Annotated in this window: 55 protein-coding genes and 2 tRNA genes; 33 read left to right on the top strand and 24 right to left on the bottom strand. The window is 65.8% G+C overall.

What is annotated here, in order from left to right; translation table 11 throughout:
• Window positions 1-39: 39 nt before the first annotated feature.
• On the top strand, window positions 40-495 hold the full coding sequence (locus GEU84_RS18460; protein ID WP_152825253.1) for a L,D-transpeptidase family protein: 456 nt from the start codon (window positions 40-42) through the stop codon (window positions 493-495).
• A 59-nt stretch (window positions 496-554) separates the two neighbouring features.
• Window positions 555-2432 (top strand): amylosucrase, encoded by a 1878-nt coding sequence (locus GEU84_RS18455; protein ID WP_152825251.1) that lies wholly within the window; start codon window positions 555-557, stop codon window positions 2430-2432.
• Window positions 2433-2435: 3 nt separating this feature from the next.
• Here the strand turns inward: GEU84_RS18455 and rlmH are convergent, their stop codons facing one another.
• Window positions 2436-2906 carry a 23S rRNA (pseudouridine(1915)-N(3))-methyltransferase RlmH gene (gene rlmH, locus GEU84_RS18450; protein ID WP_152825249.1) on the bottom strand — a complete coding sequence of 157 codons (471 nt, stop codon included), beginning with the start codon at window positions 2904-2906 and terminating at the stop codon, window positions 2436-2438.
• A complete protein-coding gene (rsfS, locus tag GEU84_RS18445; RefSeq protein WP_420899295.1) occupies window positions 2906-3238 on the bottom strand; it encodes a ribosome silencing factor in 333 nt (110 codons plus the stop codon). Before rsfS ends, rlmH begins: the two co-directional genes overlap by 1 nt.
• A 488-nt stretch (window positions 3239-3726) precedes the next feature.
• On the opposite strand from rsfS, the gene GEU84_RS18440 reads away from it, so the two are divergent.
• The 8 genes from GEU84_RS18440 (at window position 3727) to GEU84_RS18405 (ending at window position 11171) form a co-directional block, all read left to right on the top strand.
• Window positions 3727-4200 carry a DUF6404 family protein gene (locus GEU84_RS18440; RefSeq protein WP_152825247.1) on the top strand — a complete coding sequence of 158 codons (474 nt, stop codon included), beginning with the start codon at window positions 3727-3729 and terminating at the stop codon, window positions 4198-4200.
• Window positions 4201-4464: 264 nt separating this feature from the next.
• Window positions 4465-5886 carry a 3-isopropylmalate dehydratase large subunit gene (gene leuC, locus GEU84_RS18435; RefSeq protein ID WP_152825245.1) on the top strand — a complete coding sequence of 474 codons (1422 nt, stop codon included), beginning with the start codon at window positions 4465-4467 and terminating at the stop codon, window positions 5884-5886.
• A complete protein-coding gene (gene leuD, locus GEU84_RS18430) occupies window positions 5886-6491 on the top strand; it encodes a 3-isopropylmalate dehydratase small subunit (RefSeq protein WP_152825242.1) in 606 nt (201 codons plus the stop codon). The genes leuC and leuD overlap by 1 nt, the downstream gene beginning before the upstream one ends.
• A gap of 310 nt (window positions 6492-6801) precedes the next feature.
• Window positions 6802-7593, top strand: a complete 792-nt coding sequence (locus tag GEU84_RS18425; RefSeq protein ID WP_152825240.1) for a hypothetical protein — start codon at window positions 6802-6804, stop codon at window positions 7591-7593.
• A gap of 32 nt (window positions 7594-7625) precedes the next feature.
• Window positions 7626-8618 carry an endonuclease/exonuclease/phosphatase family protein gene (locus GEU84_RS18420; RefSeq protein ID WP_152825773.1) on the top strand — a complete coding sequence of 331 codons (993 nt, stop codon included), beginning with the start codon at window positions 7626-7628 and terminating at the stop codon, window positions 8616-8618.
• A gap of 208 nt (window positions 8619-8826) precedes the next feature.
• Window positions 8827-9936, top strand: coding sequence for a 3-isopropylmalate dehydrogenase (gene leuB / locus GEU84_RS18415; RefSeq protein WP_152825238.1), 1110 nt, complete (start codon window positions 8827-8829; stop codon window positions 9934-9936).
• Window positions 9937-10073: 137 nt separating this feature from the next.
• On the top strand, window positions 10074-11036 hold the full coding sequence (locus GEU84_RS18410) for a DMT family transporter (RefSeq protein ID WP_152825236.1): 963 nt from the start codon (window positions 10074-10076) through the stop codon (window positions 11034-11036).
• 58 nt (window positions 11037-11094) lie between these two features.
• Window positions 11095-11171: transfer RNA gene (locus GEU84_RS18405), tRNA-Pro, on the top strand.
• 77 nt (window positions 11172-11248) lie between these two features.
• Here GEU84_RS18405 and GEU84_RS18400 read toward each other — a convergent pair.
• From GEU84_RS18400 to GEU84_RS18375, 6 genes are read right to left on the bottom strand one after another with little or no spacing between them, the layout of a single operon-like run.
• On the bottom strand, window positions 11249-12160 hold the full coding sequence (locus GEU84_RS18400) for an ornithine cyclodeaminase family protein (RefSeq protein ID WP_152825234.1): 912 nt from the start codon (window positions 12158-12160) through the stop codon (window positions 11249-11251).
• Window positions 12157-12780 carry an HAD family hydrolase gene (locus tag GEU84_RS18395; protein WP_152825232.1) on the bottom strand — a complete coding sequence of 208 codons (624 nt, stop codon included), beginning with the start codon at window positions 12778-12780 and terminating at the stop codon, window positions 12157-12159. Before GEU84_RS18395 ends, GEU84_RS18400 begins: the two co-directional genes overlap by 4 nt.
• A complete protein-coding gene (locus GEU84_RS18390; protein WP_152825230.1) occupies window positions 12777-13721 on the bottom strand; it encodes a DMT family transporter in 945 nt (314 codons plus the stop codon). The genes GEU84_RS18395 and GEU84_RS18390 overlap by 4 nt, the downstream gene beginning before the upstream one ends.
• 49 nt (window positions 13722-13770) lie before the next feature.
• Window positions 13771-14241 (bottom strand): YaiI/YqxD family protein, encoded by a 471-nt coding sequence (locus GEU84_RS18385; protein ID WP_152825228.1) that lies wholly within the window; start codon window positions 14239-14241, stop codon window positions 13771-13773.
• Window positions 14234-15064, bottom strand: a complete 831-nt coding sequence (fghA, locus tag GEU84_RS18380) for an S-formylglutathione hydrolase (RefSeq protein WP_152825226.1) — start codon at window positions 15062-15064, stop codon at window positions 14234-14236. The genes GEU84_RS18385 and fghA overlap by 8 nt, the downstream gene beginning before the upstream one ends.
• A 13-nt stretch (window positions 15065-15077) precedes the next feature.
• Window positions 15078-16004 carry an AEC family transporter gene (locus tag GEU84_RS18375; protein ID WP_152825224.1) on the bottom strand — a complete coding sequence of 309 codons (927 nt, stop codon included), beginning with the start codon at window positions 16002-16004 and terminating at the stop codon, window positions 15078-15080.
• Window positions 16005-16083: 79 nt separating this feature from the next.
• Between GEU84_RS18375 and GEU84_RS18370 the strand changes: the two genes are divergently transcribed.
• Window positions 16084-16827 (top strand): glycosyltransferase family protein, encoded by a 744-nt coding sequence (locus GEU84_RS18370; RefSeq protein WP_152825222.1) that lies wholly within the window; start codon window positions 16084-16086, stop codon window positions 16825-16827.
• Here the strand turns inward: GEU84_RS18370 and mbfA are convergent.
• Window positions 16824-17798: an iron exporter MbfA gene (gene mbfA / locus GEU84_RS18365; protein ID WP_152825220.1), complete on the bottom strand. Its 975-nt coding sequence runs from the start codon at window positions 17796-17798 to the stop codon at window positions 16824-16826. The two genes, GEU84_RS18370 and mbfA, sit on opposite strands and share 4 nt — an antisense overlap.
• Window positions 17799-17955: 157 nt before the next feature.
• Between mbfA and GEU84_RS18360 the strand changes: the two genes are divergently transcribed.
• The 3 genes from GEU84_RS18360 (at window position 17956) to GEU84_RS18350 (ending at window position 20521) form a co-directional block, all read left to right on the top strand.
• Window positions 17956-18132, top strand: coding sequence for a hypothetical protein (locus GEU84_RS18360; RefSeq protein WP_174539987.1), 177 nt, complete (start codon window positions 17956-17958; stop codon window positions 18130-18132).
• A gap of 94 nt (window positions 18133-18226) precedes the next feature.
• Window positions 18227-18850 carry a TetR/AcrR family transcriptional regulator gene (locus GEU84_RS18355; RefSeq protein WP_152825218.1) on the top strand — a complete coding sequence of 208 codons (624 nt, stop codon included), beginning with the start codon at window positions 18227-18229 and terminating at the stop codon, window positions 18848-18850.
• Window positions 18851-18931: 81 nt separating this feature from the next.
• Window positions 18932-20521 (top strand): alpha-amylase family glycosyl hydrolase, encoded by a 1590-nt coding sequence (locus GEU84_RS18350; RefSeq protein ID WP_152825217.1) that lies wholly within the window; start codon window positions 18932-18934, stop codon window positions 20519-20521.
• On the opposite strand, the gene GEU84_RS18345 is transcribed toward GEU84_RS18350, so the two are convergent.
• Both GEU84_RS18345 and GEU84_RS18340 read right to left on the bottom strand, forming a co-directional pair.
• Complete coding sequence (locus GEU84_RS18345; RefSeq protein ID WP_152825215.1) at window positions 20509-21165, bottom strand: YggS family pyridoxal phosphate-dependent enzyme; 657 nt, start codon at window positions 21163-21165, stop codon at window positions 20509-20511. The genes GEU84_RS18350 and GEU84_RS18345 overlap by 13 nt on opposite strands.
• 113 nt (window positions 21166-21278) lie before the next feature.
• A complete protein-coding gene (locus GEU84_RS18340; protein WP_152825213.1) occupies window positions 21279-22130 on the bottom strand; it encodes a porin in 852 nt (283 codons plus the stop codon).
• 248 nt (window positions 22131-22378) lie between these two features.
• Between GEU84_RS18340 and GEU84_RS18335 the strand changes: the two genes are divergently transcribed.
• The 5 genes from GEU84_RS18335 to GEU84_RS18315 all read left to right on the top strand — a co-directional run bounded on the left by GEU84_RS18335 (window position 22379) and on the right by GEU84_RS18315 (window position 27874).
• On the top strand, window positions 22379-22930 hold the full coding sequence (locus GEU84_RS18335; RefSeq protein ID WP_152825211.1) for a DUF3576 domain-containing protein: 552 nt from the start codon (window positions 22379-22381) through the stop codon (window positions 22928-22930).
• Between the two features lie 208 nt (window positions 22931-23138).
• A complete protein-coding gene (gene leuS / locus GEU84_RS18330) occupies window positions 23139-25682 on the top strand; it encodes a leucine--tRNA ligase (RefSeq protein WP_152825209.1) in 2544 nt (847 codons plus the stop codon).
• A 16-nt stretch (window positions 25683-25698) separates the two neighbouring features.
• Window positions 25699-26157 (top strand): LPS assembly lipoprotein LptE, encoded by a 459-nt coding sequence (lptE, locus tag GEU84_RS18325; RefSeq protein ID WP_241427764.1) that lies wholly within the window; start codon window positions 25699-25701, stop codon window positions 26155-26157.
• Window positions 26154-27167: a DNA polymerase III subunit delta gene (gene holA / locus GEU84_RS18320; RefSeq protein WP_152825205.1), complete on the top strand. Its 1014-nt coding sequence runs from the start codon at window positions 26154-26156 to the stop codon at window positions 27165-27167. The genes lptE and holA overlap by 4 nt, the downstream gene beginning before the upstream one ends.
• Window positions 27168-27286: 119 nt before the next feature.
• Complete coding sequence (locus tag GEU84_RS18315) at window positions 27287-27874, top strand: glutathione S-transferase family protein (protein ID WP_152825203.1); 588 nt, start codon at window positions 27287-27289, stop codon at window positions 27872-27874.
• Window positions 27875-27880: 6 nt separating this feature from the next.
• Here the strand turns inward: GEU84_RS18315 and GEU84_RS18310 are convergent, their stop codons facing one another.
• From GEU84_RS18310 to GEU84_RS18285, 6 genes are all read right to left on the bottom strand, one after another.
• Window positions 27881-29068 carry a TIGR03862 family flavoprotein gene (locus tag GEU84_RS18310; protein WP_338144833.1) on the bottom strand — a complete coding sequence of 396 codons (1188 nt, stop codon included), beginning with the start codon at window positions 29066-29068 and terminating at the stop codon, window positions 27881-27883.
• Window positions 29065-30384, bottom strand: a complete 1320-nt coding sequence (locus GEU84_RS18305) for a mechanosensitive ion channel family protein (RefSeq protein WP_152825769.1) — start codon at window positions 30382-30384, stop codon at window positions 29065-29067. Before GEU84_RS18305 ends, GEU84_RS18310 begins: the two co-directional genes overlap by 4 nt.
• Window positions 30385-30640: 256 nt before the next feature.
• Window positions 30641-31426: an inositol monophosphatase family protein gene (locus GEU84_RS18300; protein WP_174539986.1), complete on the bottom strand. Its 786-nt coding sequence runs from the start codon at window positions 31424-31426 to the stop codon at window positions 30641-30643.
• A complete protein-coding gene (locus tag GEU84_RS18295) occupies window positions 31419-32762 on the bottom strand; it encodes a TldD/PmbA family protein (RefSeq protein WP_152825199.1) in 1344 nt (447 codons plus the stop codon). Before GEU84_RS18295 ends, GEU84_RS18300 begins: the two co-directional genes overlap by 8 nt.
• Window positions 32763-32832: 70 nt before the next feature.
• Window positions 32833-33276, bottom strand: a complete 444-nt coding sequence (locus GEU84_RS18290; protein ID WP_152825197.1) for a GAF domain-containing protein — start codon at window positions 33274-33276, stop codon at window positions 32833-32835.
• Window positions 33277-33351: 75 nt separating this feature from the next.
• Window positions 33352-34854: a DUF2125 domain-containing protein gene (locus GEU84_RS18285; RefSeq protein WP_241427763.1), complete on the bottom strand. Its 1503-nt coding sequence runs from the start codon at window positions 34852-34854 to the stop codon at window positions 33352-33354.
• Window positions 34855-35020: 166 nt separating this feature from the next.
• Here GEU84_RS18285 and GEU84_RS18280 point away from each other — a divergent pair, with 166 nt between their 5' ends.
• Entirely contained in the window at window positions 35021-35776 is a 756-nt protein-coding gene (locus GEU84_RS18280) for an SDR family oxidoreductase (protein ID WP_241427762.1), read from the top strand.
• Window positions 35773-36408 (top strand): enoyl-CoA hydratase/isomerase family protein, encoded by a 636-nt coding sequence (locus GEU84_RS18275; RefSeq protein ID WP_152825193.1) that lies wholly within the window; start codon window positions 35773-35775, stop codon window positions 36406-36408. The genes GEU84_RS18280 and GEU84_RS18275 overlap by 4 nt, the downstream gene beginning before the upstream one ends.
• Before the next feature lie 65 nt (window positions 36409-36473).
• Here GEU84_RS18275 and GEU84_RS18270 read toward each other — a convergent pair whose 3' ends face one another.
• The gene (locus GEU84_RS18270; protein ID WP_152825191.1) at window positions 36474-38798 is read right to left on the bottom strand and encodes a DEAD/DEAH box helicase; all 2325 of its coding nucleotides are present in this window, start codon (window positions 38796-38798) and stop codon (window positions 36474-36476) included.
• Between the two features lie 488 nt (window positions 38799-39286).
• Between GEU84_RS18270 and GEU84_RS18265 the strand changes: the two genes are divergently transcribed.
• The 3 genes from GEU84_RS18265 to lpxK are packed head-to-tail and all read left to right on the top strand — an operon-like array spanning window position 39287 to window position 41731.
• Complete coding sequence (locus tag GEU84_RS18265; protein ID WP_152825190.1) at window positions 39287-39532, top strand: DUF4170 domain-containing protein; 246 nt, start codon at window positions 39287-39289, stop codon at window positions 39530-39532.
• 13 nt (window positions 39533-39545) lie between these two features.
• Window positions 39546-40742 (top strand): 3-deoxy-D-manno-octulosonic acid transferase, encoded by a 1197-nt coding sequence (locus tag GEU84_RS18260; RefSeq protein WP_152825188.1) that lies wholly within the window; start codon window positions 39546-39548, stop codon window positions 40740-40742.
• Window positions 40742-41731 (top strand): tetraacyldisaccharide 4'-kinase, encoded by a 990-nt coding sequence (lpxK, locus tag GEU84_RS18255; RefSeq protein ID WP_152825186.1) that lies wholly within the window; start codon window positions 40742-40744, stop codon window positions 41729-41731. Before GEU84_RS18260 ends, lpxK begins: the two co-directional genes overlap by 1 nt.
• A gap of 145 nt (window positions 41732-41876) precedes the next feature.
• Here the strand turns inward: lpxK and GEU84_RS18250 are convergent, their stop codons facing one another.
• Together GEU84_RS18250 and GEU84_RS18245 are read right to left on the bottom strand one after the other, a co-directional pair.
• Window positions 41877-42575 carry a DsbA family protein gene (locus GEU84_RS18250; RefSeq protein WP_152825184.1) on the bottom strand — a complete coding sequence of 233 codons (699 nt, stop codon included), beginning with the start codon at window positions 42573-42575 and terminating at the stop codon, window positions 41877-41879.
• A 24-nt stretch (window positions 42576-42599) separates the two neighbouring features.
• Entirely contained in the window at window positions 42600-43130 is a 531-nt protein-coding gene (locus tag GEU84_RS18245) for a DUF721 domain-containing protein (RefSeq protein WP_152825182.1), read from the bottom strand.
• 90 nt (window positions 43131-43220) lie between these two features.
• On the opposite strand from GEU84_RS18245, the gene GEU84_RS18240 reads away from it, so the two are divergent.
• Both GEU84_RS18240 and GEU84_RS18235 read left to right on the top strand, forming a co-directional pair.
• On the top strand, window positions 43221-44288 hold the full coding sequence (locus tag GEU84_RS18240; protein ID WP_152825180.1) for an A/G-specific adenine glycosylase: 1068 nt from the start codon (window positions 43221-43223) through the stop codon (window positions 44286-44288).
• A gap of 64 nt (window positions 44289-44352) precedes the next feature.
• Window positions 44353-45495, top strand: coding sequence for an alkane 1-monooxygenase (locus tag GEU84_RS18235; protein ID WP_152825179.1), 1143 nt, complete (start codon window positions 44353-44355; stop codon window positions 45493-45495).
• Window positions 45496-45609: 114 nt separating this feature from the next.
• Here GEU84_RS18235 and GEU84_RS18230 read toward each other — a convergent pair whose 3' ends face one another.
• The 3 genes from GEU84_RS18230 to GEU84_RS18220 all read right to left on the bottom strand — a co-directional run bounded on the left by GEU84_RS18230 (window position 45610) and on the right by GEU84_RS18220 (window position 48239).
• Entirely contained in the window at window positions 45610-46728 is a 1119-nt protein-coding gene (locus GEU84_RS18230) for a site-specific DNA-methyltransferase (protein ID WP_152825177.1), read from the bottom strand.
• Between the two features lie 85 nt (window positions 46729-46813).
• Window positions 46814-47461 carry a ribonuclease HII gene (locus tag GEU84_RS18225; RefSeq protein ID WP_152825765.1) on the bottom strand — a complete coding sequence of 216 codons (648 nt, stop codon included), beginning with the start codon at window positions 47459-47461 and terminating at the stop codon, window positions 46814-46816.
• A 187-nt stretch (window positions 47462-47648) separates the two neighbouring features.
• The gene (locus GEU84_RS18220) at window positions 47649-48239 is read right to left on the bottom strand and encodes a hypothetical protein (RefSeq protein ID WP_152825175.1); all 591 of its coding nucleotides are present in this window, start codon (window positions 48237-48239) and stop codon (window positions 47649-47651) included.
• A gap of 230 nt (window positions 48240-48469) precedes the next feature.
• Between GEU84_RS18220 and GEU84_RS18215 the strand changes: the two genes are divergently transcribed.
• The 4 genes from GEU84_RS18215 (at window position 48470) to GEU84_RS18200 (ending at window position 52094) form a co-directional block, all read left to right on the top strand.
• Window positions 48470-48760: a hypothetical protein gene (locus GEU84_RS18215; protein WP_152825173.1), complete on the top strand. Its 291-nt coding sequence runs from the start codon at window positions 48470-48472 to the stop codon at window positions 48758-48760.
• Complete coding sequence (locus GEU84_RS18210) at window positions 48717-49436, top strand: winged helix-turn-helix domain-containing protein (RefSeq protein WP_152825171.1); 720 nt, start codon at window positions 48717-48719, stop codon at window positions 49434-49436. Before GEU84_RS18215 ends, GEU84_RS18210 begins: the two co-directional genes overlap by 44 nt.
• Window positions 49437-49678: 242 nt before the next feature.
• Complete coding sequence (locus tag GEU84_RS18205; RefSeq protein WP_152825169.1) at window positions 49679-50773, top strand: carboxynorspermidine decarboxylase; 1095 nt, start codon at window positions 49679-49681, stop codon at window positions 50771-50773.
• A gap of 82 nt (window positions 50774-50855) precedes the next feature.
• Window positions 50856-52094: a saccharopine dehydrogenase family protein gene (locus GEU84_RS18200; protein ID WP_152825167.1), complete on the top strand. Its 1239-nt coding sequence runs from the start codon at window positions 50856-50858 to the stop codon at window positions 52092-52094.
• A 118-nt stretch (window positions 52095-52212) separates the two neighbouring features.
• Here the strand turns inward: GEU84_RS18200 and GEU84_RS18195 are convergent.
• Window positions 52213-52287, bottom strand: a tRNA-Lys gene (locus GEU84_RS18195).
• A gap of 172 nt (window positions 52288-52459) precedes the next feature.
• On the opposite strand from GEU84_RS18195, the gene dapF reads away from it, so the two are divergent.
• The 3 genes from dapF (at window position 52460) to GEU84_RS18180 (ending at window position 55144) form a co-directional block, all read left to right on the top strand.
• Window positions 52460-53299: a diaminopimelate epimerase gene (gene dapF / locus GEU84_RS18190; RefSeq protein WP_152825166.1), complete on the top strand. Its 840-nt coding sequence runs from the start codon at window positions 52460-52462 to the stop codon at window positions 53297-53299.
• Complete coding sequence (gene mtaB, locus GEU84_RS18185) at window positions 53296-54549, top strand: tRNA (N(6)-L-threonylcarbamoyladenosine(37)-C(2))-methylthiotransferase MtaB (RefSeq protein WP_174539984.1); 1254 nt, start codon at window positions 53296-53298, stop codon at window positions 54547-54549. Before dapF ends, mtaB begins: the two co-directional genes overlap by 4 nt.
• A gap of 133 nt (window positions 54550-54682) precedes the next feature.
• Window positions 54683-55144 (top strand): hypothetical protein, encoded by a 462-nt coding sequence (locus GEU84_RS18180; protein WP_152825161.1) that lies wholly within the window; start codon window positions 54683-54685, stop codon window positions 55142-55144.
• Window positions 55145-55263 lie beyond the last annotated feature (119 nt).

The raw sequence follows: 55263 nt of genomic DNA, 5'->3' as shown, positions 1-55263 counted from the left end.
GCGTCCGACATTGTGGTGGGTCGGCAGGGCGCGCGTTTCATGGGCCGCCGTTTCCCCTGCGCCATCGGGCGCGGCGGCATCACTGATGCAAAGCGCGAGGGCGACGGCGCGACCCCGCGCGGCACCCACCGCATCGTGGGCCTGCTGTATCGCCCTCATCGTCTGGCCCCCGCCCGGTTGCCGGACTGGGCGCTGCCCATCGGCCCCGGCGACCTGTGGTCAGATGACGTGACCGACCCCAACTACAACCTGATGGTGCGGCGCCCCCACCCTTTCGGCCATGAAAGCCTGACCCGGCCCGACCCGCTCTATGACCTGATCCTGATCACCGACTGGAACTGGCCCGAGGCGACGCCGGGCAAAGGTTCGGCCATCTTCATCCACACATGGCGCAGGCCGCGCTACCCCACCGCGGGCTGCGTGGCCTTTGCCCGGGCAGACCTGTTGTGGATCGCCAACCGCATCCGCCACGAAACCCGGCTGATCATCCGCTGACACCCCTTCTCAAACCGCTTTGGCCCGCTTATCCTAACGCCATTCAGGGGGAGGATGCCATGCCAGCCAGTCCGCGCGTCACGGATGACGAGATCTTCACGCTGCGCCTGAACCGCAGCGCGCCCGACCTCTGGCCGATGCTGGAGGCGCTTTATGGCCAGCGCCCCGATTACCCCGCCTTTTGCGAAACCTTGCTGAAAACCCTGCGCAAGGCATGGAAATCCCGCCCCGATGACCTGCGCCGGCTGGATCTGCAACGCGATCTGGAGCCCGACTGGTTTCAGCGGTCAGACCGCGCGGGCTATGTGTTCTACATCGACCGTTTTGCCGGCACGCTGAAGGGCGTTCTGGACAAACTCGATTACCTGCAAGACCTTGGCATCACCTATGTCCATTTCATGCCCTGCCTGAAACCGCGCCCCGGCGACAGCGACGGCGGCTATTCGGTGATGGATTACCGCGCCATCAACCCCGCCTATGGCACGATGGCTGATTTTGCCGAGGTGGCGGCGGCGCTGCGGGCACGCGGCATCTGCCTGTGCGTCGATCTGGTGCTGAACCACACCGCCAAGGAACATGCCTGGGCGAAAAAGGCCGCCAAGGGCCATGCGAAATATCAGGATTACTACCTGATGTTCGACGATGACACGCTTCCAAAGCGGTATGAACAAACGCTGGTCGAGGTGTTCCCCGACAATGCCCCCGGCAATTTCACCCATTACGACTTTGGCAAATGGGTCTGGACGACGTTCAACGAACACCAGTGGGATCTGAACTGGGCCAACCCGCAGGTGTTCGTGGAAATCGTGGACATCATGCTGAACCTTGCCAATCAGGGCGTGGATGTGGTGCGGCTGGATGCCGTGGCCTTCATGTGGAAACGCATGGGCACGCGCTGCCAGTCGGAACCCGAGGTGCACATGATCCTGCAAGCCCTGCGGGCGTGCAGCCGCATCGCCACCCCGGCGCTGATCCATCTGGAAGAGGCGATCGTGGCCCCCGCCGAAATGCTGCCCTACTTCGGCCGCGGCAGGCATGATGGCAAAGAGGGCAACCTTGCCTATCACAACAGCCTGATGGTGCAGTTCTGGTCGGCGCTGGCCACCCGCGACACCACGATGATGACCCATGTGCTGCGCACGCATTTCCCGCCGGTGCTGAGCAACGCCACCTATGCCACCTATATCCGCTGTCATGACGACATCGGCTGGGCCATCACCGACGAGGATGCGGCGGCGCTTGGCATCAGCGGCCCCGGCCACCGCGCCTATCTGTCAGAGTTCTACGAAGGTGGCTTCCCCGGTTCCTTCGCCAAGGGCCTGCCGTTTCAGGTGAACGAGGCGACGGGTGACAAGCGCATATCCGGCAGTTTCGCGTCGCTGGCCGGGCTGGAAAAGGCGGCGGGCGATGCGGGGGCCGAGGATGCCGCCGTGCAGCGCATACTGCTGGGCCATGCGCTGATCGCGGCCTTTGGCGGCATTCCCCTGATCTATATGGGTGATGAGCTGGCCATGCTGAACGATTACAGCTACCGCGACCGGCCCGACCACGCGCATGACAGCCGCTGGCTGCACCGCCCGGTGATGGACTGGCAAGCAGCCGCCGCGCGCGAGGAAAGTGGCCGCCCCGGCGCGCGGGTGTTCCGCGGCCTGCGCCACATCCTTGCGCGGCGCAAGGCCACCCCCGCCCTGCATGGCGCGGTGCCGACCGACATGCTTCTAACCGGCATCCCCGGCATCTTTGCCTTTACCCGCCGCGCCCCCGCGGGGCCGGTGCTGTGCCTGTTCAACTTTGCCGAAGACTGGCGCCATGTGCCGCTGGATTTCATCCGCGCGCAGGGTGTGTCCCTGCTGCATGACGCGCTGTCGGATCAGCCGGTCACGCCGCATGACGGGGCCGTGGTGCTGCCCCCGCATGGCAGGGTCTGGCTGATCTGAGCGTCAGGCCCGGTGATACGGCCCGCCCGCCAGAATCGTCGCGGCGCGGTAAAGCTGTTCGGCCAGCATCACCCGCACCAGCATGTGCGGCCAGACCATCGCCCCGAAGGACAGCGCGAAATCCGCGCGGTCGCGCAGGGCGGGGGCAAGGCCATCGGCCCCGCCGATCACAAAGGCCACATCATGCCGCCCGCCATCGCGCCACCGGGCGAGTTGCGCGGCAAATTCAGGGCTGGGCAGCACGCGCCCGCGTTCATCCAGCACCGCCAGCAGCGCGCCCTGCGGAACGGCCCGGGCCAGCAGGTCGCCCTCGGCCTCCATCCCGCCGCCGCGCTTGTCCTCCACCTCGTGCTCTGCCGCCGGGCCAAGGCCCAGGGCCCGCCCGGTGCGGTCAAACCGTTGCAGGTAATCATCCACCAATACGCGCTCGGGGCCAGCCCTCAGCCGCCCCACCGCGCACAGATGCAACCGCATCAGTCGGGGATCATATCCGAAGACAGCCCCTGGGTGCCGCCCGGAAGCCACATCTTTTCAAGCTGATAGAATTCGCGCACTTCGGGGCGGAACACATGCACGATCACATCGCCCGTGTCGATCAGCACCCAGTCGCCGGTTTCCTTGCCCTCGACCTTGGACAGGCGGTTGAAATCAACCTTCAACCGGTCCATCAGCTTTTCCGAGATTGCCGCCACCTGGCGCGACGACCGGCCCGAACATATCACCATGTAATCGGCCATGTCAGACCGCCCGCGCAGGTCGATCTGCACGATCTCTTCGGCCTTGTCGTCTTCCAGCGAGGCCAGCACATGCGCAAGCAGCGCTTCGCTGGTGGGCTGGTCGGCCATGGTGGTGGAAGGCAGCGTCGCCGTCATGCGCGAAGGCCGCGGCCCGACCGGCAGCCCGGTCGCAGGGTCAGAATGAGACAGGACATCGTCCTCCAAGTGTTGCACGCCGATCATGCCCCGGCGCAAGGCATAGCTCAAAGCCTAGCATCGCCCGGGTCAAATCTCAATGACAGGCACCGGGCGCGGCAGGAAGGCGCTGTGACTACGCCTTGAAACGCTGGTGTGCAAGGCCGAATCCTGCCCGCGCCCTGCCCGAATTGGCCGGTTTGCAGCCCGGGTTTGCAGGCAATGCGCGCAGCCCGCGCAGCGATCCGCGACCAGACCGGGCCGGCGGGGCGTGCCGCAACCTTGGCGTGCAAGGCAAAATGCCACTTCGCCGCCAAAGAATCGCCACAGCAGCGCGACAGGCTTGGGGAAACTCGCACGATCCGCCACACCCAGAGGTTGCCATGCCGGACAGAGATTTTGACGCCCGCCTTGCCCGCATTTCTCAGAACCACCAGACGCAGCGCGCATCCGCTGCCGCACCCCGCCCCACGGGCGGCCGCCCCGGCAATTACCGCGACCGGCTGAACCGCGCCCTGGCCGTGGCGGCCGCAGCGGGCATCAGCCGCGACGCGGGCTTTCCGCCCCTGATGCGCGGCCTTGCCGCGATGGGCCTGCCGGTCCGTCCTCTGCATTTCAAATCGGCGCTGTCGCTGTTCATCTCGGGCCTGCTGCTGGGGCTCTTCATCTTTGGCGGGGTGCTGTGGCTGGTCTCGGCCCCGGATGTGGGCGCGCCAAGCCGGGGGCCGATTGCCGGGCTTGTCAGCCTGGGCTTGCCGGGCGTCCTGGTCATGTCAACCATCATCGGCATCGCCTTTGCCGTCATCATCCGCGCGCAGGCTATGCGGGCCGGCCTGCCCCGCTGGCGCGATCTGTAAGGCCAGTTCAGCAGTCGCAGGCCCCGGTTTTCCTCAACAATCATGCAACCGCGCACGGGCTGGGCCGGGGCCACGGCCCCGCCAACACTTGCCTGATGCCGGATTCGGGCGTATCAGAACCGTCATGATACGGTTTTTCGACATAGACGATCGCACGCGGCTGCCCTGGCGGTTTCATGGCGCGACGCTTTCGGTCCTCGCGCGCCTCTGATCGCGCGCGCCGTCCCTGCATATCGTGACATCAGCCATCTGCGAGAGAGAGCCATGACCGGCCCAAAAACCCTGTATGACAAAATCTGGGACGACCACGTCGTTCACCAGGCCGAAGACGGCACCTGCCTGCTGTATATCGACCGCCATCTGGTGCATGAAGTCACCAGCCCCCAAGCCTTTGAGGGCCTGCGCATGACCGGGCGCCGCGTCCGCGCGCCGGAAAAGACCATCGCCGTGCCCGATCACAACGTGCCCACCACGCTGGACCGCGCCAATGCCGCCACCATGACCGAGGACAGCCGCATCCAGGTGGCCGCGCTGGACCAGAACGCCCGCGATTTCGGTGTGCATTATTACCCCGTGTCCGATGTGCGGCAGGGCATCGTGCATATCGTCGGCCCCGAACAGGGCTGGACCCTGCCCGGCATGACCGTGGTCTGCGGCGACAGCCACACCGCGACGCACGGCGCCTTCGGCAGCCTCGCGCATGGCATCGGCACCTCTGAAGTGGAGCATGTGCTGGCCACCCAGACGTTGATCCAGCGCAAGGGCAAGAACATGAAGGTGGAGATCACCGGCTCCCTGCGCCCCGGCGTCACCGCGAAAGACATCACCCTCAGCGTCATCGGTGTAACCGGCACGGCGGGCGGCACCGGCTATGTCATCGAATATTGCGGGCAGGCGATCCGCGAACTGTCGATGGAAGGCCGCATGACCGTGTGCAACATGGCCATCGAGGGCGGCGCGCGCGCGGGCCTCATCGCACCGGACGAGAAAACCTTCGCCTATTGCATGGGCCGCCCGCACGCACCCAAAGGTGCGGCATGGGAAGCCGCCGTCGCCTATTGGAAAACCCTGTTCACCGACGAGGGCGCGCATTTCGACAAGGTGGTGACGATCAAGGGCGAGGATATTGCCCCGGTGGTGACATGGGGCACCAGCCCCGAAGACGTGCTGCCGATCACCGGCGTGGTGCCCAGCCCGTCCGATTTCACCGGCGGCAAGGCAGAGGCGGTGCAGCGCAGCCTTGACTACATGGGCCTGACCCCCGGCCAGAAACTGTCCGACATTGCCATCGACACCGTGTTCATCGGTTCCTGCACCAATGGCCGGATCGAGGATCTGCGCGCGGCGGCGGCCATCCTGAAGGGCAAGAAGAAAAAAGACGGCATCCGCGCCATGGTCGTTCCCGGCTCGGGTCTGGTGCGGGCGCAGGCGGAGGAAGAGGGTCTGGCACAGATCTTCATCGACGCCGGGTTTGAATGGCGTCTGGCGGGCTGCTCCATGTGCCTTGCGATGAACCCCGACCAGTTGGCCCCGGGCGAGCGTTGCGCGGCCACGTCGAACCGCAACTTCGAGGGCCGTCAGGGCCGGGGTGGCCGCACCCATCTGCTCAGCCCCGCCATGGCGGCGGCTGCGGCGATCACCGGCCACTTGACCGACGTGCGCGAGATGATGAGGGAGATGGTCTGATGGACAAGTTCACCACCCTGACCGGCATCGCGGCACCCATGCCGCTGGTCAATATCGACACCGACATGATCATCCCGAAACAGTTCCTGAAAACCATCGCCCGCACCGGCCTTGGCAAGAACCTGTTTGACGAGATGCGCTATACCCAGGATGGGGCCGAGATCCCCGATTTCGTGCTGAACCAGCCCGCCTGGCGCAACGCGGAAATCATCGTGGCGGGTGACAACTTCGGCTGCGGATCCTCGCGCGAACATGCGCCATGGGCCCTGCTGGATTTCGGCATCCGCTGTGTGATCGCCACCAGCTTTGCCGACATCTTCTACAACAACTGCTTCAAGAACGGCATCCTGCCCATCGTTCTGCCCAAGGAAGCGGTCGATGTGCTGATGGACGACGCCCGAAAGGGGGCCAATGCCCGCATGGTTGTCGATCTGGAAGGCCAGACCGTCACCACCTCGGATGGCCAGAGCTTTGCCTTTGACGTGGACGGCCACCGCAAGCATTGCCTTATCAACGGCTTGGATGACATTGGCCTGACGCTGGAAAAGGCCGCCGCCATCGACAGCTTCGAGGCGCGGGCGGCCACATTGCGCCCTTGGGCCTGACCAGCAATTCCCCACAATATCTGGGGCCGCCCACCCGGGGCGGCCCTTTTTCATGCCTGTCTTTGATGCATCACGGCGACACATTCCGGCTGCCCAGCCCGGAATGATTGGATTTTTTCAATGCACAGTTGCGGGCTTCGCAGAAAGAAGGCACAATTTAGGCAGGATTGAGGCAACGGCAACAACCCGCCGCAACGTGCGGGGATGCCGGAACGCATAACAGGACGGGGCATCGCATCCCGCCCGGGCAGAGGAAGGATACGCGGTGTTTTCGCGGTTGGCAGGAGCGTTGCTCAGGGCTTTTCTGGTTATGGCACTTGTGGCCATGCCTTCGGTGCTGTTGCCCGGCGTCGGGTCGGACGGCAAGCAGATGGTGGCGCTGGTCGCGCTGTTCGCCGGGGCCCTGACCTTTGTGGAATACAACGCCACCTACCCCGGGCTGATCGAATTCCGAGATGCGGCACCCTACAACCGCATGCGTTTTGCCATGCTGTTTGCCACGGTTCTGATGCTGACGCTGATCGCGAGCGGCATGGCCGAACCCACGACGCTGACCATCCTGACCCAGGCCGTCGGCATGCTGATCGGGCAGGCGATGGATTTTCCCTACAGCCCCGTGCGGCTGGCCACGCTGATGCTGCCCGCCTCAGCCAGCGCCGAACAGGTGGCGGCTGTGCGCACGGCGGCGGGCATGGGTTATCTCATCGCATTGGTATCGCTGGCGTTCTTTGTGGTATTGATGCGGCTGAAGGGCTGGCCGACGCAGACCGGGGCGTTCAACGTCTGGGTCAACCTGCCCACGTTTGACCCTTCGGCAGGTGGCGACGTGATCAGCCGGCTGGAGCGGGACGCGCGGATTAACCTCGCCTTAGGCTTTTTGCTGCCATTCTTGATTCCAGCCGCGGTGAAACTCGGCGGCGGCGCGTTCGAGCCGCTGCTGATGGGGTCATCGCAAACCCTGATCTGGACAATGGCCGCATGGGCATTCCTTCCCGCCAGTCTTTTCATGCGCGGCATCGCCATGGGGCGCATTGCCGGGATGATCCGCGCCAAGCGGCGCTCGGGTGGGCTGGCCTCTGGTCAGGGCTACTTGCCGGCCTGATCGCCGGATTTGTCGGGGCATTGCTGCCGCTGATGGCGCTGGCCGACACATTGCGCATTGCCACCTATACCACTGAACTTGCGCGGCGCGGCCCGGGTCTGCTGTTGCGCGACATCCGCCGGGGCGACGACCCACAGGTGCTGGCGGTGCTGGCGATGATCAAGGCGGTGGACGCAGATGCGATCCTGCTGACGGGAATCGACTATGATCACGACCTGCTGGCGCTTCATGCGCTGGCCGATGCGCTGGCATCCGGCGGGCAGGACTATCCCCACCGCTTTGCCCTGCGGCCCAACACCGGTATGGCCACGGGGCTGGACATGGATGGCGACGGCCGCAGGGGCGGCGCACGCGATGCCCAGGGCTATGGCCGCTTTGCCGGGGCCGGGGGGATGGCGCTGCTGTCACGGCTGCCGGTTGACCTGGCCGCGCTGCAAGATTACTCGGGCCTCTTGTGGCGCGACCTGCCCGGGGCCGATTTGCCTGCCGAAATGGCGGCGGATGTGCGGGCGGTGCAGCGCCTGTCCACCACGGCCCATTGGGAGGTGCCGCTGATCCTGCCGGATGGCAGCCGCCTGCGCCTGCTGGCCTGGCATGCCACCCCGCCGGTGTTTGACGGGCCGGAAGACCGCAACGGCCGCCGCAACCATGACGAGGCCGCATTCTGGCTGCGGCTGCTGGGCGGGCAGATGGCGCAGCCGCCGCCCGCCCCACCGTTTGTGTTGCTGGGCAATGCCAATCTTGACCTGCATGCCGGGCAGGGCCGCACGGCCGCCATGGCCAGCCTGCTGGCGCATCCCGCGCTGCGCGACCCGCTGCCACAAGGTGCCGATGGCCCCGCGACCGCCGATTACTCTGCCCGCGACGGGCCCGGCAAGCTGCGGGTGGATTATGTGCTGCCCTCGGTCGATCTGCGCATCACCGCGGCGGGGGTGCTGCGGCCCGCGCCCGGCACGGCATTGGCTGCGACTGCCAGCACCGCCTCGCGCCATGCCCCTGTCTGGGCCGATATCGTGATTCCCTGACAGCGCAGGGGAACGGGCAAGGGGGCGCTGCCGAAGCGTTGCGACAGTGCTGCGTGCCCGGCCCGCCGTCCACAGAGTGGCCGCCACAGACCAGCACGCCTTTGAAAGCCCGCCCGGCCAGGCAGCGCCGCCCTGCCCCGCTTGACCCTTTCCGCCCAAGCGGCTAGGCCGTTTGCACATCTTTTCCCGACCTGTGCAGGAGCATATCTTGGCCAATCCCTCCCTTCTCATCCTCGCCGGTGACGGCATCGGCCCCGAAGTGATGGCCGAGGTGAAAAAGATCATCGGCTGGTTCGGTACGAAACGCGGCGTGCATTTCGACGTGTCCGAAGATCTGGTGGGCGGCTGTGCCTATGACGTGCATGGCACCCCCCTGCATGACGACACGATGGCCAAGGCGCTGCAGGTCGATGCCGTGCTGCTGGGTGCGGTGGGCGGGCCCAAATACGACACACTTGATTTCAGCGTGAAACCCGAACGCGGCCTGCTGCGCCTGCGCAAGGAGATGGACCTGTTTTCCAACCTGCGCCCGGCCCAGTGCTTTGATGCGCTGGCCGATTTTTCCAGCCTGAAGCGTGACATCGTGGCAGGTCTGGATATCGTCATCGTGCGCGAACTGACCAGCGGCGTCTATTTCGGCGAACCGCGCGGTATCTTCCCCGACAACGAGGGCGGACGCGTGGGCGTGAACACCCAGCGCTACACCACGAACGAGATTCGCCGCGTGGCGCGCTCTGCGTTCGAGCTGGCCCGGCGGCGCAACAACAAGGTCTGCTCGATGGAGAAGGCCAATGTGATGGAATCCGGCATCCTGTGGCGCGAAGAGGTGCAATGGGTGCATGACAACGAATACCCGGATGTGGAGCTGAGCCACATGTATGCCGATGCCGGGGCAATGCAGCTGACGCGCTGGCCCAAACAGTTCGACGTGATCGTGACAGACAACCTGTTCGGCGACCTTCTGTCGGACCTGGCCGCGATGCTGACCGGCAGCCTGGGCATGCTGCCGTCGGCCAGCCTTGGCGCCCCGGCGGCGAACGGGCGGCCCAAGGCGCTGTATGAGCCCGTGCATGGCTCTGCCCCCGACATCACGGGCAAGGGGCTGGCCAACCCGATCGCCTGTATCCTGAGCTTTGCCATGGCGCTGCGCTACAGCTTTGATCTGGGGGATGAGGCGGCGCGGGTCGAGGCGGCGGTGGAAAAGGTGCTGGCCGATGGTCTGCGCACCGCCGATCTGATGGGCCCCGAGGGCGGCACGCCAATTTCCACCACCGGCATGGGCGACGCGATCATCGCGGCGCTTGACGCCAGCCTTTGACGAAGCTTTCGCGCAACAGGGGGCGGGAACTGGCATATCAGTGTCCGCCCCCTGTCGCTTGCACCTTGCACTCGGGGGCGGGGCGGGCGAGATTGGCCGCAGGATAGCCTGAGGAAAGTCCTGCCCCCATGCCCGCCATGAAATCAAACCTGCGCGGCGCGCTATACGCGCTGCTGGCCTTTGCCATCTTTGCCACGCATGATGTGGTGGTCAAATTCCTCGGCGGGCAATATTCCGCGATCCAGATCATCTTTTTCAGCGTGCTGTTCGGCCTGCCGCTGGTCACGGTGATGCTGCTGACCGACCGCACCGATGGCAACCTGCTGCCCCGGCATCCGTGGTGGACGGCGATCCGCACCATCTCGTCGCTGATCACCGGGGTGTCGGCGTTCTATGCGTTTTCCACGCTGCCGCTGGCGCAGACCTATGCGATCCTGTTTGCCGCGCCCTTGCTGATAACGCTGCTGGCTATCCCGATTCTGGGCGAGAAAGTGGGCATGCGGCGCGGTGCTGCGATTCTGGTGGGGCTGGTGGGCGTGCTGATCGTGCTGCGCCCGGGCGGGGCCGATCTGGCGCTTGGGCATCTGGCGGCGCTGACGGCGGCGGTGTTTTCATCCCTCGCCTCGGTGATCGTGCGCAAGATCGGCCAGGATGAGCGGTCTGCCGTGCTGCTGATCTATCCGATGATGGCGAACTTTGTGGTGCTGGGGCTGGCTTTGCCCTTTGTTTACAAGCCGATGCCCATCGAGCATATCGGCATGCTGGGCATCATCGCGCTGTTCGGTTTCGTGGCCATGCTGCTGGTGATTGCCGCCTATCGCGCCGCCGAGGCGGTGATCGTGGCCCCGATGCAATATTCGCAGATGATCTGGGCGGCGATCTTTGGCTATGCGATCTTTGACGAATCTCCCGACACGCTGACCATCCTGGGTGCCGCGATCATCATCGCTTCGGGCATCTACATCGTGCTGCGCGAGGACAAGGGCCATGTGTCTGAAAACCAGCCCGTGCTGCAGTCGCGCAGCCGGCATGACACCGGCCTGATGCCGCGCATTTCGGTGATGTTGAACCGCCGCGAGGCCCGTGACCGGGCGGAGTGAAACTGCCGCCATCCCCCTTGCAAATGCCGCAGCGAAGGTTTAACCCCCGCTCCACGGTCGGAGCGTAGCGCAGCCTGGTAGCGCACCTGCTTCGGGAGCAGGGGGTCGGAGGTTCGAATCCTCTCGCTCCGACCAATTTCCCGATTTCACCTCAGGCGCATGTCGCCAGTGTCGAGGCCTCCGGCGGGGATATTTCAAGACAGAAAATGCCCTCAACGGGCCCGCCACGCCCCGGCGATATAGGCGGCTGTCATCAGGTCCAGATGGGCACCGCCGCCGTTCTTGGCCAGCGTGATGTCATCGGGCGACTGGCGGGCAAAGCGGCCGGACGCCATGTCATAGAAATCGGCGATCACATCGGTTTCGGCGATGACCCCGCGCGCAAGCGGGTCTTTCAGCTCGCCGATGTGGTGCAGGGTCGTGGCGCGCGAATCGACGAAAATTCGCGCACGTTGCAGGGCGGTGTCATCAGCCTCGCGCATGTCGGGGCGGTAGGCTCCGATCAGGTCAAGATGCGTGCCGGGGCGCAGCCAGTCGCCGCGGATCAGCGGCTCATGGCTCATCGTGGCGGTGCAGATGATGTCGGCCTGCCGCACGGCGGCCTCCAGATCATCGGTCGCGCGGACATGCGGCCCGGCCATGGCCTGCGCCGCGGCCGGGGAACGGTTCCAGACAACAAAACGCGCATCAGCGAAATGGCTGGCATAGGCGGCGACCATGTTGCGCGCCACGGTGCCTGCACCGACCAGCAGGATATTGCGGCTGTCGGGCCGGGCCAGCCGCTTAGCGGCCAGCAGGCTGTCACCGGCGGTTTTCCATTTGGTGACAAGGTGGAAATCGACCAACGCCTCAAGCGTGCCTTCGCGGTCGGAATAAAGGTTCACCGCCCCGTTGACCGAGGCCAGCCCATGCGCCGTATTGCCGGGAAAGATCGTGGCGGTTTTCACCAGTTGCCCCAGCCCGTCGATCCAGGCGGCGCGCGACAGAAGCGTATCCTTGCCACGATAAAGGAAAATATCGGCAATCTCGGCGCGGGGCAGGCGGTGGCCCGCCTCCAGCGCATCCGTCAACCCCGCCCAGGAAATATGCGCCTCCGCCTCTGGCCCGATGATTTCCACGCTCATAGCCCGGCCTCCTCTGCTGTCAGCAACCCCGCCGCCACCAGCCGCGTGGCCCAGCCCTGCGGCCCCGCGAACAGATGCACCTGCCAGCCGCGCGCCGTGGCGGCGGCGATGTTGTCGGCGCGGTCATCGGTGAACAGCAGGGCTTCGGGGGCAATCCCGCAATCCTGTTCCACCATCTCGAAAATCCTTGGGTCGGGTTTGATCACGCCCATGTGGCCCGAGACATAGGCCCGGTCAAATTCGCCCAGAAAGTCATACTGCGTTTTCGCATAGGCAAAGCTGTGGATGCCGAAATTCGTCAGGGCGAACACCGGCACGCCCTTGGCCCGCAGCGCGCGCAGCAGGGCGATGGAATGCTCGATCCGGGGCGCGGCCATGTCGATCCAGTGATCATGCCACCAGCGGATTTCGGTCGCCCACTCCGGCGTCTGGTCGGCCAGTTCATAGATGGTTTCGCGGAACAGCGCGCCGGCGTCGATCCGGTCATTCATGCCGTGCAGATCGACGGCGGCGAACAGTTCGCGCCGCCGCGCCTCGCCCAGTTGCGCATCATAGAACCGCTCGGGGTTCCAGGTGATCAGCACATTGCCGATGTCGAACACCACCGCTGATGGGGTCATGCCAGCCGCTCCTTCTTCTTTGCCGTCTCGCGCCAGGCGGTATAAAGCCCCGCCCCGCAGATCAGCGCAATGCCGAAGGCTGCGGTCAGGTCGGGCCATGTGCCAAAGACCACCACGCCCCAGAAAATCGCCAGTGGCATGGCGGTGTATTCGAACGGGGCCACTACCGCCGCCTCGACCGTGCGATAGGCCTGCGAGATCAGCAGACCGCCCACGGCCACCGACATGCCGGTGGCCAGAAACGCGGGCCAGTCGGCCACGGGTGGCCAGATCCATGCGCGGAACAGAAAGGCCAGTGACGGGTCGGCGGCCCCGGCCAAGCTGCCATTGCCCACCGTCAGGCCCATGGCGGTGCTGACCACGATAAAGCCAAGCTGCACATAAAAATTCATGGCGAATGCGCTTTCCGTCACCCGCATGTGCCGCGTCATCATGTTGGCGGCGGCATAGGTCAGCGCCGAGATCAGCACCAGAATGGCCGCAGGCTGAATGGCCCCCGCCCCGGGCCGCAGCATGATGATGACGCCCAGCAGGCCCACGGCCACGGCGGCCCAGCGGCGCGGGCCGACCTTTTCGCCCAAAAAGATCACCGACAGCCCCGTCACCAGCAGCGGGCTGACAAAGGCGATGGCCACGGCATCGGCCAGTGGCAACGCCGCAAGCCCCAGAAAATACGTGACATTTGACACCAGCACAAAGCCCACGCGCAGCAGGTGCGGGCCGCGCCGCCGGGTGCGCAACTGGGCAAAGCCGGTGCCGGTCAGCCAGATGATCAGCGCAAGGCAGCACAGGCTGATCAGGCTGCGCGTCAGGATCACCTGATGCAGCGCATAATCCGAAGACAGCGCCTTGATCGCCAGATCGTTGATCGAAAACACCGCCGATCCCGCCACAGCGCAGAGGATGCCGATCAGAACGGTGCGTTGCGGGCCGGGTATCATGCCGCCAGATCACCGCGCCCGGGCGCGGAAATCTGTTCCGCCCGCGACATCAGCGCGCCTTTGCCGCCCTTACCGCGCGGTCAAGCGTTTCCAGAAAACGCGAACGGTCGGCCTTGGAAAACGGCCGCCCGCCGCCTTGGCGAAACGGGTCTGCCGACCGCAGATCCTGCATCAGGTCGCGCGTGGCAAGCGCATTGCCGATATTCGCGCCGGTCAGCATCTCGCCGTTGTGTTTCACCACCAGCGCGCCTGCCGCCACGCATTTGGCGGCCAGCGGAATATCCCCTGTCACCACCACATCGCCCGCACCCGCCCGGTCGGCGATCCACATGTCGGCCACATCCGGCCCGTCGGGCACGAACACGCTTTCCACCAGCGGATGCGCCGAGGGCCGGATGCCGCCGTTCGACACCACGAACATCCGCATCCCGTGCCGCACGGCCACACGCTCTGCCTCGGCCTTGACCGGGCAGGCATCGGCGTCGATATAGATCGCGCCCCGTTCGCCCGGCTCAGGCATAAAGCGCCGAGGCGTGAAAGCCGATGTGATCCTCCATGAAGGTGCTGACGAAGAAATAGCTGTGGTCATACCCCTTCTGCATGCGGAAGGCGCCGTTCTGCCGCCGTGCCATCATGGCCTCGGCCAAAGCTTCGGGCTTCAAAAGGTCTAGAAACTGGTCCGATGCCCCCTGATCAATCAGGATCGGGCCATCAAAGCCGCGCTTTTTCATCAGCAGGGTCGCGTCATGGGCAGCCCATTTCGCCTCGTCCTTGCCCAGATAGGCGGCGAATTGCTTGCGGCCCCAGTCGCTTGCCGTGGGGTTGGCGATGGGTGCAAAGGCGGAAACCGACCGGAACCGGCCCGGAAAGCTCATCGCGATGGTCAGCGCGCCATGGCCGCCCATCGAATGCCCGGTGATCGCCTGCCGCGCCTCATCCACGGGGAAGGCGCTGAACAGCAGGCGGGGCAGTTCCTCGGTCACGTAATCCCACATGCGGAAATGCGGGGCCCAGGGCTTTTCGGTGGCGTTCACATAAAACCCCGCCCCCTGCCCCAGATCATAGGCGGCGTCATTCGCCACGCCCTCGCCGCGCGGCGAAGTATCGGGGAACACCAAAGCCACGCCCTCGGTCGCCGCCCATTTCTGTGCGCCCGCCTTGACCATCGCGTTTTCATGCGTGCAGGTCAGGCCCGACAGATACCAGACCACCGGCACGGGTTCGCGCTCCGCCTCTTCGGGCAGGAACAGGCCAAAGGTCATGTCGCAGCCGCAGGCCGTCGATGCGTGGGAATAGACGCCCTGCACCCCCCCGAAAGCGCGGTTTTCCGACAGTGTTTTCATCATGCTCTCCTTCTCAGGCCGTGACCCAAGCGATCACCGCCGATACGGTCAGAATGCTGACCGCCGTTGAAATCAGTATCGAGGCCGACACCCTTTGCGGGGCCACCCCGTAATGCTGGGCCAGGATATAGACATTCCCGGCCACCGGCAGCGAGGCCGCCGCGATCATCACGCCCGCCGCCTCGCGTTCCACCTTGAACAGCACCAGCGCACAAAACGCCACGGCCAGCGGGTGCAGGATCAGCTTGCAGAAACTCAGCCAGGCCGCCACCTGCACCCGTTCCGCCGATTTGGTGGCCAGCGATGCGCCGATGGCAAACAGCGCCCCCGGCGTGGCGGCAGCCCCCAGCAGGCCCAGAAAATCATTCACCGGCGCGGGCACGGCCATGCCGGTGCCCGACCATGCCAGCCCCAACACCATCGACACGATCATCGGGTTTTTCAGCAGCCCCATCCCCAGCACCTTGACGATGCCCAGCCGCATCCGCCCCTCGCGCGTCGCGGTGATGATCAGGGTGATCACACTGGAAAACACGATCAGGTCGATGGAAAGCACCATCAGCACCGGCCCGGCCGCCTGCGCGCCCAGCAGCACCACCAGCATCGGCACGCCCAGAAAGCCGGTGTTGCCGATGACGGCGCACTGCGCCTCGACCGCGCCTTCGGCAATGCTGATGCGCCGCAGCATCGCCACGCCAAAGGCCAGCAGATAGACCACCGTGCAGCCGGTCAGATAGGCCAGTGCGAAACGGGTGGAGTATATCTCGGCCAGCGACAGGTTGGCGGCAAAGCGGAACAGCATGGCCGACAGCGCGAAATAGAACACGAATTTCGTCAGATAGGCCGTTGCCTCGGGTGAAAAGAACCGCACGCGCCCGGCCCAGAAGCCCAGCCCGATCAGCGCAAAGAACGGCAGCGTTTTCATCAGGATCGGCAGCATCGGGTCTTTCCGTGACACGTCGGGCCAAGGCTTTCACGCCGCGCTTGCAGATGCAAGGCCACCCGGGCAGTCTGGCGCGATGACCCGCTATGTGTTTCAGCATCTGTCCGCCACCACCAATATCGGCGACCGCGTGACCACGCCGTCACGCTGGCTGGATTTTGGCACCGATACCGTGGTGCAGAACTTTGGCGCCGACGCGCCGCCCTGCGATGTGGCGATACTGGGCGGCGGGCAGGTCTATGCGCAGGCGCTGGCCGCAGTGCTGCACCACACATCCGCAGCCCGCCACCGCGTGACCTGGGCCGTCGGCATGCGCGCCAACAACCCCGGCAGTTACCGCCATGAGGTATTCGCCGGCCGGCTGTCGTTGATGGGCTGCCGTGATGTCGATGTGCCGCGCACGGTCTATGTGCCCTGCGCGTCCTGTCTTTGCCCGCGGTTCGACCGGCTGCCCGCCCCGCAGCATGAGGTGGTGATCTATGCCCATGGCGGAAAATCGGATGGCATCGCCTGGCCGCCCGGCATTCCGGTTCTGTCAAATCTGCGCGGCACGTTCATGGAAAAGCTGGCCTTCATCGCCAGCGGGGCCATTGTCGTGACCAATTCCTACCACGGCACCTATTGGGCGATGCTGATGGGCCGCCGTGTGCTGGCGCTGCCGTTTTCGGCAAAGTTCGGCGGCTTTGCCCGCATGCCCGCGACCGCCGATCCGGCCGACTGGCAAGGCGAACTTGCCCGCGCCCATGCCCTGCCGGGGTATCTGGAGGAGTGCCGCAGCGCCAACCGGGCCTTTCACGAACGGGTCATGAACCTGCCTTAGCCAAAGCCGATCAAGACCCCTGCCGCCAGCACCAGCGCCCCGCCCAGCACCACCTGCAAAGCCGCGCGCAGAAACGGCGTCTCCATATAGCGGTTCTGAATCCAGGCAATCGCCCACAATTCAACAAACACCACCACCACGGCAAGGCTGGTCGCGGTCCAGAAATCGGGGATCAGATAGGGCAGCGCATGGCCAAGTCCCCCCAGCGTGGTCATGACACCCGAGGCCAGCCCCCGCTTCCACGGGCTGCCGCGCCCCGACAGCACACCGTCATCATGCGCCGCCTCGGTGAACCCCATGGAAATGCCCGCCCCGACCGAGGCGGCCAGCCCGACCAGAAAGGTTGTCCACGGGTCTTGCGTCGCAAAGGCCGTGGCGAAAATCGGCGCAAGGGTCGAAACCGACCCATCCATCAACCCCGCCAGCCCCGGCTGCACCCAGGTCAGAATGAACTGGCGGTGGGCGGACCGGTCTTCTTCCGCCTTGGTCCCCGGGTCCAGATGCGTGGCCGACAATTCAACCGCGCGGCGTTCATGCCCGGCTTCGGCGGCGGCCAGATCACCCAGCAGGCTGCGCGTGGCGGCATCCTGCACCCGCCCCGCGGCGCGTTCATAGAATGCGCGGGCCTGCGCCTCCATCTGCGCCACCTCACCCCTGATCCGGTCCAGCGGCAGGTTTTCCACCAGCCACAACGGTGCGCGCGCCGGATAGCCCGCCACATGCTCGCGCCGGATCAGCGGGATCACAGCGCCAAACCGCGCCGCATGCCGGTCGATCAGGCGGCGGCGGTGGCTGTCTTCCTCGGCGGCCATGCCGTCAAACAGCGCCGCCGATGCCGGGTAGGCCGCCCGCAGATGCGCGGCATAGCTGCGGTAAATGCGGGCGTCATCCTCTTCGGCGGAAATGGCTAGGGCGAGGATTTCCTGTTCGCCAAGACTTTCGAACCTGCGGCGGTTGGTGAAGACAGACATTGCAACCCCTGCATTAGAATTATTCTAAGTTATGCCGGTCATGGCAGCAAGGCAAGCCGGCAAGCCGCAAATGAACTGAACTGACTAGTTCATTTATCTCTCGACAAACTGAACCGAACGGTTCATATTCGACTCACTCTCGAAAAAGGAACCGATCATGACCTTGCTCGCCTCTGCTCTTACCGCGCTGCTTTTGCTGGGTGGCCCTGCCGCCGCGGGCAGCGTTGCAACCGATCTGCCGCATCTGACCTGGCCGCAGGACGAAACGCCCACCGTGACCCGCGGCTGTGGCGCAGCGGCGACAGCCGCCCCCACCTGCGCGATCAGCGAGTGACCGGTCCGGGCCGGGGTGCCCCCAGGACCATCCCGGCCCGTCAGGGTTGCCGATTGTTGGACGGCAGGTCTATACTCCTGAAAAGGGGATGAACATGGGCGCAGCCGCACAACCGATCCGCAAAGGTCGCAAATACGACCAAGTGCTTGACGGTGCCCGCCATGTCTTCATGCGCGACGGGTTCGAAGGTGCCAGCGTCGATGACATCGCGCGCGAGGCGGGCGTTTCCAAGGCCACGCTTTACAGCTATTTCCCCGACAAGCGCCTGCTGTTCATGGAAGTGGCGAAATGCGAGTGCTTCCGCCAGGCGTCCGAGGCGGCCGAGCTGATCACCTGTTCCCTGCGCCCGCGCGAGGTGCTGATGATCGCGGCCACCCGGATGATCGCCTTTGTGCTGTCGGATTTCGGGATGCGGGTGTTTCGCATCTGCGTGGCGGAAAGTGACCGTTTTCCTGACCTTGGCCGCGAATTCTATGAAAGCGGCCCGGCGCTGGCCCGCGCGCATGTGGTGGATTACCTGCGCGATGCGGTTGCGCGGGGCGAACTTGTGATCGACGATCTGCAACTGGCCGCCGACCAGTTTGCCGAATTGTGCAAGGCCGACCTCTTTGCCCGCGTGATCTTTGGCGTGGGTGGCCCCGTGACCGAGGCCGACCGGCAGCGCATCGCCACCGGCGCTGTGGAGATGTTTCTGGCGCGCTACGGCGTGACAGGCTGACCGCTTTCCAAAAGGCTTTGGTTGCATCGTGTGGCCCCGTCTTTATGCTGGCCTGCGGCACAGGCAAGGCAGGGGCGGCAGATGACGGAATGGTGGCGCGGATCAGTAACCTATCAGGTCTATCCCCGGTCGTTTCAGGATACGGACGGCGACGGTATCGGCGATATTCCGGGCATCACCGCGCGCCTGCCGTATATCGCGGCGCTGGGGGTAGATGCGGTCTGGCTGTCGCCCATCTTTACCTCGCCCATGGCCGACATGGGCTATGACGTGTCGCATTACACCGACATCGACCCGCTGTTTGGAACGCTGGCCGATTTTGACGCGATGGTGGCCCGGGCGCATGACCTGGGGCTGAAGGTGATCATCGACCAGGTGCTCAGCCATTCGTCGGCCGAACACCCGTTTTTCAAGGAAAGCCGGGCCGACCGGACCAATTCCAAGGCCGACTGGTATGTCTGGGCCGACCCCAACCCCGACGGCACCCCGCCAAACAACTGGGTATCGGTATTCGGCGGATCGGCCTGGGAATGGGATTCGCGCAGGCGGCAGTATTACCTGCACAATTTCCTGCCCTCGCAGCCCGATTTCAACTTTCACAACGCCGATGTGCAGGATTGGCTGCTGGACACGATGCGTTTCTGGCTGGACCGGGGGGTGGATGGGTTCCGGCTGGATACGGTGAACTACTATTTCCACGACCGGAAACTGCGGTCAAACCCGCCTGAACAGCGCGAGGAAACCCGGCCCGCCGTCAACCCGTATGACATGCAGGACCATCTCTATTCCAAGACCCAGCCCGAAAACATCGCCTTTCTGGAACGAATCCGCGCCCTGCTGGATGAATATGATGGCCGCGCCATGGTGGGCGAGGTGGGCGAAGGCCGCCGCGCCGTGCAGGTGATGGCCGAATACACCAGTGGGCCAAAGCGCCTGCACATGGCCTACAGCTTTGAAATGCTGGGTCCGCAATTCACCCCCGACCATTTCCGCAGCCGGATCGAGGGGTTTTTCACTGGGGCGCCCGATGGCTGGCCCTGCTGGGCCTTTTCCAACCATGATGTGATCCGCCATGTCACCCGCTGGGCCGACCATGGCGCGCAAGATGATGTGGCGCGGCTGGCGGCGGCGCTGCTGCTGAGCTTCGAAGGCTCGATCTGCCTTTATCAGGGCGAGGAACTGGGCCAGACCGAAACGGATATCGCGTATCACGAACTCACCGACCCGCCGGGCTTCAAATTCTGGCCTGATTACAAGGGCCGCGACGGGTGCCGCACGCCGATGGTCTGGGATGCGACCGACCACGGCGGGTTCACCACCGGCACGCCATGGCTGCCGGTGAAGGCCCCGCAACTGGCGCGGCATGTGGCGGCGCAGGATGGCGTGGCGGGATCGGTGCTGGAAACCTATCGCGCGCTGCTGGCCTTCCGCCGCGCCACCCCGGCGCTGCGCGAGGGGCGCACCAGCTTTGCCGATGTGGCCGAACCGCTGCTGGCCTTCCGGCGCGGCGCGGCACTGACCTGTGTGTTCAACCTGTCGGCGCTGCCGCAGGAACTGGCCATGACAGGCGCATTGACCGGCCCGCATCAGGCGGCGCTGCTAAAGGATGGCGTGCTGCGGCTGGGGGCGAACGGGTTTGCCTTTGTCGAGGGCACCGTTCAGGCGGGATAAGCCCGCGCGCCGAAAATGGCGCTGCCCACCCGCACATGGGTGGCGCCATGCGCGATGGCGGATTCGAAATCGCCGCTCATGCCCATCGACAGGCCGGTCAGGCCGTTGCGCGCGGCCTTGGCCGCAAGGGCGGCGAAATGCGGGGCGGAATCCTCGCCCTCGGGCGGGATGCACATCAGCCCGGCCAGCGGCAGATCCATCGCGCGGGCGGCGGCGATGAAGGCATCGGCGGCGTCGGGCAAGACCCCCGCCTTCTGCGGTTCGGCCCCGGTGTTGACCTGCACGAACAGCGGCGGGCAATGGCCACGGTCCTGCGCCAGCCGGGCCAGCTTTTCGGCCAGCGACGGGCGGTCAACCGTGTGGATGGCATCGAACAGATCCAGCGCCAGCTTTGCCTTGTTGGTCTGCAACGGGCCGATCATATGCACGGCCAGCGGGCCGAATTCGGCGCGCAGGTCGGGCCATTTGCCAGCCGCCTCCTGCACATAATTCTCGCCATAGATGCGGTGCCCGGCGCGCAGCACATCCACCACACGCTCCAGCGGTTGCACCTTGGATACGGCGATCAGTTGCACGGCATCCGGCGCGCGCCCGGCGGCAAGGGCGGCAGCGGCCACCCGTTTCACGATGTCATCCAGCGGCATCGGCACCTCCCTTGATCAGTTGGCGCAAATGGCCACAGACGCGCGCAAAGCGGAAGGGCCAAAAGAAAAGAGCGGGCCAAGGCCCGCTCTTTCCGATCTGTCTGATCCGAAAATCAGAACGAGAAGGTCAGACCAACTTCGGCGATGGTGTCGAAGCCGTCGTCAACGATACCGCCCAGAACCGAAGCGCCGCCGCCCAGGTCGTAAGCAGCGCCGATGCCGTAGGTGTCGATCGGGCCTTGGTCGGTGTAGAACGCGGTGATGGTGGTCGCGTCGATCGCATAGTCCACCGACAGGGCGTAGTGGGTGTCAGCCCAAGAGTCGCGGTCAGCCACAACGGCTTTCACAGTGGCGCCCGAGAAGGTTGCCGAACCACCCAGAGTCACCTGCTCGTCATCGCCGAACTGTTCGTAACCCAGAGCCACCGAGAAGGTGTCGGTCGAGTATTTCGCAGCCACAGCGACAGCTTGTTCATCGATCACGCCCGTGGGGGTAACGACGGTAGCGGTGGTCTGGCCAGCCGACAGAGCGAACGACAGAGCGCCGGTCGAGTATTCGTACAGAGCCGAAGTGTCGGTGTTGCCCAGGTAGCCGAGCTCGTTGTAGTCGCCCAGACCGGTGAAGCCAACGCCCGAAACGTGGCCAACCAGAACGTTGGCAGCCGAGTCGTTGTCGCCGAAGGTCAGTTTGCCGAACGCGCCCGAGATGAACACGGTGCCAGCCGACATGGCGGTGCCGCCCGAGTTGGCAACGCCAGCCTGGTCAGCGCGAACCGAAGCGCCGAAAGCCAGACCGCCATCGGTTTCGCCAGCCATTTTGAAGACAACGCGGATACGCGAGGAGAACTCGGTGTCGTTGCCGTCATAAACCAGACCCATACGGGCGCTGCCCGAAACGGTAACTTCGGCGGCGGCGGCACCAGCGAAGGCCACCAGAGCCGAAGTCGCAAGAAGAATCTTTTTCATAGTTTTTCCCTCGTTGATTTCTAGAAGGTGCTGCCCAACTCAGGGGAATCCGAATTGGGTATGCCTTTGTTTCCATCCTTGACGCCGCATTTGCAATCGGCTCGTCCGGGGCCGCGGGGAATAGGGGCGGCGATGGTGCAGCTTTGCCACAGTCCTGCCGCACCTCTGCCCCGCGCGCCTGCCGGGGAAAAGCCTTGTCCGGCCCCGACCGCTCGGCTAGACAGCAAAGACGTGTAACGGGGGACTGCATGACCTTGAACCGCCTCGCGCGCGCTGCCCTTGCCGGTGGCCTGGTGATTTCGCTCTCGGCCTGCGGCGGTGGCATTGCCAGCGGCGACTCGGGTCTGTTCCGCCGCAACAATGCCGGTATCCCGTCGGAAGCGCAGCTTGACAGCCGCGCGGCCGCCGACCGCCAGCGTGAACTGCTGGCGCGCAACGATGATGACGAACCGACATCGACGATCTGGGATCTGTTCGGCAACCGCGACGACCCCAACACGACGGTCGAGGTGAACAAGTATATCTGGAACGCCGCGCTGGATGTGCTGAACTTCCTGCCCGTCGAATCGGTGGATCCGTTCACCGGCGTGATCGTGACAGGCTATGGTGTGCCCCCCGGCGGTGGCCGCGCCTACCGCGCCACGGTCTATGTGCAGGATCCGGCGCTGGATGCGCGCTCGCTGAAAGTGGCGCTGCAATCGCGCGGCGGCGGGGCGGTGTCGGCCGATACGGCGCGGGCGGTGGAAGATGCCATCCTGACCCGCGCGCGGCAGTTGCGGGTGCAGGACTCGCGGCTCTGACATCCGCTGCAACAGCCGGAGGGCCAGCCCCCCAGCCCGGCCACGGGCCGGGCGTTCTTAGCGGAAATCGTCCACCGGACGATTTCTGATCGCTCATCATCCCCCGGGATATTTAGAGACAGAAAATGCGGGAAGAATTCCGTTGCACTGGACCTTGCCGGTTCGGTCGGGTTAATTGCGCGCCGGACCCCGTTTTCAGGAATATCCCATGACGCGCTATGACCCCGCCGTTACCGAAGCCAAATGGCAAGCCGCCTGGGACGCGGCGGGTGTGTTCACCGCGCGACGTGACCCGGCCAGGCCGAAATATTATGTGCTGGAGATGTTCCCCTATCCGTCAGGGCGCATCCACATGGGCCATGTGCGCAACTATACAATGGGCGATGTGGTGGCGCGCACCAAGGCCGCGCAGGGCCATTCGGTGCTGCACCCGATGGGCTGGGACGCGTTCGGCATGCCGGCCGAGAATGCTGCGATGGAACGGGGCGGGCATCCGAAGGACTGGACCTATTCCAACATCGCCGACATGCGCGGGCAGATGAAGCCGCTGGGCCTGTCGATTGACTGGTCCCGCGAGTTTGCCACCTGCGACCCCGAGTATTACGGCCAGCAGCAAGCCATGTTCATCGACATGATGGAAAAGGGTTTGGTCTACCGCAAGAACGCCGTCGTGAACTGGGATCCGGTCGACATGACCGTGCTGGCCAATGAACAGGTGATCGACGGGCGGGGCTGGCGGTCGAACGCGGCGGTGGAACGGCGCGAGCTGACACAGTGGTTCTTCAAGATCTCGGACTATTCCGACGAGTTGCTGACGGCGCTCGATGGCTTGCACAACTGGCCCGAAAAGGTCCGGCTGATGCAGGCCAACTGGATCGGCAAAAGCCGCGGGATCGAGGTGGACTTTCCGCTGACCGCTCCGTTTGCGGGGCAGTCGGCGCTGACCTGCTATTCCACGCGCCCCGACACGTTGCGCGCCGCCACCTTCATGGCCATCGCGCCAGAGCATCCCATCGCACAGGCGCTGGCCGCATCAGACCCCGCGGTCGCCACCTTCTGCGAGGACTGCCGCAAGGGCGGCACCAGCGAGGCCGCCATCGAGACGGCGGAAAAGCTGGGGCTGGACACCGGGTTGACCGTGCGCCACCCGATCTATCCCGAGCAGACGCTGGCGATCTGGATCGGCAACTTCGTGCTGATGGAATACGGCACCGGCGCCATCTACTGCTGCCCCGGCCATGACCAGCGCGACCTTGATTTCGCCAGGAAATACGGCCTGCCCGTGGTCAACGCCTTCCACATGCCCGGCGAGGTGAACCAGATCGACCGCGAGGCGCTGGTGCCCGCAAAGGATGTGACGGTGGCCTATGACAGCCATTTCACCGGCCTGACCCTGTCCACCGCCTATGACGCCATCGAGGCGTCCATCGACTGGATGGAGGCGCGGGGGCTGGGCAAGGGGCAGGTCAAATACCGCCTGCGCGACTGGGGCGTGTCGCGGCAACGCTATTGGGGCTGCCCGATTCCGGTGGTGCATTGCGAGGGTTGCGGCGTGGTGGCCGAGAAAAAGGCAAACCTGCCGATCCGCCTGCCCGATGACGTGACCTTCGACGTGCCCGGCAACCCGCTGGACCGGCACCCCACTTGGCGCAACACCACCTGCCCGCAATGCGGTGCGGCGGCGCGGCGCGAGACCGACACGATGGATACGTTCGTCGATTCAAGCTGGTATTACGCCCGCTTCACCGCGCCCCACGCATTGACGCCCACCGATGCCGAAGACGCCGCCTACTGGATGAACGTCGATCAATACATCGGCGGGGTGGAGCATGCGATCCTGCACCTGCTTTATTCCCGCTTTTTCGCCCGCGCGATGCATGCCACCGGCCACCTGCCCGCCAGCGCGATCGAACCCTTCAACGCGCTGTTCACCCAAGGCATGGTGACGCATGAGATTTACCAGACCCGCGATGCGGCGGGGCGGCCCGTCTATCACCTGCCCGAGGATGTGACGGATGGACGGCTGGCGGATGGCACGGCGGTGGAAATCATCCCCTCGGCCAAGATGTCGAAATCCAAGAAGAACGTCGTCGACCCGATGAGCATCATCGCCGCGTTTGGTGCCGATACCGCGCGCTGGTTCGTGATGTCCGACAGCCCCCCCGAGCGGGATGTGGAATGGACGGCATCGGGTGCCGAGGCCGCGTCGAAATTCCTGGCCCGCGTCTGGCGCATTGCCGATGAGGTCAGCCGCAGCGACACGCCCGCCCATGCCGACGACGCCGAACTGGCCCGCACCACCGCCCGCGCCATTGCCGATGTCACGGCGGGGATCGAGGGTTTTGCCTTCAACAAATCCGTGGCCGCACTTTACACCTTCACCAACAGCCTGTCGAAATCCGCCGCAGGCGCGCAGGCCAAACGCGCTGCCATGCAGACCATGGCGCAGCTGCTGCAACCCATGGTCCCGCATCTGGCCGAGGAAATCTGGGCCATGCTGGGTGGCACCGGCCTTGTGGCGCAGGCCCCCTGGCCCAAACCCGACCCGGCCCTGCTGGAGGATGGCAACATCACCCTGCCGATCCAGATCAACGGCAAGCGCCGGGCGGAAATCAGCGTGCCAAAAGACATGCCCAATTCCGAGGTTGAAAAGATCGCGCTGGCCAACGAGGATGTGGTGAAATTCCTTGCCGGTCAGCCGGTCAAAAAGCTGATCGTCGTGCCGGGCCGCATCGTCAATGTCGTCGTGTAACCGCCGCAGCTTCCTGATGCTGGCCGCCTTGGCGGGCTGTGGATTCACCCCTGCCTATGCGCCGGGCGGGCCGGCGGCGGAATTGCAGGGCGCGGTCAGGGTGGATAACCCCACCGACAAGAACGCCTTCGATCTGGTCGAACGGCTGGAAGAACGCATAGGCCGCCCCGATGGCCCGCGCTATGCGCTGGGGTATACCATCACCACCGCCCCCATCGGCGTGGGCATCACGACCGAAAACGCCATCACCCGCTACAACCTGACCGGATCGGTGGATTGGGGCCTGACCGAGATCGGCAGCGGGCGGCGCGTGACCGGGGGAAAGGTGCAGAACTTCACCTCCTATTCCGCCACCGGTTCCACCGTGGCCGGGCTTGCCGCCGAGGAGGACGCCGCCTTCCGCCTGATGCGCATTCTGGCCGACCAGATCGTGACCAACCTGATCGCCTCATCCTCGGCCTGGGCCACGCCATGATCCTGAAAGGGGTCGAGGCCAGCCGCTATTTCGCCAAACCCGATCCCGCGCGTGCCGGTCTTCTGATCTTCGGGGCCGATACGATGCGCGTGGCGCTGAAGCGGCAAGAGGTGATAGCGGCACTGATCGGCCCGGATGGCGAGACGGAGATGCGCGTGACCCGCCTGCAAGGGTCAGACCTGCGCAAAGACCCCGCCGCCCTGCCCGATGCGCTGCGCGCCCGCGGCTTCTTTCCCGGCCCCCGCGTGGTGTTTCTGGAGGATGCGACCGAAGGCATCACCCCGGCGGTCACGGCGGCGCTGCTGGACTGGCGGTTAGGCGATGCGCAGCTTGTGGTGACGGCGGGCAACCTGACCGGCAAATCCGCGCTGAAAACACTGTTCGAAAAACACCCCAACGCCTTTTGCGCAGGCCTTTACGACGACCCTCCTACGCGCGAGGACATCGAACAGGCGCTGGCCAGGGCGGGCCTTACCCAGATCGCCCCCGCCGCGATGGCCGATCTGACGGCACTGGCGCGCGACCTTGACCCCGGCGATTTCCGCCAGACGCTAGACAAGATCGCGCTCTACAAATGGGGCGACGCCACCCCGCTGACACCCGCAGATGTTGCCGCCCTCTCCCCCGCCTCGATCGAGGCCGAGGTGGAAGATGTGCTGCATGCCGCCGCCGAAGGCGCAACCCCGCAGATCGCCCCCCTGCTGCGGCGGCTGGAGGGGCAGGGCGTGAACCCCGTGACCCTGTGCATCGGGGCCATGCGCCACTTTCGTTCGCTGCATGTGGCAGCGTCAGACCCCGGCGGCATATCCGCAGGCATCGCCCGCGCCCGCATCTTCGGCCCGCGCCGCGACCGGATGCAGCGGCAGGCGCAGGGCTGGGGCATGCTGCGGCTGGAACAGGCGCTGGCCCTGCTGGTGGAGACCGACCTTACGCTGCGGTCATCCTCGCGCGCGCCCGCGATGGCGGTGATGGAACGCGCGCTGATCCGGCTAGCGATGATGAAACGCTGAAGCGCGATGCGGAAACGCTGGAAGGCGGTTTCCCTCGGCGATCACGCGACCATTCCAAGGCTGGCGGTCGGCGACTGCCTTGCGCTATCCTGCGCACAAAGCCCGGCAAAGGAGCCCTCATGTATACCGTCATCGGCACCATCCGCAGCCGCGCCGCCCGCGTGATCTGGCTGCTGGAGGAATTGGGCGCACCCTTTGACCATATCGCCGCCGGTCCCCGCTCGCCCGAGGTTCTGGCGCACAACCCCACGGGCAAGGTGCCGGTGCTGCTGGTCGAGGGCACGGCAATCACCGACAGCACGGCGATCCTGCATTACCTGTCCGACCGGCACGGCGCCCTTACCCATGCCCCCGGCACGCTGGACCGCGCGCAGCAGGACAGCGTGACCAACTTTGTGCTGGATGAACTTGACGCAGCGCTCTGGACCGCCGCGCGCCACAGTTTCATCTTGCCCGAGGCGCAGCGCCTGCCCGCGATCAAGGACACATTGCGCTGGGAACTGGCGCACAGCCAGACCCGGCTGGCCGAACGGCTGGGTGATGCGCCCTTTCTGGCAGGCGGCATGATGACGGTGGCCGACATCATCGCCACCCATTGCCTGCTTTGGTGCGGGCTGGCGAAATTTCCGGTCAATGAACCGCGCCTGCTGGCCTATGTCGCCCGCATGCAGGCCCGCCCGGCCTTTGCCCGCGCGATGGCGCGCTGAACCGCCTCAGCCCGCAGGGTTCAGCCCCGCCGCCGCCCGCCCGGCCCAGCGGCCCGTCGCAAGGCAGCCGGTCAGCAGATAGCCGCCGGTAGGGGCCTCCCAATCCAGCATCTCGCCGCAGGCGAACACGCCGGGCAGCTTGTGCAGCTCCAACCCGCCGGTGCAGGCCGCCCGGCTGATGCCCCCCGCCACCGAAATCGCCTCGTCCAGCGGGCGCGGCCCGGCCAAAGGCACCGGCAGCGCCTTGATAAGCGCGGCCAATGCAGCCCCCTCGGGCAAGGGCCGCCCCCATTCCTGCACCAGCGCCACGGCCACAGGGGCCAGCCCCGCCTTGCGCAGCCGGTTCGCCGTGCTTTCCCCCGCCCGGCCCCGGCCCAGCCGCACGGCCACAGCCGCCACCGCCAGATCGGGCAGCAGATCCAGCACCAGCGCCGCCCCCTCGCGCAGGTCTTTCGACACGGCGTAAATCCCGCCGCCCTCCAGCCCCCTTGCGGAAACCACAAATTCCCCCCGCTCGCGCCGCCCCGCCGCGCACAGCGCGGCCCCCTTCACCGGCTGCCCGAAATGCCGCGCCATATGCGCCGACCATTCCACCGAAAACCCCATGTTCGCAGGCCGGAACGGGGCCAGTTCCACCCCCGCCCCCGCCAGCCACGGCACCCAGGCCGCATCAGACCCCAGCCGCGCCCAACTTGCACCGCCCAGGGCCAGCACCGTCACCGCAGGCCGCAGCACCACCCGCCCCCCCGGCGTGTCAAACTGAAAGCCGCCCTCCAGCCCCACCCAGCGCCAGCGGGTGCGCAGTTCCACCCCAGCCGCCCCCAGCCGCGCCAGCCAGGCCCGTAGCAGGGGCGAGGCCTTCATCGCCACAGGAAACACCCGGCCCGACGATCCGGTAAACACCGCCTGCCCAAGCCCCTGCGCCCAGCCCTGAACCGCTTCCGGCCCAAAGGCGGCCAGCATCGGCGCCAGCCAGCCCTGCGCTGCGTCATAGCGCGCGCCAAAATCCGCCAAAGGCTCATCCTTGGTCAGGTTCAGCCCCGATTTCCCCGCCATCAGAAACTTGCGCCCGGCTGATGCCTTGGCCTCGCAGATCACCACCCGCCGCCCGGCCTGCGCCAGTTCCTCGGCGGCCATCAGCCCGGCTGGCCCCGCCCCGATGACCAGCGCATCGGTCAAGTGGTCATGCGTCACGCGGGCACCGCAAGCGGCTGGCGCAGTTCCACCACGCGGTGCGGATAGGGTATCTCGATCCCTTCAGCCTTCAGCGCGTTCCAGATCGCGAACAGCACCGGCGAGCCATATTTGTGCCGCCCGTCGTCAATGCCGTTCACCCAGTATTCCACCGCGAAATCCACCCCGCTGTCGCCGAAACCGCGCAATTCGCAATCCGGCCCGTCGGGCTTTTGCAGGATGAAGGGCAGCGCCGAAACCGCCGCTTCGATGATTGCGGGCACCCGGTTTATGTCGGTGTCATAGCTGACCGAAAACACCGCCTCATAGCGGTTGGCCGAGCCTTGGTCCGAATAGTTCACCACGCGGCTGGTGATGAAATGCTCGTTAGGCACCACGATCCACTTGCCGTCGAATGTCTCCAGCACGCAGGCCCGCGCGGTCATCTTCACGATGGTGCCCGCCTCGCCGCCGTCAAGTTCCACATAATCGCCCACGGTGGTCTGGCCTTCCACCAGCAGGATGATGCCGCTAACGAAATTCGCGGCGATTTGCTGCAAGCCCAGCCCGATGCCTACACCCAGCGCGCCGCCCAGCACCGCCACCGCCGTCAGGTCGATACCCATGATCGACATCAACAGCAGGAAGGACGCGCCAAAGATGCCGATCTCGGCCGCCTTCACCGCCAGTTCGCGGGTGGCGGGCCGCAATGTGGGCTGCGCCTTGATGTAATCCGCGCTTTGCCGGTTCGACCAGCTTCCCAGCCAGAACAGCAACGCCCCGGCAATCACCCCCCGGATCAGCGCCATCACCGAAAACCGGATGTTGCCCAGCTGCACCACGGTTTCTTCCAGCCGCAGCGTGATGTCATCCAGAATGCCCAGCGCATAAAGCGCCGCCACCGGGATCAGCACATAGCGGCCCAGCAGATGCAAGAACCCCTCGCGCAGCACCTCGCGCACCAGAATGCGCGCCGCGATGAACAGAAACACCCGCTTGCCAAAGGCAATCACCGCACCCGACCCGAACAGCGAGCGGGTCAGTTCCTCGCCCAGCGCCGTCAGGCCATAGGCAATCACCGGCATCAGCAGCGGCAGAAACCGCATCAGCCCCAGCCGCACCCCGGCAAACAGGCCCTCGCGCGCCTCACCCGGGTCAATCAGGCGGCGCAGCACCGGCAGGACGCGCCGGGTCAGATAAACGGCCAGCAGCAGCGACACCGCCAGCAGCGCGAATTGCGACCAGGCCGCCGGGCTGACCAGCCATCCCAGCGCGATCCGCCCCGCGCGGTCCAGCCCGTCGATCAATTGCACCAGAATTTCGGGTGGCTGTTCCATCCTGACCCCCATCACCTGCACCGGCCCCGTCATACCCGGAACCGCAGACAAGGCAAGATGGATGACCCCCGCTTCGGGCGTGCCACCCCCCCCCGGCCCCCGCGCATTCATCTTGGCAAGAAAATCCACGCCGCTGGCCCCGACCGAGGCCGCATGGGTCCCCGCCAGCCGGACCCTCACCCGAGAATCTTCGAAGATTTTTGACATGAATTTTCCAAAATTCTTGGGCAACAAACCCGCCCGCGCCGCTGCGCCTTCAGCCCTGCGGGTGCAGCCGGGCCAGCAGGGCCGCATGCAGGCCGGGGGCGGCCGCCAGCACGCCATCCGCCTTGGGATGTTCGGCGTTGAACCGCAGCGCCGCGCCCTGCCGGTCTGTCACCACCGCGCCCGCCTGCGCCGCGATCAGCGCGCCCGCCGCGATGTCCCATTCCCAGGCGTCGCGCAGCGTGACCATGCCGTCGTGCCGCCCCTCGGCCACCAGACACAGACGATAGGCCAGCGAGGCGCGGAAACTGCGCCTCACCTCGGGCACCCCGCCGGGCCAAAGCTCGGGCGCAAGGTTGGGGGCCGTGGTCAGCAGCGTGGCCCCTGCGATGCCCGAAATGCGGCTGGCGCTGATCGGCTGGCCGTTTTTCAGTGCAGCCCCGCCAGAGGTGGCCATATACATCCGGTCCAGAACGGGCAGATAGACCACCGCCGCCGTCACCACACCGGCCTCTGCCACCGCCAGTGAATGCGCCCAGGTTTCCTCGCCCGCGATGAAGGCGCGGGTGCCGTCGATCGGGTCAATGACAAAGCAATGGGCGGCGTCCAGCCGTTCCGCCCCGTCTTCGGTTTCCTCGGACAACCAGCCATAGCCGGGGCGCGCGGCGCGCAGCCGCGCCTCCAGCATCACGTTCACCGCCAGATCGGCCTCTGTCACCGGGCCTGCGCCTGCGTCCTTGTCCCAGACCTGCGGCGCGTTCTTCCACCAGCCCAGCGCGATGCGCCCGGCCTCGCGCGCGGCATCCTCCAGCAGCGCGAGATCAGCCAGATCAGGCACCGGCAAGTGTCATGCCCTCCACAAGCAGGCTGGGCACCCGTGTGGCCAGATGGGCGCGCGCATCATTGGCCGGGATGATCCGCAGCAGCATGTCGCGCAGATTGCCCGCGATGGTGCATTCGTTCACCGGATACGCAATCTCGCCATTCTCCACCCAGAACCCCGAGGCCCCGCGCGAATAATCGCCCGTCGTGCCGTTGATGGATGACCCGATCATGGATGTGACCAGCAGCCCGGTGCCCATCTGGCCGATCAGATCGGCGCGGCTGAACCGGCCCGGTGTCAGGTCGATGTTCGACGTGCCGGGCGATGGCGGGGCCGATGTGCCGCGCGAGGCCGAGGCGGTGCTTTCCATCCCCAGCTTGCGCGCCGTGGCCAGATCCAGCGTCCAGCCGGTCAGCACGCCGTCCTGCACGATGGCGCGGCGGCGCGTCGCCAGCCCTTCGGCATCAAACGGGCGCGAGCCGGAAATGCGGCGGCGCAACGGGTCTTCGATCACCGACAGGCCCGCAGGCAGCACCGGCTGGCCCAGCGCGTCACGCAGCCACGACCCGCCGCGCGCAATCATCGCCCCGTTCACCGCCGACAAAAGATGCCCGATCAGGCTTGACGCCACCCGTTCGTCATACAGCACCGGAAAGCTGCCGGTGACGGGTTTCCTCGCCCCCGCACGTTCCAGCGCGCGCTGGCCCGCCAGATCACCCACCGATGCGGCCCCCGGCATGTCCACCTGCCAGGCGCGGCCCTCGCCCGCCCAGTCACGCTCCATCGCAGTGCCGCTGCCGGTAAAGGCCACCGCCGAAACCGAGCGGGATGTGCGGGCATAGCCCCCGGCAAAGCCGTTGCTGGCCGCCAGATGCATCGCACGGCGGCTGAAGCCTGCGCTGGCCTCGACCTGCGTGATGCCACCATGCGCCAGCGCTGCGGCCTCGGCGGCGCGCGCTTCCGCATCCAACTGGGCGGGGGACGGATCGGCTGCCGGATCGTCAAGCTCCAGCGCGTCAATGTCCCAATCCCGTGCCAGTTGCCCAGGCTCGGCCAGCCCTACCGTGGGGTCTTCCGGGGCCTCGCGGGCCATGGCGACGGCGCGTTCGGCCACGGCGGCCAGCGTGGCGGCTGAGGTGTCGGATACCGACACGCAGGCCTGCCGCCGCCCCATCAGCACGCGCAGGCCCAACTCGATGCCTTCCGAACGCTCCGCCTGTTCCAGCTTGCCCGCCCTGATGTCGATGGACAGCGAGGTGCCCTCGACCGCCAGCGCATCGGCGGCCTCGGCCCCCGCGCGGCGGGCAGCCTCCAGCAGGGCGGCGGTCAGATCATGCAGACGGTCGGACATGGCACATTCCTTTTTGCTGTCTGCCACCTAATGCGGGCGGGGGCTTGCGGCAATCCCCGGCGCGGCAAGATCAGCCCGCCAGGGGCACAGCCCGCATCGCCGCCACCACCTCGCCCTGCCGCAACGCCACCGCCGCCGTGATCGCAGCCACGCGGGCGGGGGTGAAATACGCCTCAACATCCAGCACATTCACCGTGCCCAGCACCATTGCCCCGTCAAACACCGGCAGGTTCAGCGCCGAACGGCAGCCCAGCGCCGCAATCTGCGCATGGTCAAAGAACACATCGGCAAATTCCGCCAGCGTGTTGGCCACGAACACCTCACCACGGCCCAGCACCTGCCGGCTCCATCGGTCATGCTGCAAGGGCTTGGTGCCCGACACCGGGTAATCCACCGGATGCGAGGAATAGGCCCGCCGCACCAGACCCGCCGCATTGTCCTGCACCGTCACGGTGAACAGCCGCCCGCCGATGGCGCGGTGCAGGGCGGCGAATGTGTCTTCGGGTGCGGTCATCGGTGCGTTTCGCTGCATGGCATGCAAAAGGCCGCCCGGCGCCATGCCGGGCGGCCTGTCATCGCAGGGTCGGGGTTACTGCAACCGCTGGCCGTTGGCGTAAAGCCCCTTGTCCTTGAACTCGATGGTCGAGGTCAGCGTATCCACCCCATCCCCCGGACGGGCGAACATGCCCATCATCATGCGCGCGCCCATCGCCTGATCGTCGGGAATGAGGCCCATCTGAACCAGCTTGTCCAGAAGACCGTTGCCGCCCACCAGCTTCAGGTTCAGCGTGCCGGTCGGGGCAGGCATGCCGTCAAACGTCACCAGATCGGTGTTGTCAAAGGTGAAAGCCCCGGCCCCGGTCAGTTCCGCCCCGCCCACCGTCAGTTTCAACTCGTTCACGTCCAGCGATTCCAGATCGCCCGGCGCGCCGCTGGCCATGGCTTCGGCCTGCGCCGGGTCCATGATGTCATAATCCAGCCGCGCCCTGCCCGACGTGTCCAGCACCAGCGTGGCCGGATCGCGCGGCAGCACATTGCCGGGGTCGAACATGCCCCACAAGGCATCCGACACCGTCAGCCCCACCAGCCGCGTGACAAAGCGGAAATCCTCGGCCACATCGGATTTCGAGATCGGCATAAGCAGGTCGAACCCCGCCTCGGCATAGCTGGCCGTCAGTTCCGGGAAGGGGATCTGCGCGCCGCTGACCGTCATGGTCACGCCGGTGCCGCCCGCGCCATAGGCCATGCTGCCCTCGTCCAGCCCGAAGGTAAAGCTGCCGGTCTCGGCGGCACCCGACGCCTTGAAACTGTCGGTCGGATCGACGAAATCCATCGCAAAGGCGGTCTTGCCATAGGTGAACCCGCCGCTGGCCGCAAATCCCGCGCGCAGCGCATCGGTCAGTTCGGCCATGTCCATCGCACCCTCGACCAGCGTGCTGTCAGAGGTGCCTTCCAGCGCGGCCACCGTGGCGGTCATGTCAAAGCTGCTGCTGGTGTCGGGGTCTTTGGCGGCAATCGCCATGGCCATGCTGTCGGCGGAAAAGGCGCTGGTCATCTCGCGCGTGCCAGTGCCGGAAATCAGATAGCTGCCCGCCAGCCCGGTAAAGGTCACATCCACCGTCAGATCGACCGCCGCCGCATCCACGCCGTCGATGCCCTCGACCTTCAGGTTCACGGTCGGCGCGCTGAAATCATAGCTGGTCTCGGCAGCCGAACCGCCCGCGATCACCGACAGGCCGGGTTGGCTGATCGCTACTTCGATGATGGTCTGTTCCGTCTCGCCTTCTTCCGGGTCCACCGTGATGGTCATCGGATAGGCGGGCGACATGGTGATTTCCACCGTGCCATCGCCCAGATCGGTGAAATCGACATCGTCGATCTCGGCCACGACCAGAACACCCTCCTGCTCGGCCACGATGCGCAGGCCCTCGACCGAAAACGTGTCGCCGTTGCGGCTTTCGCGCGTGGCGCTCATCTGCTGGCCGTAGGTGGCGCTAAGGTCTTTCCAGTTCTGCCAGACCTGTTCCGGCGTCACCTGTGCCTGCGCCATGCCACCAAAGGCCAGCGTGGCAAGGGCAGTGCTGCCTGCCAATGTCCATTTCGTCATAACGATACCTTTCCGGTGGAAAATGATGCCCTAACATCCCTTGGGGGCCGGAAAGGGTCAAGGGATTCCGTGGGTCGGCGCAATCGGCTAACAGGGGTTGTCACGATTGTGAAAGCACCCGCCGCACCGGCGGCCAGCGAAGGAGACGGTGATGTATCAGGCAGACATGCAGGGCAAGGTGGTGGCGATCACCGGGGCCAGCCGGGGCATAGGGGCTGCGGCGGCGCGGGTGTTTGCGCAAGCGGGGGCGACCGTGGCGCTGCTGGCGCGCGGCACCGATGCCACCGGCGCGCTGGCGGCGGAACTGGGGGGCGGGGCGTTCGCGCTGCCCTGCGACGTGGCCGACTGGGCCGCAACCGAGGCCGCGGTGGCCTCCATCCTTGACCGCGCCGGGCGGCTGGATGTGCTGATAAACAATGCGGGCGTGATCGACCCCATCGCGCGCATCGACGCCGCCGATCCGGCGGAATGGGGCCGCGCCATCGACGTGAACCTCAAGGGCGTGTTCCACGGGTTGCGCGCCGCCCTGCCGCATATGGGGGCAGGGGGAACCATCATCACCGTCAGTTCCGGCGCCGCCCATAACGCGCTGGAGGGGTGGAGCGCCTATTGCGCGTCCAAGGCCGGGGCGGCGATGCTGACCAAGGCCGCCTGTCTGGAACAGGCGGCGCGCGGCCTGCGCATCATGGGACTGTCGCCGGGCACCGTGGCCACCGACATGCAGGCCCGCATCAAGGACAGCGGCGTGAACGCGGTCAGCAAGCTGGACTGGGCCGCGCATATCCCCGCCGACTGGCCCGCCCGCGCCCTGCTGTGGATGTGCAGCAGCGATGCCAATGGCTTTCTGGGGCAGGAAATCTCGTTGCGTGACGAGGCCATCCGCCGCCGCATCGGCCTGATCGCATGATAGCGGTGGCGCAGGATGGCCCGCTCTGGACCATCACCCTGAACCGGCCCGAAAAGGCCAATGCCCTGACCCCGGCGATGCTGGCGGATCTGGAATCGGCGGTGGCCGGGGCGGCCAAGGGCGGTGCAAAGGCCCTGATCCTGACCGGCGCGGGCCGGGTGTTTTCCGCCGGTGCGGATCTGGAGGAGGCACGCGCGGGCCTTGCCACCGATCCGGTCTGGGAACGGCTGTCGGGGGCCATCGCCGCCCTGCCCTGCCTGACCATCTGCGCGCTGAACGGCACAGTCGCGGGCGGGGCCATGGGCGTGGCACTGGCCTGCGACCTGCGCCTCGCCGTGCCGGGGGCCGCGTTTTTCTACCCCGTCATGCGGCTGGGCTTTCTGCCGCAACCATCGGATGTGGCCCGGCTGCGCGCCCTGACCGGCCCGGCACGCACGAAGGCCATCCTGCTGGCGGGCGCAAAGGTCACGGCGGATGAGGCGCTGGTCTGGGGGCTTGTCGAAAGGCTGGTGCCACCCGAACTGCTGCTGACAGAGGCGGCCCTGTTGGCCCGCGATGCGCTGGCGGCGGATGCGGCGCATCTGTCGGCAATCAAGCGGATGACCGGCCAAGGGCGCGACCCAAAGTCCTAGAGCCGGTCTTGCCGTTATCTTCGAGGAAAACTGACCGACGGATCGCTCCGCCGGTCGGGTCAAGATCACGCCTTGGGCTTGCGCGGCGGCACGAAGCGTTTGCTGGTATCCTTGGCATCCTTCGGCGCGGCGGCGGGCTTGGCCTTGCCGAAGGCGGGCTTGCCGAATGTCTTGCCTTCGGACGCATGCGATTTGAAGCCGGCGGCCTTGCCGGGCTTGCCCTCTCCCCCGCCATGCGACTTGAACCCCGCCGATTTCGGCGCAGGCTTTTCGCCCTGCTTGGCGCGCGGCTTGCGGTCGGCGTCTTCGCGCGGGGCATAGGGTTTGGCCGCATCATCGCGCTTCACATAGGGCTTTTTCGCGCCATCCTCGCGCGGGGCATAGGGTTTCGCCCCCGCATCGGCGCGCTTTGCATAGGGCTTCGCCGGGCCATCCTCGCGCTTGACATAGGGACGGGCCGCGCTGTCTTCACGCTTGGCATAGGGTTTGCGCGGTGCCGCATCCTCGCGTTTGGCATAGGGCCTGGGGGCCGCATCCTCACGCCGGGGGGCCGGGCGGTGCGGAGCCTCGGCCGGGGCCGTGGCATCATCGGGCGTCCATACCTTGCGCGGGGCCGCATCATCCTCGACCACGCGGGGCGCTTTGGGCACATAGGCGGGCTTGTCGGCGCGCACCGGGCACGGTGCGGCATCCTCGCGGGCCGACCGTGGCGCATATTCCTTGCGCGGCGCATCATCGTCGCGCAGCGGGCGCGGGGCTGCGGCACGCGGTGCGCGTGGCGCCGCCGGGCTGCGCTCCGGCCGGTCAAGCGAAGGCTCGCCCTCCATCCGCAGCATCGTCACGCCGGACTCGATATCCATCCCGCCGCCGAACTTGCCTGCCACCGATTTGCCGATCTGCACATAGGTCACATCCTCCTGCACGCGGATGGCGCCGATCTCGTTCTTGGTGATGCCGCCCGCATCGCAGATTTTCGGCAAAAGCCAGCGCGCCTCGGCCCGGCCGGAACGGCCCACCGACAGCGTATACCAGACCGATTCGCCAAACTCCGCCCGTTCACGCGGGGCGGGCGCGGCACCGGCCACGGCGTCATGCAGTTCCTCAGGCGCTGACCGCCCCTCGCGCCACAGCCGGATGAAAGCGGCAGCGGCCTGCTCCGGCCCGAAATTGTCCAGCAATGTCTGCGCCATCGCCGCATCGTCGCCCGCCGGGGCCAGCAGGGCGGGGTGTTCCAGAATGCGCATATCGTCTTTCGCACGCACCTCATCGGCAGACGGGGCCTTGGCCCATTCGGCCACCACCTTGGCCCCCTGCAACAGCCGCTGCGCCTTGCGGAATTCGGCCGGCGGCACGATCAGCGCCGACACGCCCTTCGACCCGGCCCGGCCGGTGCGCCCCGACCGGTGCAGCAGCGTTTCGGAATTGGATGGCAGATCGGCGTGAATCACCAGATCCAGCCCCGGCAGGTCGATGCCCCGCGCGGCAACGTCGGTCGCGATGCACACCTTGGCCCGCCCGTCGCGCAGCGACTGCAACGCATGGGTCCGCTCCTGCTGGCTCAGCTCGCCCGAAAGCGCCACCACCTGAAAACCCCGGTTGCCCATCCGCGCCAGCAGGTGATTCACGTTCACCCGCGTCTTGCAGAACACGATCGCGGTGCGCGCCTCGTAGAACCGCAGCAGGTTGAAGATCGCATGCTCGCGGTCGCGGGCCGACACATTCAGCGCGCGATACTCGATATCCACATGCTGTTTCGCCTCGCCTGCCGTTTGCAGGCGCAGCGCATCATTCTGGAAATCCTTGGCCAGTTCGGCGATGGCCTTGGGCACAGTGGCCGAAAACATCAGCGTGCGGCGGGTGTCGGGGGCCGCTTGCAGGATGAACTCCAGATCCTCGCGGAAACCCAGATCCAGCATCTCGTCCGCCTCGTCCAGCACCGCCACGCGCAGACCCGACAGATCCAGCGATTTCCGCTCGATATGGTCGCGCAACCGCCCCGGTGTGCCCACAACGATATGCGCGCCACGGTCCAGAGACCGCTTTTCGGTGCGGTAATCCATGCCGCCCACGCAGGTTGCAATGATCGCGCCGGTTTCGGCATAAAGCCAGTCAAGCTCCCGCGCCACCTGCAGCGCCAGTTCGCGGGTGGGGGCGATGATCAGCGCCATCGGCACATCGGCAAACAGCAGGCGGTCGGCGCCTTCCAGCAGTTCCTGCGCCATGGCGATGCCAAAGGCCACCGTCTTGCCCGAGCCGGTTTGTGCCGACACCAAGAGGTCACGGCCCTGCGTTTCCGGGGCCAGCACCGCGGATTGCACCGGGGTCAGCGATTCATAGCCCTTGGCGGCAAGCGCCGCTGCCAGCGGGGCCGCAATATCCATATCTGTCATGTCTTCTGCCTAAGAAGGGGGCGCGCATCGGTGCCCGGTGAGCGGCGCCATTCCCCTTCGCGGCCGGGCCTCCCTGCCCGCCGCCCCGGAACGTCGGAGCCAAGCGGGCCTTATACAGCAAAAGTCCCGGATGTATAGCGTCTAGCGTGCCCGTGGCACAGGCCAGTGCCCGATACCCGCACCGGTGCGGTTCAAGCGTGCTTGCTTTGCCGCCGCGCCACACACCACAACCGGATCGCAAAGGCATGCGCAGCACCCCGCAAACCCGGCCTGACGGGCCAAGGCGAATATGCAGATGCCCGCCGGGTGCGGCGATGGCGCGGAAAACATCACCTTGTGGGCAACATTCGCCTCTGCATCCCTTGTGCATCGCCCGTGCATGGTTTTCATACGCGCAAATCCGCCGCTTCTTGGCCCCCTGCCCCGCATCCACTAGGGTGCCCCCGAATCCCCACACCGCAATCCCCCGCGCACAGGAGACCTCCCCCATGACCCAGCGCCTGCACCTCGTTTTCGGCGGCGAACTTGTCAGCCCGTCAAAGAACGTGTTCAAGGATGTGAAAGCCCTGCATATCGTGGGCATGTTCCCCGACTATGCCACCGCCTTTTCCGCATGGAAGGCCGAGGCCCAGCGCACCGTCGATGACGCCCACATGCGCTATTACATCGCCCATATCCACCGGCTGCGGGACGAATCCACACCGGGGTCTGCGACCGAAGAGCTGGGGGCGTAAACCCCGGTTCCGCATGGCATATTCGCTTGGCCTCACGCTTTACCACCTCGCCGCCCGGCGCGAGGCCTCGCCCTCCGGCCCGCGCCCCGCACGGCCTGCGGGTCGGCTTTTGTGGCTGCATGCGCCGGGGGTCGATGCCGCCCGGCCGCTGGCCGAACTGGGCGCGCGCCTGGCCGCCGAAGAGGGCCACCCCGTGCTGGTCACTTGCCCCGAGCCCTGCCCCCCCCTGCCCGGCCTGATCTGGCAGCCCCCGCCCCCCGAAACCCAGGCCGAGGTGCGCGCGTTTCTGGACCATTGGCACCCCGAAATCGGCGTCTTTGCCGAAGGCGAGCTGCGCCCCGCCTTGCTGCACGAGGCCCATGAACGCGGTGTCGATCTGATGCTGGTCGATGGCCGCGCCCCGCATTTCCTGCGCGGGCGCGATGGTTGGTGGCCGGGGCTGATGCGTGGTCTGCTGGGCCAGTTCAGCCATATTCTCACGCTGGACGAGCCGGCGGCCCGCGCCTTCCGCCGGGCTGGCGGGCTGCTGAGCGCGGTCAAGGTCGCAGGCCGCATGGAAGAGCGCAGCGCCGCCCTGCCCTGCACCGAGGCCGAACGCGCCGCTCTGGCCCGCCTGCTGGCCACGCGCCCGGTCTGGCTGGCCGCCTGCTTGCCCGAGGCCGAGGAAGACGCGGTGATCGCCGCCCACCGCGCCGCCCTGCGGCTGGCACATCGCCTGTTGCTGATCGTGGTGCCACACGACCCGGCCCGCACCCGTCCCCTGGCCGAACGCATGCAGGCCGAACAGGGCTGGACAGTGGCCTGCCGCGCGTCCGATGAAGAACCCGACCCCGAAACCGAGGTTTACATCGTTGAAAACGCGGCTGAACTGGGGCTGTGGTATCGGCTGGCCCCGGTCACGTATCTGGGCGGCAGCCTGTCGGCCAGCGGCTGCCAGCGCGACCCGATGGAAGGTGCTGCGCTTGGATCAGCCCTGATCCATGGCCCGAAATCGGGGGCCCATGGCGCGGGGCTGGCGCGGCTGCATGGCGCGCGTGCGGCGGTTGCAGTGGCCTCTGGCGCCGAACTGGCCGAGGCGCTGTCAGATCTGCTGGCGCCCGACCGCGCGGCGCGGCTGGCCCAGCAGGCCTGGGTCGTGGCCTCGGACGGGGCCGAGGTGACAGACCGGGTGATCGCGCTGATCTGCCGCCTGTTGGACGAGCGGCGCTGATGCCCGCCCCCCGGTTCTGGTTCACCCCGCCCGACCGGCCCGCACTGGCCGCCCGCCTGCTGGCCCCGCTTGGCGCGCTTTACGCCGCTGGCACGGCGCAGCGCCTGCGCCGGCCCGGCCATGCCGCCGGGGTTCCGGTGATCTGCATCGGCAACATCAATGCGGGCGGCACGGGCAAGACCCCCACCGCCATTGCGCTGGTGCAGCATCTTGCCGCCCGGCGCATCACGGCGCATGTCGTTTCGCGCGGCTATGGCGGGCGGCTGCCCGGCCCGCTGCGGGTCGATCCGGCCCGCCATTCCGCCGCGGATGTGGGCGATGAGCCCTTGCTGCTGGCCGCCTTCACCCCCGCCTGGGTGGCGCGCGACCGCGCCGCAGGCGTGCGGGCGGCCGAGGCGGCGGGCGCACAGGTGATCCTGCTGGATGACGGTTTCCAGAACCCCTCGGTGCACAAATCGCTGTCCATCGTGGTGGTGGATGCCGCCCGGGGCTTTGGCAACGGGCGATGCTTGCCCGCCGGGCCGCTGCGCGAACCCGTGGCCACCGGGCTGGCGCGTGCCGACCTGCTGCTGTCGATCGGTGACGAGGCGGCCCAGGCGGGGTTTGCGGCGGCCTGGCAGCGGTTCCTGACGCTGCCGCATCTGACCGGCCATCTTGCCCCGCTGCCCATGGGGATGGATTGGCAGGGGCTGCGCGTGCTGGCCTTTGCGGGCATCGGCCACCCCGAGAAGTTCTTTGCCACCCTGCGCGCGGCAGGGGCCGAACTGGCCCGCGCGCAACCGCTGGAAGATCACCAGCCGCTGACCCCTGCCCTGTTGCACCGGCTGGAGGTTGAGGCGCATAGCTTGGGCGCGCAGCTTGTCACCACCGAAAAAGACGCCGTGCGCCTGCCCGCCGCATTCCGCAGCAAGGTGCTGACCCTGCCGGTGCGCCTTGAACTGCACGACAAGGCCCCACTAAACGCGGCGCTGGCGTCCATCGGCCTTTAGGCCGCTCTGTCAACTTGGCGGAAATACCTCCGCAGGAAACCTGCAACGCCACCCGCGGTGCCGCACCGGAAGGTCTTTCCCCGGCAGGGCCGCCCGATGCCCCTCGACGGGGCGGAGGGCGGCTCCCCCGGCGGGGGTTGCGCGATCAGCCTTCCAGCGCGGCGTCCAGGATGGTTTTCAGCTCTTCATAGCTCATGTTGCCATGCTTTTCGCCATTTACCAGCAGGGTCGGCGTGGACTGCACGTCATCAGCCTCGGCATTGGCCTGATAGGTGGTCACAAGCGCCTGCGCCATGGCCCCATCCTCCAGACAGGCGTTCAGCGTTGCATCATCCATGCCCGCCGTGCGGCCGATCTTGCGCAGGTTTTCCACCACAGTCATCGCATCATCCGAGGCGGCCCATTCCTGCTGGGTATTGAACAGGATGTCGGAGATGCCGAAATAGCGCATCTCGCCGCCGCAGCGCGCCACCATCGCGGCCCAAAGGCCGTAACGGTCGAAATACACTTCGCGCAGCACGAATTTCACCTTGCCGGTGTCGATGTATTCGGCCTTCACCTGCTTGAACACGCTGGCGTGGAAGGTGGCGCAATGCGGGCAGGTGTAGCTGGCATATTCCGTCAGGGTCACTTTTGCATCGGCATTGCCCATCACCATATCGGGCACCACCGGGGTTTCGGCTGGGGCTTCGGCCGGGGCTGAGCCGGTTTCCTGCGCCATCGCCGCCGTCACCGGCAGCAGGCTTTGCCCCGCCGTCTGCACGCCCGCGCCGCCGAAGGCCCACAGCCCCAGACCGCCCGCCACCACCAGCGCAAGCGCCGCAAGACCAAGTTTCTTCGCCATATCGTGCCTCATCATTCAGATTTTTCAGGTTTTCGCGCGGGCAAGGAAGTTTTGCGCAAGGGTTTCAAGCGCCGCCCGCAGGCCTTCGTCCTTTGCGCCTTCGGCCACGGCGCTGGCGCGGGCCTGCACCACCGGGTCCAGCGGTTTGGGGGCCGGAGGTGCGGCCAGAAATTCGGCCCTACCTTCGGCAAAGCCTGCCGGGGCGGTCTGTGTCAGGCTGATGCGTGAAATCGCGGCATAGCCGTAGCAGGCGTTCACCTTTTCCCGCAGTCGCGGCAGTTGCATCTGCACCTCGGGCGCATGGGCTGCGGCGACCAGCAGGGTCAGCGTGGCCCCCAGCCCTTCGCGCCCATAGCCGATCTTCACCGGGCGGGTCATCGCGGCCAGATCGCGGCCCACGATCGCCTCCCACTGGGTCAAGAGGCGCGTCACCGCAAAGCCGCGTTTTTCGCCGGCGCTGCGGATGCGGTCGGCCACCAGCCCCGATGCCGCCTCGAACCCGCGCATCCGGCGGGTGAGTTTCGGCGGGGCAGAAGGGCCGGGCGCACGGGTCATCTGTTCATTCCTGTTCACCACCCTATTCTAGACGGTGGTGCGCGGCGCGCCAGTGGAATGGCAGGCCCGGGGGCATAAAGATTGCGTGACATGGGCAGGTTTGATGTGGCGACAGAGGGGCTGAGCGATGTGTTGCTGGCCTGGTATGACCGGCATGCCCGGGTGATGCCGTGGCGCGTGGCCCCGGCTGACCGCGCGGCGGGGGTGCGGCCTGATCCCTACCGCGTCTGGCTGTCAGAGGTGATGTTGCAACAGACCACGGTGGCGGCGGTGCGCGATTACTTCCACCGCTTCACCGCGCGCTGGCCGGATGTGGCGGCACTGGCGTCGGCGGCGGATGCCGATGTCATGGCCGAATGGGCGGGGCTTGGTTACTATGCCCGCGCCCGCAACCTGCTGAAAGGCGCACGGGCGGTGGTGGCCGATCATGGCGGGCATTTCCCTGATACGGTGGCGGGCTTGCTGACCCTGCCCGGCGTGGGGCCCTATACGGCGGCGGCGGTGGCCTCCATCGCGTTTGACGCGCCTGCGGTGGTGGTGGATGGCAATGTGGAACGGGTGATGGCCCGGCTGCACGGGGTGGAACAGCCGCTGCCTGCGGCCAAGCCCGCGCTGACGGCGCTGGCGGCGGCGCTGACCCCAGACCGGCGGCCCGGTGATTATGCCCAGGCGGTGATGGATCTGGGGGCCACGATCTGCACCCCCCGCAACCCCGCCTGCGGCATCTGCCCCTGGTCCGGCCCCTGCGTGGCGCGGGCCGAGGGGGTGCAGGCCGACCTTCCGCGCAAGACGCCAAAGGCGGTGACGCCAACCCGCCACGGCACGGTCTGGATCGCCCGGCGCAGCGATGGCGCGTTCCTGCTGGAAACGCGGACCGAGGCGGGCATGCTGGGCGGCATGCTGGGCTGGCCCGGCACGGCATGGGACCGGACATCCGGCAGCGATGCCCCCCCTCTGGCCGCCGACTGGCACGAGGTGACGGGCGAGGTGCGCCACACCTTCAGCCATTTTCACCTGCGGCTGGTGGTGATGCGCGCCGATGTCGGTCCCGATGCGCGCCCTGACCGGGGCCGGTTCATCACGCCCGGGGCCTTTCGCCCCGCCGATCTGCCCACGGTCATGCGCAAGGCCCATGACCTTGTGCATGGGGCAACATGACACGATTGAGCAATGGCTGCGCCTGCGATACCTTTGCCCCAGCCGCCCTGCGCAGGAGCGCCCGATGACAACCCGCCCCATCTCGCTGAACCTTCGGAACGCATTGCCGTTCTGGCTGTCGCTGGGCACCGTGCCGCTGGCGGTGGTGGGGGCGGTGCATGGCGGCTGGACGGTGTTCCTGCTGCCGCTGTTCACTTGGGTGCTGTTCGATGTGCTGGACCTGATCGTCGGTCTGAACACCGACAATGCCGACCCCGACACGCCCGAGGCCGATCTGTTCTGGTATCGTCTGATCACGCTGGTCTGGTTTCCGCTGCAATTCGCCATCACGTTCGGCCTGATCTGGTATGTGGCCGGCACCGATCATCTGGCGGTCTGGGAAAAGGCGGTGCTGTTCTTCGGGGTGGGCGTGATTTCGGGGGCGGTGGGCATCGTCTATGCGCATGAGCTGATGCACCAGAAGAACCGGGCAGAGCGGTGGCTGGCCGACCTGCTGCTGGCCATGGTGCTTTACAGCCATTTCCGCTCCGAACATCTGCGCGTGCATCACCTTTACGTCGGCACCCCGCGCGACCCGGTGACGGCGCGGTATAACGAGGGGTTCCACCGCTATTTCTGGCGGGTGCTGCGCGATTGCCCGCCCTCGGCCTGGCGCGCTGAAAAGGCGCTGCTGGCCCGCAAGGGGCTGACCATGTGGTCGCGCGACAACCCGTTCTGGCGCTATGCCGCGTTGCAGGGCGGAATGCTGGCTCTGGCCTTGGCACTGGGCGGCTGGCAGGGGCTGGCACTGTTCCTATGGCAGGCGTTCATTGCGGTATGGCAACTGGAAATCGTGAACTACATCGAACATTACGGCCTGACCCGGCGGCACCTGGGCGAGGGGCGGTATGAGCATGTGTTGCCGCGCCATTCGTGGAATGCGGCGCATAGGGCGTCAAACTGGTTTCTCATCAACCTGCAACGCCATTCCGACCACCATTACAAGCCCGACCGCCGCTTTCCCTTGTTGCAGACCTTTGGCGAGGATGACGCGCCGCAACTGCCCTTCGGCTACCCTTTGATGGCGGCAATTGCCATGGTGCCACCGGTCTGGCGGCGGGTGATGAACCGGCGCGTCCGGGAGTGGCGCAAACGCTATTACCCCGATGTGACCGACTGGCAACCCTATAACAAGGCGCTGAATGCGCTGCCGCGCGGGGCGGCCTGAGCAGGCCAACACCCTGCGATGAAGGCAAAAGACCCCGCCGTGCAGGCACGGCGGGGCAGTGGTGCCGCATATAGGGAATGCGGCACAGGCGGTTCTGTTGTGCGGGAATAGGGATTAATGCGGGCGCGCGTCGTCCATCTCGGCCCGGATCTGCTGGCGCAGGATGTCGATGGAAATAAGCTTTCCGTCGCGCTTGAAATGCCAGTAGGTCCAGCCGTTGCAGCTTGGCGCGCCTTCCAGATGCGCACCAACTTGGTGGATGGACCCCTTCACGTCATTGCCGATCAGCGTGCCATCGGCGCGGACCTTGGCCTTGTGCCGGTTGCCGATGGAAAACAGCTCTTCCCCCGGGCGCAGCATGCCGCGTTCGACCACCTGGCCAAAGGGCACGCGCGGCTCGGCCCGTTTCGACCCCGTCACCTCCAGCGCCGAGGCGTCATAGCGGCGCACACGCTCCATCCGCTCGGTCGCGACGGCGCGGTAAGCCTCTTCCCGCTCGATCCCGATGAAATCTCGGCCCAGCATCTTGGCCACCGCCCCCGTGGTGCCGGTGCCAAAGAACGGGTCCAGCACCACATCGCCAGGGTTGGTGGTGGCCAGGATGACCCGGTGCAGCAGGCTTTCGGGTTTCTGCGTCGGATGCGCCTTGTCGCCCGCCGCATCCTTGATGCGCTCATGCCCGGTGCAGATCGGCAGCACCCAGTCAGACCGCATCTGGATGCCCTCGTTCAGCGCCTTCAGCGCCTCGTAGTTGAAGGTGTATTTGCTGGCCTCGTCCTTGGACGCCCAGATCAGGGTTTCATGGGCGTTGGTCAGCCGCTTGCCCTTGAAATTCGGCATAGGGTTGGATTTGCGCCACACCACATCGTTCAACAGCCAGAAGCCCTGATCCTGCAAGGCCGCGCCCACGCGAAAGATGTTGTGATAGCTGCCGATCACCCAGATCGCGCCATTGGGTTTCAGCAGCCGCCGCGCCGCCGCCAGCCAGTCGCGGGTAAAGCGGTCATAGGCGGCAAAGCTGGCGAACTGATCCCAGTGGTCGTTCACCGCATCGACCTTGGAATTGTCGGGCCGGTGCAGATCGCCCCGCAATTGCAGGTTATAGGGCGGATCGGCGAAGATCAGGTCGATGCTGGCCTCTGGCAGGCCGTTCATCACCTCGATGCAGTCGCCTGCAAGTATCTGGTTCACGGGCAGCGTTACCGCTTCGCGTGCAAGTGTCTTTGTCGCCATGGCTGCCTCTGTCCCCCGGCTTTGCGCCGTTGTGTTGGGATACAGGATGAGTCATTGGTGATTCGCCGTCAAATTCTTTATTGAATCAAGGGGTTAGAGAAACATCTTGATACAAGATGTTGTAGACGGGACGGAACGAACGCCTATGGTGAGGGGTCACACCAAGATTTGACAGCGCGGCGAGGTGATCTTTGGTCGGATAACCGGCGTTCCGATGCCAGCCATAGCCCGGATGCTGTTGCGCCAAATCCACCATCAGCGCATCGCGTGCCACCTTGGCGACAATCGACGCGGCGGCGATCGACAGGCAGCGCGCATCGCCCTTGACGATGGCGAGCCCTTGGCAGGCCAGACCGCGCGGCAGAAGGTTGCCGTCGATCAGCGCGAAATCGGGCCGCTGCGGCAGGCCCGCCAGCGCCCGTTCCATCGCCAGATGGCTGGCGCGCAGGATATTCAGGCGGTCAATCTCCTCGACCGAGGCATGGGCGACCGAAACCTCGGCCATCTCTAGGATGGAATGGTAAAGAACCTGCCGCCGCGCCGCGCTCAGCGCCTTGCTGTCGTTCAGGCCGGGGGGAATGCGACCGGCGGTCAGACGCACGGCGCAGGCGGTGACGGGCCCGGCCAAGGGGCCGCGCCCCACCTCGTCCACCCCGGCAATGCAAAGATGGCCGCGCGCAATGGCGGCGGCCTCATGGGTGAAATTGGGGGCGGCGGCGGGCGGGCGTTTCATGGCGGCAGGGAAGCGCATCGCGCGGCCAAAGGAAAGGGCGCACAGCGAAACGCCGCCCCGGCACAGGGGGCGGCGCGTCAAGCACCTGACATCGTGGTGCAAAATAGTGGGGGACAGAAGCTGCTCACCCTTCTGCCCCCCGGCCGGGCGTGGTGTGGGGGCAAGCCACACCCGGAAACCCCGGGGTTCAGCCCCGGCGGGTGCGGAACCCGGCACTCACCAGACAACGGGCGTCATACACCCGGTCGGTGCGGCCCCGGATGCTGTAGTCAGAGGCGCATTGGCGCGGCAGGCGGTGGCTGAACCCCTCACGGTCAAGGCAGCGGGCGGAATAGACGGTGGCGGTTTGGCCCTGACGGGTGCGCAACTCCAGCGCGCAGGAGCGCGGCAGCTCGGGAGAGCGGATGTCGTGGCGGGGCCGGTCATAGCGCGGGCGGTCGGGCCGGTGGTTGCCATAGCGGTCATCGTCATGGTGGGGGCGGCCATAGCGCGGCGGGTCGTGGCGGGGGCGATCATGGCCCCAATGCGGGGGTTTGGGGTGGGTGGGCGTGACGGCGACAGGTTTGTCCTTGCGGTCGTTCTTGTTGTCGATGGCCTTGGCGATGATCGCCAGCGCGGCGATGCCTGCGATGATCTTGGCCACATCCTCGCCATCCGCGCGGGCTGGCGCGGCGCTGGCACCCGTCAGTGCCAAGGCCATGGCGGCGGCGGTCAGCGTGGCGGTAAGGCGGCGGAACAGGGATTTGCGGGGCAGTTCTTGCGGGGCGCTGTGGGTCATGGCGGGCTCCTGTTGGCGGGGATGTCCGGGGCGACCACCGCACCGGGCTTCAATAGGGCAACCCTGGCCGCCCTGCCGCCAGACAGGCAATATCGGGCCCGGGACAAGCGATAACAGCCTGCCCGGCCGGGGCTGCTAGGCGATAACAGCCCGGCTAAACCCCTTGCGATATTGAATATCACGCGGTGGCAGAGCAGGATGCACAGCAACAAGAGGAACAGGAGCAGCCCATGAATCCCCGTGCCATCCCCGCCGCCGTCTTGCTGGCGCTGGCCCTTGCCGCGCCCGCCCATGCCGCCTGTTTCGCCGATTACAAGGCCAAGCAGGATGGCCCCCTGCGCCTGCATTATGGCGTGGCCGAAGTGCCCGACAATGCCTGCAACCCGGGTGCCGCCTCTGGCGTTCTTGCGCCGAGGCTGCAACGCGCGGGATGGACATTGCTGAACGTCGTGTCCACCTTCGGCCCCGAGGGTCTGGATGAAAGGAAAGCGAGTGCCGGAGATTTCTACCTCCGCTTCTGAGGCGTTCCGCGCGGGCAACCGCGTGGTCGCCGGCGGCATCGCGGCCATCGTGCTGATCCTGCTGGGGGCGGCAATCTTCCTGTTCCTGAACCTGCCCGACGCCAACGCGTTCAACGCGCGGGTGGAGCGGATTTTCATTGAAAACAACGACCTGCGTTCTGGGGCCGAGATCAGGCTGCTGGAGATACTGGCACAATCCGGCACGTCTTTTTCGGATGTGCTGGCCAGCTACCGCGTTGTGATCTTTGTTCTTCTGGTGTTTTCTACCGCCTTGCTGGTGGCGTCGCTGGTGCTGCTGGTCGCCATCATCGCGCTGAACCGGCGGATTTCGGCGATCCAGCGGTCGGGGATTCAGGTGGCCAGCCTGCTCATCAGCCGCGAAAGCCGGGCAGTCTATATCAACGACATGGAGTTCACCCTGACCGAGGCGGCGATAGAAACGCTGTCGGTGCTGGCCGAGGCGCGGATGGATGACGACGTGCTGACCGGCGCGCAGATCGAGGGCGTGATTTCGGGCCGGGATGCGGCGGATTGTGACGAGGCGGCGGGGGCCACCCGGGTGAAACGCCTGCGCGATGCCCTGGGCAACCAACTGGTCAGCGAGTTGCTGGTGAAAACCATCGCGCGCCGCGGCTATATGCTGGCGGTGGGCAAGGATGTGATCCGCATGGTGTGACGGCTGGGCGATCTGCGGATTAAAGCATCGGAATCATTGAGATTTCATGGTGTGATAACGGTATGATTCCCATGCACAACCCATGCAAATGCCTCTGCCACCCCCGGTATGATTAACCAATTGGCCGAATCGCGGGTCCGCTGCCCCTGTCACGCTGGCGTTACAGGGGGTGGGCAAAAGGCTTGCAGCCCAAGGGGGGGCGTCTTATAGCCCCTGTTTCCTGTTTGACCCGGGGGTTCGTGATGATCCAGACACCCTACTACCTGATCGACATGGCCGCGCTTGGCCGCAACATGGCGGTGGTCGCACGGCTGCGCGAATTGTCGGGGGCCAAGGCGCTGCTGGCGCTGAAATGCTTTGCCACCTGGCCCGCGTTCGATGCGATGCGTGACCATATGGATGGCACGACATCCAGCAGCCTGTATGAACTGCGGCTGGGGCGCGAGAAATTCGGCAAGGAAACCCATGCCTATTCGGTGGCTTGGGCGGATGACGAGGTGGACGAGGCGGTGGGTTACGCCGACAAGATCATCTTCAACTCGATCGGCCAGCTGGAACGCTATGGCGACCGGGCGGCGGGCATCGCGGTGGGGCTGCGGCTGAACCCCGGCATTTCCACCTCGGGGTTTGATCTGGCCGACCCGGCGCGGCCCTTCAGCCGTCTGGGCGAGTGGGACAGCGAAAAGATCGCCGCCGTGATCCACCAGATTTCCGGTTTCATGATCCACTACAATTGCGAGAATGGCGACTTCGCGCTGTTTGACCGGCAGTTGACCGATATCGAGAACCGGTTCGGCAACCTGTTGGGGCAGGTGCAATGGGTCAGCCTTGGCGGCGGCATCCATTTCACCGGCGATGGCTATCCGCTGGAGGCGCTGGCGGCGCGGCTGAAGGCCTTTGCCGAACGGCATGGCGTGCAGGTCTATCTGGAACCGGGCGAAGCGGCGATCACCGGTGCGGCCAGCCTTGAGGTTTCGGTGCTGGATATTCTGGACAATGGCAAGACACTGGCCATCGTCGATGCATCAGTCGAGGCGCATATGCTGGATCTGCTGATCTACCGGCTTGCAGCGCGGATGGAGACGGACGGGCCGCACCGCGTGATGGTCTGCGGCAAGTCCTGCCTTGCGGGCGATATCTTTGGCGAGTTCGGTTTTCCGGAACCGTTGCGGGTGGGGGATCGTTTGTCCTTTGCCGATGCGGCGGGCTATACGATGGTCAAGAAGAACTGGTTCAACGGGGTGAAGATGCCCAGCATCGTGATCCGTGAAACCGACGGTTCGCTGCGCGTGGCGCGCGAATTCGGCTACGGCGATTTTGCCTCCAACCTTGGTTGAGGTTTTCCCTGCCCGGTGCATGCCGGGCCCTTCCCGGCGATAGCGCGTGTTGGCCGCTGCGCCCTTGAGGAGACGGTTCAACATGAAACGCAATGTTCTGATTATCGGCGCCGGTGGCGTTGCGCAGGTTGTGGCGCATAAATGCGCGCAGGCGAATGACCGGCTGGGCGATCTGCACATCGCCAGCCGCACGCTGGCGAAATGCGAGGCGGTGATCGCCTCGGTGCAGGGCAAAGGGGCCATGAAAGTGCCCGGCGTCTTTGCCGCGCATGCGGTGGATGCGATGGATACGGGTGCCGTGGCGGCGCTGATCCGCGATACCGGGGCGCAGATCGTCATCAACGTGGGGTCAAGCTTCGTGAACATGACTGTGCTGGAAGCCTGCATTGAAACCGGCGTGGCCTATCTGGATACGGCGATTCACGAAGACCCGGCGAAGATCTGCGAAACGCCGCCGTGGTATGGCAATTACGAATGGCAGCGGCGTGAGCGGTGTGCGCAGGCGGGTGTGACGGCCATTCTGGGTGTTGGGTTCGACCCCGGGGTGGTGAATGCCTACGCCCGGCTGGCGGCGGATGACCATCTTGACCGCGTTCATTCGATTGACATCGTGGATATCAACGCCGGGTCGCATGGCCGCTGGTTTTCCACCAATTTCGACCCCGAGATCAATTTCCGCGAGTTCACCGGCACGGTTTATTCCTGGCAGAACGGTGTCTGGCAGGAAAACGCCATGTTCGAGGTGGGTCAGGTGTTCGATCTGCCGGTGGTGGGCCCGCAAAAGGCCTATCTGACCGGCCACGACGAGGTGCATTCGTTGTCAGCCGCCTATCCTGAGGCCGATGTGCGGTTCTGGATGGGGTTCGGCGACCATTACATCAACGTGTTCACGGTGCTGAAGAATCTGGGCCTGTTGTCGGAAAAGCCGGTGGTGACGGCCGAAGGGCTGGAGGTTGTGCCGCTGAAGCTGGTGAAGGCGGTGCTGCCCGACCCGGCCAGCCTTGCGCCCGATTATGTGGGCAAGACCTGCATCGGCGACATCGTGCGCGGGGTGAAGGATGGTGCGGCGGCCGAGGTGTTCATCTACAACATCGCCGATCACAAAGAGGCTTACGAGGAAACCGGCTCGCAGGGCATCAGCTATACCGCCGGGTTGCCGCCGGTGGCGGCGGCGCTGCTGATCGCTGATGGCACATGGGATGTGGGCCGGATGGTGAATGTGGAGGATCTGGACCCGAAACCGTTCCTCAACCTGCTGAACGGCATGGGCCTGCCGACGCGGATCAGGGATGCGGCGGGCGACCGGGCGCTTGTGTTCTGACGCGGCACCCCCTTGGCCCGCCTTGCGCGCGGGCCAAGGGGTATCATCATCCTTGAGGCAAAACAAAACGGGCGCAACGCGCCCGTTTTTGTCAAACAATGTCAGTGTTTTGGGAAGTTGGTGAGCGGGGCGGGTATCGAACCCGCGACCCGCTGATTAAAAGTCAGCTGCTCTACCACTGAGCTACCCGCCCTCACCATCCCGTCAGGCTTTGCCATCTTGCAAATCCTGCCGTGCCGCCGGACCCGTCAGGGTGCTGCGACAGGTGCGCTAAGTAGAAACATAAGCCGGAGGGGTCAAGGCCCAAAGCGCGGAAAAACGCGGGCCTCTGGCAAAAAGGCAAAAGGGGGCGTATATCGCCCGGCATGATGGATATGCGCGCGCCCTCCGGCCTTCGGTTCATGAAAATGCATGGGCTGGGCAACGACTTTGTAGTGATCGACTCGCGCGGGGGCGGGGCAGTGACGACGCCTGCGCTGGCGCGGGCGCTTGGCGACCGGAACCGCGGCGTGGGGTTTGACCAGCTGGCCGAGATCAGGGATTCGGATAAGGCCGATTTCGCCCTCGATTTCTGGAATTCCGACGGGTCGCGGGCCGGGGCCTGCGGCAATGCCACGCGCTGCGTGTCTGACTACATGATGACTGTGCTGGGCAGGGGTGCCGTGTCGCTGGTGACGGCGCGCGGCGCGCTGGCGGCCCTACGGCGCGATGACGGGCTGGTCAGCGTGAACATGGGCCAGCCGCAGACCGACTGGGCCGATGTGCCGCTGGCCCGTGCGGTGGACACGCTGCATCTGCCGCTGCCGGGCGATCCGGTGGCGGTGGGCATGGGCAACCCGCATTGCGTGTTCTTCGTGCCGGATGCGGAAGCTGTCGATCTGGCGGGCGTGGGGCGCGGGCATGAGGTAGACCCGCTGTTCCCGCAGGCGACGAATGTGGAATTTGCGTCGCTGACCGCCCCTGACAGGCTGCGCCTGCGGGTGTGGGAGCGGGGGGCGGGCATCACGCTGGCCTGCGGATCGGGCGCCTGTGCGGTGGCGGTGGCCGCGCACCAGCGGGGCCTGACCGGGCGGCGCGTGGTGCTGGACATGGATGGCGGCGCGCTGGAGATCGACTGGCGCGACGATGGCGTCTGGATGACCGGGCCGGTGGCGCATGTGTTTGACGGCTGGCTGACGCCTGCGTTTCTGGCGGCCTATCCGTGAACGCTCCGGTCTTTGCCACACTGGGCTGCCGTCTGAACGCCTATGAGACGGAAGCGATGAAGGAACTCTCCACCGCTGCCGGCGTGGAAAATGCCGTGGTGGTCAACACCTGCGCCGTGACCGCCGAGGCGGTGCGCAAGGCGAAACAGGAAATCCGCCGCCTGCGCCGCGAACACCCCGATGCCACGATCATCGTCACCGGCTGCGCGGCGCAGACCGAACCCGAAACCTTTGCCGCGATGGCCGAGGTTGACCGGGTGATCGGCAACACCGAAAAGATGCAGGCCGCGACCTGGGCCGCGATCAAGGCCCCCGACCTGATCGGCGTCACCGAGCGGGTGCAGGTGGACGACATCCTGTCGGTGAAGGAAACGGCGGGGCATCTGATTGACGGGTTCGGGCGGCACCGGGCCTATGTGCAGGTGCAGAACGGCTGCGATCACCGCTGCACCTTCTGCATCATCCCTTACGGCCGTGGCAATTCGCGGTCTGTGCCTGCGGGCGTGGTGGTGGAGCAGATCCGGCGGCTGGTGGACAAGGGCTTCAACGAGGTGGTGCTGACCGGGGTTGATCTGACCTCGTGGGGGGCCGACCTGCCTGCCACGCCGCGGCTGGGTGATCTGGTGATGCGCATCCTGCGGCTGGTGCCGGATCTGGCGCGGCTGCGGATATCGTCGATTGATTCCATCGAGGTGGACGAGGCCTTGATGGGCGCGATTGCGACCGAAGCCCGTTTGATGCCGCATCTGCACCTGTCGTTGCAGGCGGGCGATGACCTGACGCTGAAACGCATGAAGCGGCGGCATCTGCGCGACGATGCGATCCGGTTCTGCGAGGAGGCGCTACGGCTGCGCCCCGACATGGTGTTCGGGGCCGACATCATCGCCGGTTTTCCGACCGAGACGGAAGAGATGTTCGAAAACTCGCTGCGACTGGTCGAGGATTGCGGGCTGACCTTCCTGCATGTGTTCCCCTTCAGCCCCCGCAAGGGCACCCCCGCCGCCCGCATGCCGCAGGTGCAAGGCCCGCTGATCCGCGACCGCGCCGCCCGTCTGCGGGCCGCAGGCGACGCGGCGCTAGCCCGCCATCTGGCGGCGCAGGTGGGCGTGACCCACCGGGTGCTGCTGGAAGGGCCACGGATGGGGCGGACGGAGCAGTTCACCGAGGTCGATTTTGCGACGGATCAGCCGGAGGGGCAGATTGTGACCGCGCGGGTGGTCGGGGTGGCAGCGGGGCGGTTGGTGGTGTGAGGTGTAGGGGGCGTCGGCTCAGCAGACTTTGCAGATCTTCGCGGCAGCTAGTCGAAAACCTTCCACGAGGGTCTTTTTTCATGTATTGTGTCTGACCCAACAAAGCATTGGGGGTTTTGAACAAGGACGCGCAATGGTTGTCAAAATTTCACCTAACTCGAAAATTTTTGCGGAACTTGTCAGCCTTAATCCTTGGTCATCCGCACTCTGGGAAGAGCGTGCAGCTTTGATCGGCCAGAGAAAGTGGAATATGAAATACCGTAACCAAGCCGGTAATGGAGCAACACTTGAATGGTCAAAGCGATTCATGGCCGCTCGAACTGCTGCGACTCGCACGCGTTTGGAAGGGTCAACGGCGGGTTGGAACGCTTGGTCGAAGTCGACAGCCGACTTGCTGTCGTTACTCAGAGGCCGGACGGACTACCCACTTTACATGATCGGATCACAATCCGGGTCGGAAGAAATGCCAGACTATTCGTTCAGTTTTTTTCTGGCAGATGTTCACCTACTCGCAGATGCAGAATTAAGCAACGAGACCTTTAGTGAAGACGTAGATATATCAGGATACTCATTCCCCGCATCGCTATGGGCCTAGGCTGTGTGGAAACTCCTGCACCAACCGCCACCAGCGATGTGAGGGGTTCGCAGCAGGTCTTTTTGCCTGCTTGGGTTCATGCTACCCGCCAGTGGCTCTCATATCAGGCCCGTGAGGGC

Source organism: Fertoeibacter niger, from assembly GCF_009380135.2.
In the GTDB taxonomy this organism is placed as follows: Bacteria; Pseudomonadota; Alphaproteobacteria; order Rhodobacterales; family Rhodobacteraceae; genus Fertoeibacter; species Fertoeibacter niger.
Note: the sequence above shows the minus strand (reverse complement) of the source record. Positions and strands in the feature narration are given on the sequence as shown.

Excerpts from the sequence above, each read along its gene's own strand:
- leuD (WP_152825242.1), top strand. The coding sequence starts at position 5,886 with ATGGACAAGTTCACCACCCTGACCGGCATCGCGGCACCCATGCCGCTG.
- GEU84_RS18210 (WP_152825171.1), top strand. The coding sequence starts at position 48,717 with ATGAAAGGAAAGCGAGTGCCGGAGATTTCTACCTCCGCTTCTGAGGCG.
- GEU84_RS18220 (WP_152825175.1), bottom strand. The coding sequence starts at position 48,239 with ATGACCCACAGCGCCCCGCAAGAACTGCCCCGCAAATCCCTGTTCCGC.
- GEU84_RS18290 (WP_152825197.1), bottom strand. The coding sequence starts at position 33,276 with ATGACCGCACCCGAAGACACATTCGCCGCCCTGCACCGCGCCATCGGC.
- GEU84_RS18440 (WP_152825247.1), top strand. The coding sequence starts at position 3,727 with ATGCCGGACAGAGATTTTGACGCCCGCCTTGCCCGCATTTCTCAGAAC.
- leuS (WP_152825209.1), top strand. The coding sequence starts at position 23,139 with ATGACGCGCTATGACCCCGCCGTTACCGAAGCCAAATGGCAAGCCGCC.
- GEU84_RS18360 (WP_174539987.1), top strand. The coding sequence starts at position 17,956 with ATGACCTTGCTCGCCTCTGCTCTTACCGCGCTGCTTTTGCTGGGTGGC.
- GEU84_RS18420 (WP_152825773.1), top strand. The coding sequence starts at position 7,626 with ATGGCGCTGGCCGACACATTGCGCATTGCCACCTATACCACTGAACTT.
- rlmH (WP_152825249.1), bottom strand. The coding sequence starts at position 2,906 with ATGCGGTTGCATCTGTGCGCGGTGGGGCGGCTGAGGGCTGGCCCCGAG.
- GEU84_RS18215 (WP_152825173.1), top strand. The coding sequence starts at position 48,470 with ATGAATCCCCGTGCCATCCCCGCCGCCGTCTTGCTGGCGCTGGCCCTT.
- GEU84_RS18460 (WP_152825253.1), top strand. The coding sequence starts at position 40 with ATGGGCCGCCGTTTCCCCTGCGCCATCGGGCGCGGCGGCATCACTGAT.
- GEU84_RS18355 (WP_152825218.1), top strand. The coding sequence starts at position 18,227 with ATGGGCGCAGCCGCACAACCGATCCGCAAAGGTCGCAAATACGACCAA.
- lptE (WP_241427764.1), top strand. The coding sequence starts at position 25,699 with ATGCTGGCCGCCTTGGCGGGCTGTGGATTCACCCCTGCCTATGCGCCG.
- lpxK (WP_152825186.1), top strand. The coding sequence starts at position 40,742 with ATGCCCGCCCCCCGGTTCTGGTTCACCCCGCCCGACCGGCCCGCACTG.
- GEU84_RS18225 (WP_152825765.1), bottom strand. The coding sequence starts at position 47,461 with ATGAAACGCCCGCCCGCCGCCGCCCCCAATTTCACCCATGAGGCCGCC.
- dapF (WP_152825166.1), top strand. The coding sequence starts at position 52,460 with ATGATGGATATGCGCGCGCCCTCCGGCCTTCGGTTCATGAAAATGCAT.
- fghA (WP_152825226.1), bottom strand. The coding sequence starts at position 15,064 with ATGAAAACACTGTCGGAAAACCGCGCTTTCGGGGGGGTGCAGGGCGTC.
- GEU84_RS18400 (WP_152825234.1), bottom strand. The coding sequence starts at position 12,160 with ATGAGCGTGGAAATCATCGGGCCAGAGGCGGAGGCGCATATTTCCTGG.
- GEU84_RS18295 (WP_152825199.1), bottom strand. The coding sequence starts at position 32,762 with ATGTCCGACCGTCTGCATGATCTGACCGCCGCCCTGCTGGAGGCTGCC.
- GEU84_RS18240 (WP_152825180.1), top strand. The coding sequence starts at position 43,221 with ATGGGCAGGTTTGATGTGGCGACAGAGGGGCTGAGCGATGTGTTGCTG.
- GEU84_RS18315 (WP_152825203.1), top strand. The coding sequence starts at position 27,287 with ATGTATACCGTCATCGGCACCATCCGCAGCCGCGCCGCCCGCGTGATC.
- GEU84_RS18410 (WP_152825236.1), top strand. The coding sequence starts at position 10,074 with ATGAAATCAAACCTGCGCGGCGCGCTATACGCGCTGCTGGCCTTTGCC.
- GEU84_RS18350 (WP_152825217.1), top strand. The coding sequence starts at position 18,932 with ATGACGGAATGGTGGCGCGGATCAGTAACCTATCAGGTCTATCCCCGG.
- holA (WP_152825205.1), top strand. The coding sequence starts at position 26,154 with ATGATCCTGAAAGGGGTCGAGGCCAGCCGCTATTTCGCCAAACCCGAT.
- GEU84_RS18270 (WP_152825191.1), bottom strand. The coding sequence starts at position 38,798 with ATGACAGATATGGATATTGCGGCCCCGCTGGCAGCGGCGCTTGCCGCC.
- GEU84_RS18230 (WP_152825177.1), bottom strand. The coding sequence starts at position 46,728 with ATGGCGACAAAGACACTTGCACGCGAAGCGGTAACGCTGCCCGTGAAC.
- GEU84_RS18455 (WP_152825251.1), top strand. The coding sequence starts at position 555 with ATGCCAGCCAGTCCGCGCGTCACGGATGACGAGATCTTCACGCTGCGC.
- mbfA (WP_152825220.1), bottom strand. The coding sequence starts at position 17,798 with ATGTCTGTCTTCACCAACCGCCGCAGGTTCGAAAGTCTTGGCGAACAG.
- GEU84_RS18425 (WP_152825240.1), top strand. The coding sequence starts at position 6,802 with ATGGCACTTGTGGCCATGCCTTCGGTGCTGTTGCCCGGCGTCGGGTCG.
- GEU84_RS18260 (WP_152825188.1), top strand. The coding sequence starts at position 39,546 with ATGGCATATTCGCTTGGCCTCACGCTTTACCACCTCGCCGCCCGGCGC.
- leuC (WP_152825245.1), top strand. The coding sequence starts at position 4,465 with ATGACCGGCCCAAAAACCCTGTATGACAAAATCTGGGACGACCACGTC.
- GEU84_RS18370 (WP_152825222.1), top strand. The coding sequence starts at position 16,084 with ATGACCCGCTATGTGTTTCAGCATCTGTCCGCCACCACCAATATCGGC.
- GEU84_RS18200 (WP_152825167.1), top strand. The coding sequence starts at position 50,856 with ATGAAACGCAATGTTCTGATTATCGGCGCCGGTGGCGTTGCGCAGGTT.
- GEU84_RS18385 (WP_152825228.1), bottom strand. The coding sequence starts at position 14,241 with ATGCCTGAGCCGGGCGAACGGGGCGCGATCTATATCGACGCCGATGCC.
- GEU84_RS18335 (WP_152825211.1), top strand. The coding sequence starts at position 22,379 with ATGACCTTGAACCGCCTCGCGCGCGCTGCCCTTGCCGGTGGCCTGGTG.
- GEU84_RS18375 (WP_152825224.1), bottom strand. The coding sequence starts at position 16,004 with ATGCTGCCGATCCTGATGAAAACGCTGCCGTTCTTTGCGCTGATCGGG.
- GEU84_RS18340 (WP_152825213.1), bottom strand. The coding sequence starts at position 22,130 with ATGAAAAAGATTCTTCTTGCGACTTCGGCTCTGGTGGCCTTCGCTGGT.
- GEU84_RS18205 (WP_152825169.1), top strand. The coding sequence starts at position 49,679 with ATGATCCAGACACCCTACTACCTGATCGACATGGCCGCGCTTGGCCGC.
- GEU84_RS18305 (WP_152825769.1), bottom strand. The coding sequence starts at position 30,384 with ATGGAACAGCCACCCGAAATTCTGGTGCAATTGATCGACGGGCTGGAC.
- GEU84_RS18180 (WP_152825161.1), top strand. The coding sequence starts at position 54,683 with ATGGTTGTCAAAATTTCACCTAACTCGAAAATTTTTGCGGAACTTGTC.
- GEU84_RS18345 (WP_152825215.1), bottom strand. The coding sequence starts at position 21,165 with ATGCCGCTGGATGACATCGTGAAACGGGTGGCCGCTGCCGCCCTTGCC.
- GEU84_RS18265 (WP_152825190.1), top strand. The coding sequence starts at position 39,287 with ATGACCCAGCGCCTGCACCTCGTTTTCGGCGGCGAACTTGTCAGCCCG.
- GEU84_RS18245 (WP_152825182.1), bottom strand. The coding sequence starts at position 43,130 with ATGACCCGTGCGCCCGGCCCTTCTGCCCCGCCGAAACTCACCCGCCGG.
- GEU84_RS18275 (WP_152825193.1), top strand. The coding sequence starts at position 35,773 with ATGATAGCGGTGGCGCAGGATGGCCCGCTCTGGACCATCACCCTGAAC.
- GEU84_RS18390 (WP_152825230.1), bottom strand. The coding sequence starts at position 13,721 with ATGATACCCGGCCCGCAACGCACCGTTCTGATCGGCATCCTCTGCGCT.
- GEU84_RS18235 (WP_152825179.1), top strand. The coding sequence starts at position 44,353 with ATGACAACCCGCCCCATCTCGCTGAACCTTCGGAACGCATTGCCGTTC.
- GEU84_RS18280 (WP_241427762.1), top strand. The coding sequence starts at position 35,021 with ATGTATCAGGCAGACATGCAGGGCAAGGTGGTGGCGATCACCGGGGCC.
- GEU84_RS18250 (WP_152825184.1), bottom strand. The coding sequence starts at position 42,575 with ATGGCGAAGAAACTTGGTCTTGCGGCGCTTGCGCTGGTGGTGGCGGGC.
- GEU84_RS18395 (WP_152825232.1), bottom strand. The coding sequence starts at position 12,780 with ATGACCCCATCAGCGGTGGTGTTCGACATCGGCAATGTGCTGATCACC.